Below are 57671 nucleotides of genomic sequence, written 5' to 3'. Positions count from 1 at the left end.
CACTTGCGCCTGAATCTGCCGGTTCAAATCGGCCAGCAACTCATGCACGCGATGATAAGGCAGATTGCCCAGCGCCTTGATGGTCAGCGCAAGCTCGGATTCCGTCAGCACGAACCGTTGCCGCTCATGCTGCGCGCAACCCGGCGCGAACAATTCATGCGCTTGTTGATTCAATTTGCCGATCAGCTCGAAAACGGATTTAAACGGCAGTTCGGCCAGCGCCTCCAGTAACAGGCTGCCTTCTTGCACATTCAACCGGATGGTCAGAACACGCGCGGACATGTTATTTCTCTTCCTGCCGCTTACGCAAAACTTTCGGATAGTCGGATTCCGCTGCTTTTTCACTGCCATACATCGCCGGATCCTGCCATAACCGGGTCAGGTAATAGTTGACCCAAATTTTGTCGCCGTATGACGATCCCACCCGAAGTTGCAACGTGTACTCGAAGTTCTCGGCATTCGCGCCGCTTTCCCAGCGCAGTTCCAGGCGGTTGCATTTCGCGCCGTAGTGCGCCTGATGATACGTGATATGGCTCTTGTCGTGATAAACGTTCAGCGCAAAGGCGTGCAGCAAGGCATATTTGCCGTCGCCGTCCTTGCCGCCGACACCGGCCACCACCTCGAAGGCCTGGCAGCCCGTCAGCGTTTCGGTAATATTGTGCCAATTGCCGTCCGCAGGCACCGGCAGCTCTCCGCGGCGTCCCATCCTGCCGAAGGAAGCGATTGTGCCGGCGACATCCAGTTCGAAGCGGGGATTGCCGGTATTAATGCCGACACTCGCCTTGGTAGCGCCGCCGGGTTCGGCGCTGTCAGCGCTGCGCAATGTCAGAACATGCGGATTCTGTTGATCGCCGAAATTCAAACTCCCCGTTGCCTTATCGATACCGACCGACCACATGGAACTGAGCGTCGACATATTTTGATAAAAACTCATCAGCTTCCCGTCACCGAGCTGAAAAACTTTCAGTCCGTCATCAATCGTCTTTTCAAATCCGTCGTCGATCAGATTCAGCGTCGAATCGATCAGATCGGCAAACGCCACCTCAGTCGGCATCTTGCCGTTCTTGAACTTGGCCTCTAGTGTTTTTCTATCTTTTCGCGCCATTTTTCGTCAGAAATTATAAAAGTGCTGCCAATTTCGAGCTCGCCGATTCCGGTAATTCGCGGCTCGATGACATCGTAACGATCGTCCAGTTCGATAAAATGCTGTTGGATCGGCGCCACGATGCTCCAGGGATAGACCGGGATTATATCCTTGACTTCGGCAGTCTCCGCTTTGTCCGCGCTATCCAGCAAATCGTAAAAACCTTCGCCCATGGGCGCGATGCGCAATATCGACAGGTTGGTGACGCGGTCAATATAATCCAGATTCTGAATAAAAGATTCAATATCGTGCTTGCTGACCACCCATCCGAAATGGCGGGTGTAACCCAGGGTCTCGTTCCACGGCGACAGAAAATCCGATATCGCCTGATTCAGGCGCGCCGAATACATACCGGCCAATAATGGATTTTTCAGCTTAACCGTGCAGCGTACTTGGATGACTTCGTACACCGGATTAATGACATGAACCGTAGCAAATGACGGTGCGTACCGGCCGATAAAATCCTTTACATCATTGATCAGATGACCGCTCAGCAACGGTTTATGCGCGCTGATCACATTCTCGGAGAGGTAGGGCACCACCGCAATCAATAGATGGCCGGGATTGAAACGCTGCTCAGCCACAAAATCCGGACTCATGCCGGGAAAGCACTTTACCTTATAAATTTGCGGAAATTGCTCCAATGTCAGCGATTCATAGTCGGCCGGCAGCAGGGCGCGTTGTTTATGCCTCAGCCGTTCACTGATGCGGATCCGTAAATGACCGCGATCCTCGGCCAGGCGGCCGCCGAAGGAAGGTTGAATTTGCTTGACACCGCCGATCCCGGGAATCGACTTGCGCAGCTGCGAGACCGCACCGGCCGGCAACCGGATGGCGCCGCTCAACACCGCGTCTTCTTGCAAGTACCGGCCAGCTTTCAGCGCTTGCGTATGAATCGAATACAGGCTGCAATACTTTTCCAGCTCACGATCGGACGACACGCGCAGCCAGCATAACCCGCCCGGCAACACCGTGTTTTCCTGCGAAATATCCGCCGGAATATCCAGCGTGATGATGCCAGCTTTCATGAACCGTTGCGTGGAGTCCGCGATGATCTCTTTGGTGCTCAAAGGCAACCAGCGGTTGTCCGTCAAATAAAACCACTGCATCTCCTGCACGGCGGCATGTTCAACCGGCAATGAATTCTCGCGCAAATGAAAATACAGCGTAACCACGCCGCCGCCCGCCAATCCATTCAAACCGATCAACAGATTCCCGGAATATGCGTACTGCGGCAGCAGATGATAGGTTTGATCGGCTTGCATCGTTACATCTTCCCAACCCAGCGGGTGCAAATGTATCATTTTCTCGCGCATCGCCGCACTGCAACCGGCTTCTTCCTTGCCGAGCACGATGTGCGCGCAAGCCCGATAATTCGCCGAGATGGCGGTAATCATCGGCGTATAAGGCAGATTGGGTACTTTCTTGAGAAATTTGGCGTGCTTCTGCTTGGCGTTGAAAGTCAAAACGTTGGCTAAGGCCGTGGGGTAATCGCGATGACCGAACGCTTGCTGGGGCGCTACTAGCGTGAACTTGAAAAAGCCTTTATTGGCCGATGGCGTGTAACTGAATTCTGTCGCAGAACCACGGTAATCATCGGGACTCCAGTAGGATATCACCGCAGCACAAGACAACTCGCTGTGCTCATTCACTTCGCTGCCGCCGTCCAAGCCCGTTTTAATTTGAAAAAGCGGATGGGCGGCCATCCCCTTGACATTCTCCGGCAGCCATTTTCCGTTGGCCAGAACCGACGTGCCGACGCGGAAATCGGTATCGCCGAAAGTTTCGTAACCTTGATAGTGCGCTTTAAATCCACCGATACCGGCAGGCAAACCGCCCCACTGAATTTCTATATTGAAATCCGACAATTGTTTCCCGGCTGCTTCGGCGCATCCGACGATGAAATAAGAACCTACTTCGGGAATCGGGCCAAAAGGCGTAAATGGCGCCAATGGTGACAGTTGCCCGATATTGTTATACAACTGCAACAGCCGGCATCCTTCCACCGTCACATCGATCCTGATCCGCTCCAATTCCAGCTTACTCAGAATCCCATAAGGATATAAATAGCTGCGCGGATTTTGTATCATCCGCACCACCGGCAACCGGGTCTCATAACCGTCGCCATGGATCTTCTGGTCGTAAGGAACAACCGGCGGAAAATCTTCCGGTAAAAAGAAAGTAACTACCAGGCTGTTTTCTTTCTGCTGCGGATCAACACCCGAATAGGAAGGCAGATATTCCGCCAGCTCCCGCCAGCCGTCTTCAGCCGATAAGCTGACGATGAACATATCCCTGAAAACTTTAAAAAAGGCCTGCTGCTCCTGAACGGACGATACGACACCGCTGCTCCCGGCCGGCTGCATGGCGACCGCAATGTTCCGGATCCACTGCTCCAAAGACACTTCCGGCTCACCAGTGAATTGCATCCGGATGCACACAGTCCGCCGTCCTTCCTGCAACCGCAGTACTTTACTGGCGACAGCGAATCCGATGCGGGCATGCTGCACCAGCATCGTATCCTCAACTTTCTTGGGCGCGCCGAACAACGGATACGATTGCAGGCTTTCCTCGCCCAGCGCGCTATCCGCCGTTGCAACCGGCACCTCATTCAACCAGCCGCCGGTTGCCAGTTGCCGGGTGGCTTCATCCACCCGGTCATTCAGGACGACCGACTCAAACAAACTATTCTCAGGGAAATTCAGCGCGTCGCGTTTAAAAAACAGCGTATGAATCGCACTGACCGCGGCATCGTTGATCTTGACATCCTCAGCGGCTGCATACACGATAGCGCGCTTGTTTTCATCCAGCCCAGCCAGAAACTCCGTGCCCTTCGGTATCAGTACCGTGTGATTCTTCTTGCTCGGGGCCACCACCAAATAGACATAATCCGATGCAAAGCTCCGCGGCCGTGCTTTCAGCACCTGATCATAGTAGAAGTCGACATAATTCAGCGTAAACCGGTTGATTTTATGATGCAGCTTTTGGAATAGCTGCAGAAAAGCGATCAAAAGCCCCGCCGCCGGCTCGTGATCCTGGCTGACCAAAGAAGCGGATAGCAATTTCTCCGCACTGAGCTGCACCATTTCGATGGCTTTGATAAAAGCATAGAAACTGGAGCGGATAGGCACGGGATCGGAAACATCCACGGCGGCATTCGCCCGGCTCAGTTTGGTTTCTTCCACGGCGGACATCAGCGCAATCAAGTCGCCGGAAAAAATTTCCTCGAGTGTGCGATGCGAAAGGTAACCGGCCAGATATTCCCCGAGTATGGCGATATCTTTTTTAAGCCCGGTAATCACGCTTTCCACAACCTTGCGCAACTCAACACCCAGCGCATTTTTCGCATGCGCGAGCAATTGCAGCCATTGATCGAGCATAGTGACCGCACTATAAGCCGCAATCATGTGCCGGCCAATTTCTTTGGCGGGTAGTGCGCGCAATGCTTCGATTAATTCCCGATGGGCATCGGTCACATGACTGTTATCGCCATCGCCGTTCCCCAGTTTATCCAGATCGACCGCCAGTATGGTGGCAATAACGACCGTTTCATCCCATGAAAAAAAATGCTCCCAGGTACCGTCTTCACGATTTTCCAGGTTATAAAATTTCAGCACCCGGGCATATTCAACCGCGAGCGCCAATAAGGTGTGAAAACGCAATTCGGCGACATTGAAATAATCCTTCTCAAGCGCCGGCAGCAGCCTTTTTTCCTGACTTCTGCCGTCACTGATGTGCAAATGACTATTCGTTAATCGATCAGCACGAACCTTCATTCACCGGGGAATCCTCATAATTTGACATTCGTTCCTTCCGTGAAATAAAACGGATACACGATATTGTGACGATTATTCGTTGCACGCACGATGTACGCGACATCGATCTTGATCAAGCCGTTCAGGATATCTTCCTGGTTATCCGAATCCACCCGGATGCTTTCCACAATCACCCGCGGCTCGAAGAAAAGGATCGCGCGCCGGATTAAATCGACCATGACGGTTACCGCCGTTTCATTGATCTCTTCAAAGACCTGACTTTTCAGGCCGCAACCATATGTCGGCTGCATCACGCGTTCGCCGGGATTGGTCGATAAGAGAATAAACAAGCTTTCATGAATATCTTCTTCCGCGGCAACCTTGCGCGCCGATCCCTGTTTATTAAACTCGGGGGGAAATCCCCAGCCGGTACCGAGAAAGGATTTGTCGATACTCACCGTTTTGTTTCCCCTGTTAACCGCCGATCATCACGGTCGGCAAACCCAGCACAATCGTACCGCCATGCGCTGTGGTATCGCCGACCCTGGCTGCTGGACGATTGCTGATCATGACCGTTGCGGAACCCTTCACAATACTGTCCGGCGGACCGACGCAGACGCACATATCCCCTACCACGGCGGCCGGCATATTGCCGATTAATACAGTGGGCACGCAAGGACCGCTAATCGGCCCGCCGACATGGGGAATCGGTGGAACGCCCGGTGTTTGCATCGGGCAAGTATGCATGTCGGTGATACGTGCGGCTGGGGGCATGATTACACTCCTGTCAACATTTAATTGAAATCCTGAGCACTCAATGCAGCTTAATTGATCATCACAATAGCGCCTTTCACCGTAGTCTGGCCGCTGGCCGACAGCTCGGCCGTGGCATTGCCTTTGGCGCTAAAACCGACGTTGGCTTGATGATTGATGTTGAGTCCCTGATTCTTGATATCCGCTTGCGCCGTCAATTCGATATTGCTCACCGCGTCGATGGTTACCTTGCCCTTGGCGCTGATCTTGATGTCTTTCGGGCTGTCGATGACAATGCCGCTGGAATTGAGCTCGATTTTGTTTGCATTCTGGTCTTGCAGCAGAATCGATTTTTGGTCGTCGCTGATGACGATTTTGTTATTGCCGGGTGTGGTCAGTGTGATGACTTTCTTGTCGTCGTCGAATTCCAGCTTGAGCTTACTGCGCGTCACCACGGCTTTGGTGAAATTATCGGCGGTCAATTCGTAAGGCATCTTCTGTTTGCTGCTGTACAAACTGCCGAGAATGACCGGATGCGATGGATCGTCGTTGAAGTATCCCAGCACCACTTCGTCGCCGATCTCCGGAATAAAGAAAGCGCCGATGCCGTTGGAACCATAGAAACTGGCCAGCCGCGCCCATACGCCGTCGGTTTCCGCCTGCAATACCGGAACGGATACCTGGATCTTGTATTGCCCCTCCGGATCGGCATCGAGCTTTTTCACCACACCGACTTGCAAGCCGTTAACTCCGGGCACAAAACCGGAGGTCAGCGGCGCTTCGGTTTTATATTGCTCGGTGAACCACTGCGACGGCATGCCGAATTCGATTTCCGTCACCCAATTGCCTTGTTTGATGTCATGTTTCACTGCGGTGACCAGCACATTGCCGTTAAAGCGCGCACCCACGCCTTTCAATTCGACCAGATCGCCGATTTTTACCTTGGCACTGCCTTGAAACGCCGCATAACCTCGAATGCGCGCCAAACCCGACTTGATTTGCTGCCCCTTGGCCCAGCCGGTCAGCACGGCATTCTCCAGCGGCGCATCGGTTTGCAAGCGGAAATAATCCGGGGCGATCACACTGCCCAAATCCGCAGCCTTGAGATTGCCTTGGCCGGTCAGTTGTTCGGGACTGGCTTGCGCTTCCTGCACGGCTTGACTGGTCAGATCCCAGGCAATGCCTTTGACCACCGGGAATTGCGAAGCCGCATCCAGATCCGCGCTGAACGCCATCAAGTCGATGCCGTAGGTCAGAGTCAAAACGGCGCTGCCGTCCGTTTGCGGCGCCTTGACGCTGACTTTGCCGCTGTCGACAGTCACCAGAAAACCATTGACCTCCGCCCGGGTCAGCAGGTAATCCCAGTCGGTGCAGTAGTATTGCACCAGTTCCTTATAGCTGGTGGTAGTGGCGGTGACATCGGAACTCAAGCCGCTGTATGCGCCGATCAGCTTGCTGATAATGTCGCTGTCCTTCGAATCGACGAAATTGGCGTTCTTGCGCCCCACCGTCATGGCAACCGCGCTGTCCTTACACTGCACGATCAAACGGGAAAAATTGTCACCGTCCATTTTGATGCCGTGCTTGATGACCACGCCCTTGAAAACGGTACTCGTTTGATTGGCATAACCGGCGTTGATGGTGATCACCGCGCCGGGTTTAAAATCATCCGCGTCACTGACCGGAAAATCGTTGTTCGGCATATCCCCGTCCAATATGACGATCCTGGCGCTGGGAATTTTATTTACCCCGTAAACGATTTCGATCGAAACGATTTGAACGGTATCGGCTATGGCGTTGCCGTTACTCAGAATGATCACCGATATGACACCGGTGCTGCCCGTTAAGGGGGAATCCGCCATAGTCAACCTTGGTTTAATGGAGGGAACCGCAGCTTGGTTCCCGGTTTTAGATTACGAAAATCCGTCAGATGATTAATCTTGGCAACCTCGAGATAGTAGTTACTATCCTGATAGATCCGGTAACACAGCAGCGGCAAAGTATCTCCCGCTTTCACCTCGAGCAAATGCGTCAAGTCGGGAGATTCTTGCGCCGCTTCCTTGGAAATCTCCTCGCTGCTCTGATATTCGATGAAGGTCAGCGTCACTTTGGCCCGCAACGGCACGCCGCTGGGTTTGAACAGGGTATAGTCGAAGTTGAGCGACTCCACCCGTCCGTAGAACAGCAACGAACCCCATTTGAGCTGTACGATCGGCGCTTCATGTTTAGTGCCCCGGTAGGTATAAGCCACATCCTTGAGCAGTTCGATTTGTTCCTTGATCGGAACCGGCGTGCTACCGGCGGTGCTTGAACCGGATGCAACGGCTCCGGTTGCATCCAATACCAATTCCTTCAAAACAATTTTTTCCGGATGGCTTGCGTCGTACTTGGTCTCGGTTCCCGGTTGTCCCAGAACGCGGTTTTTTGAATAGCTCAGCTTGAACGTATGCTGATAACCGGCGGGATTGATCATGGCTTCAAATTTCTTCCTTGAGCCGTCGACACTGATTTTGCCGTTATTCACGGTACACGGGGAAATCGTCAAAAGCACCTTGGCACCGCTTTGCGCCATTTAACGCTCTCCCTTTTCCTGCAACAAATCCGCAATCATACGGCGGCATTCGGCCAGCACTTCTTCTTTTAACAGCCGGTGTTCTTCCGTTAGGTCAAGATCTTCTTGCCCGGTGCGCTGCACGATGCTCGACTTGATCAACAGCTGTTTAATCTCTATCGCCATTTCGAGTTCTGAAATATCCTAGACAATGCGAGTCGAGAAGGTATACCTGAGAACGATCTTCTCTATAGCTACTTCATTCTTCGTGGAATTAAAGCTTTCAAATTCCCATTTCACGGGAAAAGCCGAATTGAATAACCATCCACGAATAGGTTTTTTATCTTCGTTCATCAAAAAAACCCTGACGGGCTTCAATTCGACCGGTTTGATAAAATCATTCTCCATAATCGTCTTGCACCATTTAACCAATGGCGAAGTCATGGGCGCAATCCCGCGCTTCAGTTCAAGATTTGGATGCTTCACACCTTTAGGCAATTGATGAACAAACCGGTTTTCCCCTCCTTCGATCACGGTTTCGACTTCAATTTCAGATGCGATACCCGACACTTCCTGAAAGGAAGTGTCGGCTGTTTCTTTGGGCCCGCCAAATATAACCTTGAAATAAAACGCCGAGGGCGGGTAATAATCAGCTTGTTGAGAGCTATCCATCTAAAGTAAACACTCCCAGTCAAGTTCACCCTGAATAATCATCAGCTATTGGCAATCGTCAAGCCTTCATGCACGATCTCGATGGACTCTATCGCCACTTCGTTACCTTCCGATTTCAGATCGGTGCTGGTAATCTTGGTCGGCCAGGCGTTGGTCAGGGTCCACACCATGGTCGCTTTACCGCCCTCATCCAGCAAACTGATGGTGACCGGCAAACGCTTGATGGTATTCATCTTGATTTGCTTAAACCAATCCCAGAATTTGTTATCACCCTTGAAGACGCCTTTCTTCATAGTGATATTGCCAACTTTTTTCATGCCCGGCATCTTGATCACGGAGAATTCCGGGCTATCGCCATGACGATATTTGATTTCTTCCGACTGAATATCGAGACCGCTGACTTCCTGAAATCGCATAACCTGCGAATCCCATTTAACCTGAAAATAAAATTTCGGCATGGGCCAAACTGTCGTCGATTGAGCTGATCCATCATCTGCCATAATGCACTCCCAATTTTATGATTAGAAATATAGCGTTCACTAACTGTTTCAGTAACACGAACCCTGGTTAAGATTTCTGCATTTGTTGCTGGAAGGTAATTTCGATAAACTCCGCCGGACGGCTCAATGCAACCAGCACGGTCACTTTCAACATGCCGTCCAGAATGTCCTGCGGCGTCATCGTCTCGCCCAAACCGACGAACACGCCGAAAGCATCTTCCGGTGTCGCGCCAGCCAAGCCGCCACGCTTCCAGATGCCGATCAGGAAATTGCTGATCATGCTTTTTATGGTTACCCAGGTGCTCGAAACATTGGGTTCGAATACATACGCCTTGGTCGCCAGTTTGATCGATTCTTCCAGCATGATCATGGTTCTGCGCACATTGATATAGCGCCAATCCAGACTGTTGCCGTCCAGTGTGCGCGCCCCCCAAACCAATGTGCCTTCGCCGATGAAGGTGCGGATTGCATTGATCGACTTGCCCGCCGTTGTGACATTCAGATCTTCCTGCTGCGCATGCGTGATCTCGACAGCAGGAGAAATCACCGCGTTCAGGCTGACATTGGCCGGCGCTTTCCACACCCCGCGCGAATTGTCGACCATGGTATAGACACCCGCCATACCTGCGCTGGGCGGCATCAGGTTGAGTTTCAGTTTGATACTTTCGACGATGGTTTTATAGAGCGGGCAAACGGCCGTCAGTATTTTATGCAAATCCTCGTCGCTCGACATCGTGGCGGTCTTCGGCGTCACACCGATTTCCGCAATCTTGCCGTTGATCTCGGCTTTTTTCTTGTCGTCCAGTTGACTGCCATCCGTTTCCGCTTTCAGCAATTCCTGCAATTTGTCGGCATTGGCAACATTGGCAAAACTCAAATCGCCGGTTTGCACAATCGAAGTATTGAGCCATGGATAGTAGGCTGCGGCGAAATCCAGGCTGTTCGTGCCCAGGTCGTTTCTGAATTTCTCGATGCATCCGCTATCCTGCGCTTCCTTGTAGCCGTCATACACATCCAGGATGGCAAAGCGATTTTTCATCACTTGCCCGCAATGGCTCAACGCCGCTTGCTGCAACGCGATGCAATCCGGCTCCGCCAGCGACATGGCATCGGGAATCACCACCATGGTAGGCTCCTGTTCTTTCAGCAAAACATCGATGCCTGCGCTTAATTTCGGTTTTTCGATATCCTGGCCGTAACTGCCGACCGAAACAATGTAGCAAGCCCCGCCGCCATTCTGGAAGAACAGCATCATACTGTGATACAGGAAATAGCGCGCACCCTGGAGTTCCAGCACGTATTCCTTGTCACCGCTCGCGAAGTCCGACTCGACAGCCGCAGCCGGTGCAGTGCCTCCTTTTCCCGCCTTCGCGGTAGCTGCCGCCGCAGCCTCGGAAATCTGATACTGTGTTTTTGGCGGCCCGCCAAAGAAGCTGATAAATTCCGACATGGATGAAATACGCCACGCCTTATTCAGTAGAGTTTTTCCTTTATTGCTGGCTTTTTCCGTATACCCGATAAATGCCGGTACTGCGGTCGCCACTTCCACCACGGAATTCGGAAACGCACTCTTTTCAACAATGTAAACACCCGGTGTCTTATACTGCCCCATCATCAGCTCCTTTTAATTGGAATCGTAGCATTCATCGACAATTTTCTTATCACCCAACTTGATAAGTCCAGCCTACAACCTTGTTTAAATTGAACATAGCGCAGCTTAGCGGATGTAGTATCAATACTCAAGCGTTATGTAAAAAATTGGCAAAATTAACGCCGTTAATTCCTACTTCCGGCAGCAAGTGCAATCATGATTGACGTGCTGCATGCTCACGTAACCAGGCTTCAAGCTCTACGGCCGGCACCGGCCGGTGAAACAAAAAACCTTGATAATAATCGCAATCATGCTGACGCAGGAAGGCTAACTGCTGTTCCGACTCAACACCTTCCGCCAGCACGCTTAATTTCAGGCTGCGCGCCATGGCGATAATCGTTGCGGCAATTTCACGATCGTTGGGGTCGTGCGCCAAACCGCGCACGAAACTTTGATCGATCTTGAGCTTATCAATCGGGAACCGCTTCAGATACGTCAATGACGAGTAACCCGTGCCGAAATCGTCGATCGCCAGTTGAATTCCCGGCGCCTTCAACATTTTTAGCGTTTCAATCGAGCGTTCCGCGTGTTCCATGAACATGCTCTCGGTTAATTCGAGCTCCAAACAACCCGCCGGCAGTTTCGTTTCTTCCAGCACGCGCTGGATCACTTCGGCCAGATCCGCCGATTGAAACTGCCGCACCGACAAATTGACCGCCATCACGAGCGGCGGCAGACCGGCATCGATCCAGGCGCGCCCTTGCGCGCAGGCGGTGCGCAGCACCCATTCGCCGAGCGGCACGATCAAACCGGTTTCTTCCGCAATCGGAATGAATTTCCCCGGCGGCACCATTTCCTTGCCCGGCGGCTGCCAGCGCACCAACGCCTCGGCGCCGACCACCCGGCCGCTACGGGCATCGATCAGCGGCTGATAGTGCAGAATGAATTCTCCGGCTGCGAGTGCGTGGCGCAAATGATTTTCCATCACCAGGCGCTCATTTGCGGCAATGCTCAACGCTTCCGTGTGGTAGCGATAGGTGCTGCGTCCTTCTTTTTTCGCCAGATACATCGCCATATCCGCATGCTGAATCAATTCCGTGACATTGCGCGCGTCATCCGGAAAAAGACTGATGCCGATACTCGCATTAATGAAGATTTCGTGCCCGCTCGGCAAAACAAACGGGGTAGCGAGCAAATCAATCATAGTTTGCGCAACGGTTGCAGGCTCGCTTGGCTCTTTGACATCCTCCAGCACCAGCAAGAACTCGTCGCCACCCAAGCGCGCCAGCGTATCTTCCTCGCGCAGGCGGTTTTTCAAGCGCGCAGTCAGCATAATCAAAAGCTCGTCGCCGACCGGATGTCCGAGACTGTCGTTGACATTCTTGAAACGATCGAGATCGAGACAAAGTGCCGCAATACGGAAATTGTGCCGCTGCGCGCGCTCAATAGCGTGAAGCAGGCGTGATTGCACCAGCAGCCGGTTCGGCAAGCCGGTTAACGGATCGTAGTGCGCCAGATGCGCCAGACGCGCCTCGGATTGTTTCATTTGCGTAATATCGGTAAAAACCCCGACGTAATTGCAGGGCTCATTCTTGTCGTTGCGGACTGTGGTGATTGTCAGCCATTGCGGATAAATTTCACCGTTTTTGCGGCGGTTACAGATTTCTCCATGCCAATAACCTTCCTGCAGCAATCCGGCCCACATCGCTTGATAAAACGATTTGTCGTGGCGCCCCGATTTGATAATTTTCGGATTCTTACCGAGTGCTTGCGCTGCGCCATAACCGGTAATTTCCGTATACGCGCGGTTGACTGCCAAAATGCGCGGCTCCAGATCAGTGATCACAACGCCTTCGCGGGTGGATTCGAATACCGCCGCAGCCTGCCTTAAGGTTTCCGCCGCATAGACTTTTTGCACCGCCAGTGCCGTGATGGAGGCAAACTCATGAATCAGCGCCAGATCGGCGGATGAGGGCTCGCACGGCATGTGGTGATAAATGGCGAAAGTACCCAGCACATCGCCATTTTCGTCCTTGAACGGCAACGACCAGCAGGCGTGAAGATCGGCTTTGCGCGTCAATTCCAGATAAGGCTGCCAATACGGATGACGATCGATATCGGAAACGATCACCGCTTCATCGCGCCAGGTCGCCGTGCCGCAGGAACCCGCGCCGTCGCCGACCATCAGTCGATTGATCGCTGCGTTGTAATCATCTGGCAAGCTGGGCGCAGCCCCATGCTTCAAGCGGCCCGCATGTTTATCCAATAGCAAAATGGAAACCAGCATGTCGGAATTGATCGCTTCGAGGTGTTTGGCGATATCGCTCAAAATCACCGCCAGCGGTTGATTGGCGACGATCAAATCCAATGCCGATTGATGCGCTCGCCGGATTAATTCAACCCGCTTGTGCTCGCTGATATCCAACCAGGCGCCGACAATTTCATGCGGCTGACCGTCGGCATTCCGTATCAGCCGCAGCTCGTCGAGAATCCAGACGATTCGTCCGTCACGGCGAAAAAAACGATAATCGTGCGTCAGTTGATCATCGGTGAGCAGCGTTAATTGACGCGCCGCTACCAATTCACGGTCATCCGGATGCAAGTGGGAAAGCCACCAATCCGGAACGAGTGCTTCTTCTACCGTATAGCCCAGCAGCCGCTCGATATTTTCGCTGACCCAAACAGACTGCAATGCATCTGCCGTGAAACGAAGGTTGTACAGCACCATCGGGCTGGTGGCCAGCAAATGAGAAAGGCGCAAACTGGTTTGTTTCAGGCTGATCCGCTCGCGCACCAGTTCGGCTTGCCGCTGCGCTTTTTCCAATGTGGCGGGAATCTCGAAGAGATAACCTTCATGTTTGGATAAATAATCTTCCACACCCAAATGCAATGCGCGCGCAGCCACCATTTCACTGCCCTGCCCGGTGACCAGCACGATGGGTAGTTCCAGCTTGCGCTCTTCGCGCAACAGCCTGACAAACTCGAGACCGTCCATTCCCGGCAGGCGGTTATCGATCAGCAAGATATCGAAATCGGCCGCCTGCTCCGGACCGGCCGGCAGCAGCGCCAAAGCCTCTTGCGCGCTGGTCACCGCGGACAAATGAATGTGCGGCGCATACTGAGCCAAATGACGGCGCATCAGATCGATATCAAAACTGTTATGTTCGATGTACAGCACGCGCAATGTCAGCAGATTGCGGTTCACACTTTTGCTGCGGAAGCGTGCCAGCGCACTGCGCAATATGCGCGGCAGCCGCTCCAGATAGTCGCCTTCCTTGATCAGATAATCGTCCGCGCTGGCTTTGAATGCCGCAATTGCCGTATTGTGATCGCCCGACCCGGTAATAATCACCACGGCCAGCGGCAGCCGCCGCTCCCTGACGTTGGCCAATGCTTCCAGCCCCGAACCGTCGGGCAAATTGAGATCGGTCAGCAGTACATCGTAATAGTCAGGCTTGTCGAGACATTTCAGACCTTCCGCGAGCGATGTCACCGCGATCAATTCGATGTCGGGCGCCGTTCGCGCCAGCGTGCGCCGGGCCAAATCGGCATCGCTCAGGGTATCTTCGATATACAGGACGCGCATCGCAGTTACCCGTTCAATTCGTTAAGCACGCACCAGTAAAGCTCTATCTGCTGCGCTACGTTCATGAAATTATCAAAGCCGACCGGCTTGATAATGTAAGAATTGGCTCCCAGGTCATAGGCGGCTTGAATATCGCAATCTTCTCCCGAAGTGGTCAGCACCACGACCGGGATGCGGCGCAGCACGGCATGCGCTTTCAGTGTTTTCAGCACGGCAAGGCCATCGATCTTGGGTAATTTCAAGTCGAGCAAAATGACCGCCGGTTTGGTTTCCCCGCTCTCCCAGCGTGGCACCCAGGCCAGCGCTTCCTCGCCGTCGCGCGCCACCAGAATCGGATTAGCCAGTTTGCACCGCTGGAAAGCACGCAAGGTCAAGTCGACATCCAGTGGATTATCTTCAACAAGGAGAATGGGCGGACGTGAACTCATCATGATGACTCTATCGCTACTTCGGTTTTTCTTGCGCTGCCGGTAACTGCAAATAAAAGGTCGCTCCTTCGCCGGGCGCGCTCTGCGCCCAAACCCGGCCGCCCATGCGTTGCATGGCCTTCTTGACCAGAGCCAGGCCAATCCCCGTCCCGGGGTAATCCTCCAGTCGGTGGAGGCGCTCAAAGATCTCGAATATGCGCTGATTATACTTCATATCAAAACCGATACCATTGTCACGAATCCACAAAGAAATCCGTTTACCTTCCTGCTCAGAACCGAATTCGATACGCGGATGCGCTGAGTATTGACTGAATTTGATCGCATTCTCCAATACATTGCGCAGCACCAACGCCATGCCCTCGCGATCGCCGCGCACCATGAGCGGCGGCAGATGCGCGGCAATTTCGATTTGATGTGCGGCGATATCTTCACGGCATTCCCCCAGCGCTTGCTGAACCAGAACGGACAAATCCAGCGCATCGGATTCAAGCTGGCGCCGCTCCATACGCGAATACGCCAGCAAGTCATTGATCAGCTCATTCATGCGCGTCACCCCCGTGCGTATATTGCGAATAAACAAACGCCCCTCGTCGCCCAATTGATCGGCGCAACCTTCTTCCAAAAGCCGGCTGTAACCCTCAACACCGCGCAACGGCGCTTTCAAATCATGGGAAACGGAATACACAAAACTTTCCAACGACTGATTGAGCGCTTTTAATTCCGCTGTGCGATCCGTAATGCGCACCTCCAGATCGGCATTCATCTGCTGCAAGGCCGTTTCGGCTTGTTTGCGGTAAGTGATATCCTCGGTAAACATGGCAATCCCGCCGATTGCGCCATCGGCTTGATACCAGGGCCGCACTTCCCAGCGCAGCCACTGCACACTGCCATCCGCCCGCACGAAACGATCCTCGTCGGCGCGAATGATTTCGCCGCCCAGACAACGGCGATGGATAGCTTTCCATTCCTCGCCGATCTCGGGGAAAACATCGTAATGGCACACCCCCGATAAATCACCCTCATCCAGTTTGTAATCGCGGCGCCAACGCTGGCTGCAGACAAGATAGCGCAATTCCCGGTCGAGCATGGCTAATGATGCCGGCGCATGCTCAATGAGCAATTTGAACCGCTCCTCGCTTTCTTGCAGCGCCACCTCAGCCAGCTTGCGCTCGGTGATGTCTTGCACGGTGCCGCGCATGGCAATGACGCGACCGTCAGCATCGCGTATCGCTTCTCCGCGCGAGATCGTCCAGCGATGCACACCATCCGGCCGCACCACTTCGGCATCGCACTCAAACGCCATGCCTTCGCACCAGCATTTTTGCACCGCCGCATCCAGCCTGTTCCAACTTTCTGCGGTGTAATAGCCTGCTATTTCCTGATAATTGGCGGGCGGCAGAGCCGGATCACGGCCGAAAATGGCGTAAAGCTCCTCAGACCAGGTTTGCTCGCCGGCACCGTTCCAGGTCCAGTGCCCGAGATTGGCAATGCGCTTCGCTTCCTTGAAGTTTGCTTCGGTTTCCTTGCGGCTTTGGATATCTTCCACAACGGAAATAAAATAATCCGGCGTGTTATCGGGCTTACGCACCAGCGCAACGTGAAGATTGGCCCAGATCACGCGGCCGTCCTTGCGGATATAGCGTTTTTCCATCGCATAAGTCGCAATCTCACCGCTCAACGTACGCCTTACCTTATCGAGATCCGCATCCAGATCATCGGGGTAGGTCACATCCTGAAAAGTCAGCGCCATCAGTTCATCGTGACTGTAACCCAGGATAGCGCAAAGCTTGCGGTTGACACGCAACCAATACCCCTCGAGTGAAACAATCGAAATACCAACGGCAGCTTGCTCAAAAGTAGCTTGAAAGCGCGCTTCACTTTCGCGCAACTGTTCACGGGAATGCCGATACTCGGCGACCAATTTACCGGCGCGCGCCAGCAGCTCGTTCACGCTGAAAGGTTTATGCAAGAAATCCTGCACCCCGAACTTCAGCAACCGCACGCACAGATCATCGTCCGCCTTGGCGGTCAGCATCACGATGGGAACCCCTTCCAGCTCGGCATGTTTGCGCATCTGCCGCACCATTTGCTCACCGTCCATCACCGGCATCATTACGTCGGAAATGATTAAATCCGGCGGTGCAGCCAAAGCTTGTTCCAATCCTTGCCGGCCATCGAAGGCGCTAACCACCCGGTATTCCGGTTGCAACGTATCGGCGAGAAAGCGATTCATATCCGCATTGTCTTCAACCACCAGCACCAAGGGCTTATTACCGTCAGGAGCGGATACGGCGGATGGCGGATGGCGCGCGCCAGCCCGTAACTCAGCGATGGCCTCATGCACTCCGCTTTCGTCGGGCAGGGCCGGTGAATCCGATAGCACCGCACCAGCCGGCGCTGAACACGGCAACGTGATTCTGAATAGCGCGCCGCCACCCGGCGGCTCTTTAAGTTCAATCTCGCCACGCAACAGATGAACGAAATCCTTGACGATAGCCAACCCTAATCCGGTTCCACGGTACCGACGAGTTGCACCGTTTTCCAGTTGGACAAAACGTTCGAATACACGCTCGCACATATCCTCCGGTATGCCGGGGCCATTATCCTGCACTTCGATTTGCGCGCGATCTCCGCTTGCGGTCAGCCGTAACGAGATACAGCCTTTATCCTGAACAAACTTGAATGCATTCGACAGCAGATTGAGCAAGATGCGCTGCAACTTTTCATGATCGCTTTCGATCACGCAAGCTTCCGGCGCAATCACTTGCAACGCGATGGCGCGCTCCTGCGCCAGCCATTCGAAGTAACTTGCCGCAGTCCGCACCAGCTTTGCCAAATCGAACCGCGCCCAATGAATTTGCATGCGCCCCGCTTCGAGTTTGGTCGCATCGAGCAGATCGGTGACCAACCGGTGGAGAACATGCGCGTTGCGCAGCAGCAATTCGGTTTCCTGGCGCTCCTGCGCTGCTGCATTGTTTTTGATGAGCCGCTGCATGCGGCTCTCCAACGGTGCGAGAATCAATGTGAGCGGGGTGCGTAACTCATGGCTGATATTGGCAAAAAATTGCGACTTGAGTTGATCCAGCTCGGTCAAGCGCCGGTTCAGCTGCTCCAGCTCTTCCATTGCAGCTTTCAAGGCGCGATTGGCTTGCTTAACTTCCGCCGCACGCCGCACGATTTCCGCTTCCATGCGTTGCGCGCGCGCTTTCACCCTGCTCAACTGCGCTTTATTGTCATGACTGACAACGTATTCGGTCACGTCCTCCACATGATGAATGATATAAGCGACATGGCCTTCGGCATCCAATACCGGCGTGTTGACCGGGCTCCAGTATTTGAGTTCGAATGCGCCGCTGCCGTCGCGCAACGGAATATCGTACTTTTGCACGCTCATGACATCCGCTTGTTTCTTACTCACCACATGATTCAGCGAGGCACGCAAGTCACGCACGCTGGTGGATGCTTGATCTTCCGGGTTATCGGGAAAAACATCGAACATGCTTTGACCCACAATGGCGTCGCGCCCGGTGCCCGTCACCTCAAGGTATTTATTGTTCACCGCGACGATGGTGAAGCCGGAATCCGCGCGCAGGATCAAATACGGATGCGGGCTCGCCTCGAATAACTGCTGATAGGGTGGAACCTCATGCATGAACATCTCACGTTTTTAGAAGGCGGTCAACACGCATCAGGAATCAGAGGATGCATTATAAGGCCATGATTTTTATTTAATAAAATTGATGTTGTCAACAGGGTTTTTAACTGCTGCGAGACTAAGCCGATCGATGCGAACCTTCCAGCTGATGAACAGGACTGGTATAAAATTAACCCATGCTGTATGTTTTAGCCATTCTCCACAAACCTAACGCCACACCATCGCAAAATGAAATTTATCGGACAAGTATCGAACAGCAGGAATCAGCAGTCCGCCAGCAAAGCCTCTGCCGATGGTGTTCTGCAGCAACAAAATAGAAACAGAGATACACCGGAATTTGCCGACAATCGGCCTGGAACGGCCGCGCAAAAGCAGCTGATCGAAACGATAAAAAATAGCCCTCAAGCAAAAAAATAGCGCAGACCAAGGCAATGATCCACAGCTCGCCTCGCCAAACCGCAAGAAAAGAAATACCGGCTACCAACCTGACCAGTACGAATGTTCATCCCGGCTACAAAGGCGTGTTACAAAAATTCGGCAACAGAGAGCGGTTAGATCATGAACCCATTTACCCGTCGAAACTACCCGACAGTCAGTATCAATATTCCGATTCTTGGATAAAAGGGCCTTACTCGGTTCCCTCAAAAGTCATTGCCAGACTTGGCAAAACCGGGTTTGGCCCGGATGTCCAAAACACACCTTTTTCCGCCGACGTGAAGAGTTTAAGACCCAACACCTATGAAAGCGCGCACATGCTGGCACGTTCACATGGAGGCACTCTAGGCCCGGGCAACATCGTACCGCTCCTGATCTCCACCAATCAGGACATGCTAAATAATGTGGAAAATAAACTATATGATGCCCGTTATAAAGGAGCGGCCGCCAGGGCCTTCAAAATGGAAGTAACGCCACAATACGGAGTACACACCGGAGCAAATCTTGATCCGATTGAGCAGTATACACCGACGCAAATTGACTATTCCATTGAGGAGTACGAATTTAAAGGAAAGAAATGGACATGGGATAATTGGAACGATTGGCAGAACCGAGGCGACGCAACTACGCTGGGCTACAAAAAAACGATCACCCACAATCCTTTCTTCAATTCCCTACCCAACAAAAGCGGCCATACACTGCAGGAAAAGGATACGAAAGTGAATCTCATCGTGAACAAAGCGATCAGTAAAGCCAAGAAAAAGAACGAATCCGAAGTGGATGGCTACCTAAAGGGTATCGAAAAGATCAAATGGTATTATCTGAATAAGCTGGAGCCGGCTTCTCCTAAAGTATTTAACGACCAATGGTGGGCGTGGGACAAGGATCAGAAACAGGTCTTTGCTAATCTCACATTCGATCTTCAGGAATTTTTAAATACCGGTGAACTCAGTGAAATTCTCGGGGAATATGAAATCAACAAAACCGTTCCAGGCTATTGGTGACAGAATTAAAATAAACGGGAATTAAGAATTAGAAATTTGTATCAACTGATATAAATTTCAGAAATATTCTCTCTGTTGCCACCAGTCGTTTCTCCGTGCACCTGATCCACACGCGCATTCGGCAGACGTTTGATCAGTATTCTATCGCCCGTGCCGGTGGATTCCTTCAATTGCAGGCGCTGATCGGGTTGTTCATGCAGCGGGATCGCCTTTGACGATTGCAGTTGAACCGCTTCGCGATTTCCGGGCAGCAGGGTGTTGCCCAGGTTTTCAAATTGAAGAGCGTTGTCCAAGTCCGCTATGTAGACATTGCGTTTGGATAAATCACCCAGAATGTAGTATTTCCAGAACGTCTGATTGGCGGCAAAGCGAATATAAAACCGGCGCGCTGCGGCATCCAGTTTATCCGAGCACAACCCTTGTTTACCGGCGGTAATGAGCAATTGCAGAATAAAGACCGGTTTTACGAAATAATCCTTGCGCTCCAGCATTTCGGGCAGGGGATCGGCGGTCAGCTCCATCCAGGCCGCCGCAGTGACGTTCGGATCGGGGTGCAGCATTTGCTTACCCGCAGCGGCGCGCGTGATCTGCTGATTGCTGAAAAAAAGTATCGCATTATCGGGCGGCGCTCCCGGAGAGGTATAACGGAAAAAATTGCTGTCCTTGGAAAACACCTTGAAAGCCAGCGTCAGGTTATCTTCCGCGTGCAACCGCAAGATGTCGATTTTCTCTTCATCGAAATAAACCGCCACGCCGCTTTGCGATGATTTGACCAGTAACCCCGCATTCCTCAGTTTGGCAGCGCAAAATTCCGCCGCAACGAATTCCAGCATTTTGCAGTTTTTCCCCGCGAAATAGGCATGCTCGACAGTCACACTCGCGAGAAGACGATAAGCACCCACAGTCCGGTCAACCTATGATTTTTCCGGGACCGTCACTATTTCACCATCGGCTGCGGTTCGCCCACAACCGGGATACGGCCGGCGACATCCTCGGTATCGAAAGCCACCATGCGTACCTTATACAGAATGGACGGCAGATATTTCCCTCCCAAGGAACCCCATAAGTTACTGAGATCCTGGATCGATAGGTTCTCGATGTCCAGAATCAGCTTTTCGATGCGCTCGTCCATTTCGGGCGCTGTTTGATGCGTGACGACATGATTTTTCTGGAAGAAATGGATCGTGCTGGATAAAAATTTCAGCGCTTCCGGATAATTGTTGCCGGTAAAATTGGCCGTCATCATCAGGTATAGATTGAAATAGAGCGGCACGCTGCTTTGCACTTCCCGCTCGCCGACTTCGTGCAGACTTACCTGCCGGAACGGAACGCTGTCTTTCTCGATATTGACCAGGGAAACAACCAATTTATTATTGATATTGGCCGCCATGCTGCCGTCCATTTCCAGCAAATTGGAAACCACCACAACATCTTCATTCAGATTGTAGGTACGCCGCAAATACTGATTCAACTGCGTCGCCAAAAGTTGTACAGCCAGGTTAATCATCATAAGCAGTCAAGAATCCCTGTTTCCGGCGGAAAAATTAACATTGTCTTCGACCCAATAACAAAACTGCGCAAACTGGAAGTCATGTCACCCGCCATCAACCGATTACGCGGCAAGTAAATGATTTCCTTCCGGGCGAATGTACTGGAAGCCCGATTGGCTGTCAAACACACACCAGTCAGGCATTCTGCGATGTCACGGCGAAGCAACCGCCCATTCGGGCGCTTCGCCTCCCTTCCACAGCAAGCGGAACGGCATTCCTCCGGGCTTGAGAAAAGGGGGCATTTGCGCGTCTTTCCGGATAACCTCGCCGCCCTCGAGTTGAAATACCACGTAAGCACAACGATGCCCCCAATTGGCTCTTGGTTCAAGGTCGACAAACGTTACCTGCGCCTCCCAGGGAACGTCGATCAGAGCATCGCCGAGGTGAATACGCGTTCCGGCGCTGACTGTTTCACGGCTGACATAGACAATCGCATTCAGCAGTATTGCATCGCCAAAAACAGCACGCACACGCTCGAAGATGCTCGGATCGGATTCCATCATCTACCTAAGGCTTTCTTCACGGCTTCACCGACAGCGGCACGCAATTCCTTCTCTTGTGCCGCGGAAGCGCTTTCGAGCTTGCTCTCGATATCCTGCAACTGCGGCATCAATTTGCTGTGCACCACGTCATAAAATTCCGGAATCGGTTTGCGCAGATAGTAAGGCTGCAAAGCTTCCACCAGCAAGCGGCAATAAATCGGCCAAATGTACCAATAGCGCTGACCGAGGAAACAGTTGCCGGCTGCCGCCGAGGATTGACTGAAGACCGGCGTGTCATACGGATCGTGCACCGAATCGGCGTAGTTATGCGCTTCGCGTGCCGAAACCTTACCCGATCCGTCGGTATCCGGGTTGGATGCAAGCGCGCCGCCATAGGGCGTGTGCCCGGCCATTGCGGCAATCCAGTCGCGCGCGAACGGGTCGAATTGCGCGCCGCCGATCGAGTTGTTCAATTCCAGGCAAGCGGACGAAACACTGGTGTGCGTGGCGGTTGATTTCGCCAGGATTGGCGCGTTAAACCCCCCGGCGTGGCACTGTTCCATCATCACCATCATGCAATAGTGTTTGGGCAGCGTCGCCAGCGTATTGGCAAAATCGTACGCCAGGTAGTCCGCGCCGCTATAGGTACAGAGGTACGATTGTGTGCCATCATGCCCACCATGATTGTTGGTATGAATCAACAGCAGATCGTCCGGTTTTAGTTTGGCCTTAAGCGTAGTAAAAACCGCATCCAGATCGGCCTTCGTGCCTTTTCCGTTGACCGGCATGCGGTAAGCGCTGCTGTCTCCCGGCCAGCTCACCACCGGATGCGGATTACCGTTATAGTTGATCGTGCCGTCGTAGTTCAGCACGAAGATATTCGCGGCGGGAAAGCCGTAAATATCGCGCAGCGTACGGTAAAGAAACTCCAGATCGTTGGTATGCCGGTTGTTCGAAGCACCGGAGAATAAGACTGCGTAGCGCTGCCCCTTCCTCCAGCGGATCGGACAACGCAGCCACGGCAGAATGGGGTAATAGATTTCAGGTTCCGCGATCTTGATCGGGGTATGAAACGCCTGAAAAGTCTTGGGAACTTCAGCCGTCATGTAAGGCGGAAACTGGGCATTCACTTCGCTGTACAAATCCCCAGTTTCCGCATCGTGCAGCAAGAAGCGGCAAGGATGCGACCAGTTGAACTGCGGCGCGTCGTCGGCGAACACCATGATGGAGTTGCGTTCCATGACGATGCGCTGCTTATACGCCAGCACAACTTCGCCTTTTTTGAGTACTTGGTTTTCGATATGGAGATTGGTGTTACGCGCAGCTCTCCAGGAAAGATTACTGACGATGCCGGATTTAATTTTGCTGATTAATGCAGAATCTTTTGCCATGATGTGCCTCCCATAGATAGAAAAAATAGAACTACTTTTTCAAGAGAAATGATGCACTCAGAGTTTGATTATCCGCCAACGGCAGGATTGATAAATCAAAACTCTTTTTCAGTGTGATCCAATCGGCACAGGAAAACAAGACATTTTGATGCGATCCGCCACAGCACCCGGCAATGAGCTGGCGCGTGAGAACCGGGAATTTAAGCGGACTAACGAAATATCACGGAAGGTATCGTGAATTCAACCGGTGAATACAGCAGCGGCTACTTTATAAGCGCTTATGGATGTCTTCTTAAAGTATTTCGTTAATCCCATAACGAATTTCCATTACAACTGCACTATCGCCCCGGCGCCATCCGGAATGGCAGTTAATGCCGGCTACTCGTCTGGCATTGAAAACAGGGCGTAATCAATCCACCTCATCCGGGTGCCTGCACATGACAATTGGAAACCAAGCACATACCGCCGAAGCCTTTCATTGCCATACGGAGCTCATCCAGCACTTTTTGCGCCCTGTCTTCTTTGCAAGCGAGAATGATCACAATGTTTTCATCGGTTATCAGAACGTCATCGGGATTACGCATACCGCGCGATCCGAAACCGCCCACATTCTTGAAAAGGGTATATCCGCGTACTTCGGATCTTTCCAGCAATCCCGTCAACTGATCGAGATATTCCGATCCAATAACGATTTCGAATCTTTTCATTATTATCGATTCATTCATCGATTCCTCTCCTCAATATCAGATAATTATTAACCAATCACTTGAAAATCGAACGCCCCCGTGGGCATATTTCAATGATTTCCGATCGCAATCACGGGGGCGCAATCCACACTTCGTTTAGCCCGAACTGTTATCTCTTATAGCTTCAAGATAAACAGGATGACCTGTTTCCACCTGGGCAACCTGATAAACCCTGTAGTGTTTCTTCGTCGCAGACGGCTCTGTAAAAGCGGCCAAGTAAAACGTAATCGTGTAAAGAATCGTGATTGCATAAACTACAACCAGCTGCGGTGCTTTTAATAACTCTTTAGTTTCCATTTATTACTCCTCTTTTAGGATGTTTACCGGTTATTCATACCAACCGGCAAAAAGCGCATCGCCGGTTCGAATAAATATCCAGGTTAATAATACGTTCTTTCAGGTTGACAATAAAACTACTGGCCTATCAACCAATCACCCTCAATTGCAGTGACCAAAGAACAAACAAAATAAGGATCGATATATAATAGTCATTTAAATGCAATGACAAAAACCCCACTTAATAAAGATACAAATTAAATATCTCACCTTGGAATAGATCATATAGATTGAATGTCTTGGTGATAAGTCCAATAAAGCGAAACATTTTGTTTCCGAATTAGATACAATGACACGATGCAAGATCTAAATCTTTTCGTCATTTTCGCGCGGGTGGTAGAAACAGGCAGTTTTGCCGAGGCGGCTCGGCGCATGGACATCTCGCGTTCAGCGGTGAGCAAAGCCGTTGCGAAGCTTGAGAAAGACCTCAGCACCCGCTTACTGCTCCGTAGCACGCGACACCTTAGTCTGACCGAAGCAGGCATTGCGCTGTCGGAACATGTGAAACGCATTCTGGAAGAAGCCGAACACGCCGAGCGGGCCATCAATAGCCTTCATGACGAGCCGCGCGGAACCCTGAAAGTAAGCACGCCAAGCTCATTCGGAACGCGCCATATCGCTCCGGCGCTCCCTTGTTTTCTCGCACGCTACCCCGAGATCAAAGTTGACTTAACGATTACCGATCATCCAGGCGATTTGATTGAAGAAGGGTACGACGTGCAAATCCGCGTGACCAATGAGCCCGATCCTAATCTGGTAGCGCGCAAGATTGCGCCTGTCCGCCGCATATTGTGCGCAACCCCACAGTATTTTCAACAATGGGGCACACCCCAAACTCCGGCGGAACTTGTAAAGCATAACTGTCTCGATTGCGCGCTTTCGCCCGAACAAGGCTATTGGCGCTTCGACGGACCGGAAGGCAAGATCAAGGTCCCGATATCCGGAACCCTGCGGATCAACGATAACGATGCGCTCGCGCAAGCAGTGCTGTATGGATTGGGCATCGCCCTGCTGCCTACTTATACGATAGGCATGGAATTGCAAAAAGGACGGCTGCAAACGGCGCTGCCGGACTACTTATCCGTGGAGCGTCATATTTACGCCTGCTATCTCCCCAGCCGACATCTACCCATAAAAATACGCGCTTTTATTAATTTCCTAGCGGAACACGTTGGCGACATGCCTTATTGGGACCGGTCTTTAGTAAAATGAACATCGTGTTTAATACTTAACCTGGCAGGTATATTTACTTGCATTGTTTACCGAATTCATTTTTATCTTTATCTGGAAATAACATGATGAGAATTAATTCTTACCAAAGATATACGACATTACATATAGGATTATTGGGCAGAATGTCTTATATGTTACGTTATGTATCTAAACTGATTTTCATTTGAATTTATGAGCAAAATTGACATATTTGAGCGCGAGGAGAGTAGCATTAAGTCGCTCGACTTTCAGGGGTACGGACTTACTTCAGTGCCAGTGTTTCGCCAGTATCAGCACCGCAACTCATTTGGCTTAGATCCAAACAAGAAGATTCACAGGATATTCCAAACGGAATATCTAAATAACGATATCTTGAATGGATATCTAACACTTCCAAGAGCTAGCGCGTCAATTTGGAAAGATCCTTTAGAAAATCCGCTCTCAGATGTAAAAGATATAGATTCTGTTACAGGGGGAGTCATTACGCTGGGCGATCTGGTAAATTCTTTCCACGCGATTTGTTGGACACATCGAGACAAACCAGAGGCATCTGATTGGAAAAATTTCTCCCACGGAAAGAAAGCTATTCGGATTACGACGTCCGTAGGAAAACTCATGGATCGCATCATGAGCATCCAAGATTCCTACTACATGCATCGAGCGTGGCTTATTGAAGTTGAGTATAAAGATCCAGCTGCTATTGCAATAATGCAGAACCCTCCAGAAGTCTATCGACGCACAGAATCTAGTGGAGCATTGTTAGCTCTTGCCGCCGCAATTGTTCGCACTTCTTACTCAAGCGAAGATGAGATTCGACTTCTGTTTGATGCGTCTCTGCAACCTTATCTGGAGGGCATGATTGTATTGAAAAATCCAGATCGTATTCAAATTCCTTTTGAGTGGAACGGATTTATAGAGAATCAAGAGTTTGGCCCGTAACGGTATATAACACTTCTCCGCTAAGTTCAAATGCTAGGTATTGAAACCAAAGCTAATCCTGCCTTTGAATTGAATACCCCGGATTTTCCGGAAACAAAATAATTTAAGAGAAGAAGTTGAAGATTCAAATCAATCATTCACCGAAATTCATCATCGATGACCCCACCGCCCCCAAAACTCACCGCGCATGAATCAATTGACTCGGTGCGGGTATCGTTGAAGTCATTTTCGGCGCGGTCCATTGCGTGCTCCAGCGCAGAACCGGCATATCCCGGTTCACCGCGGTATGCGTGGTTGCCGCATACAGGTTGCAATCCACGCTTCTACTGGTAATTTCATTGGTCCATTCTTCGCGGATTTTCTCGGGTGCCAGCGTCGCGACGGTTAGCCGCTCGCATAGTTCGTAATTGGCTGACCATTGGTTGCGCAGTTGCCGCTGCGCAGGGTCGCCGCCGTGGATCGAATATGAAGCGCAACTGGCCAACAGCAGGATGGGTACGATGAGTAGTGATTTCATGATGGTGTGCATAAGAATGTGGTGATCCGTTTTTTACCAAATCTTGGTGGCCGCAAAAGCCACGCCGTTTGGCAGTGAGCAGACATAATTGGGATTGATCGGGCGGCATGATTTCTGGGTCAATGTTAATGTCGTCGCTGAAGTAAAGACGACATCGGTGACGGCATCGATATTGTCGTTGATCAAACGCGTCAGCCGTACCCTGCCGTCCTTGATGTCACCCCACGATGCGCCCCAGCGCCGATTGCCGTCGAAATCGGGCGGATTGAGACCGGCAAAAATCACCCGGCCGTTATTCTCCGAGATCATTAAATATCCCGCTTCCGGCAAATCGTCTATCGTCCAGATACCGTCGTAAGTACCGGCAGCCTGACCCAGTCCGGCATGCAGGCACAAAAGCAATGCGCCGATGATTTTTTTCATTGTTTTATCTCCTCAATATAAAGACAAAGCCGCACTCTGGCTAAGGAAGTGCTGAAAAAGGTAGCGAGCGATGATCAGGCAAGGCGAAATCAGGTGAGAAAGCGCAGTTTACATTGAGTAAATGAGCATTTTGAGCCTGATTTCAACGCAGCTTGAACGAGCGCAGTCGTTTTTCAGAACTTCCCTAACGGCGCTTCTGCCCTAGGATCGACCCCAACACCCCACGAGTAATTTCGCGCGCAATCGATGAACCGACCGAGCGTGCGGCGCTTTTTGCAAAGGCATCGAGCACGCTTTCGCGGCGTCCGCCGCGCTTGCCGGACGAACCCAGCAGCAAATCGCCCAGACCGGCCAGAATCCCCTCGTCCGCCGGTTTGCGCAAGCTTCCGGACGCCGTGCTTTGCGCTGAATTGCCGTGCGGTTTCTCCTCGCCGCTGCGCGCTTGCAGCAATTCAAAAGCGCTTTCGCGGTCGATTTCCTGCTCGTAGACACCGGCCACAATCGACGACTGCATCAATTCCTTGCGCTCGTCGGCCGTGATCGGGCCGATCTGGCTGACCGGGGGCAATATGAATGCGCGTTCGGTCACGCCGGGTGAGCCGTTGGCATCGAGGAAAGAAACCAGCGCTTCGCCGACGGAAAGTTCGAGGATCGCTTGTTTGACGTTCAATTTCGGATTGGGCCGCATGGTTTCGGCAATCGCATTCACCGCTTTCTGGTCGCGCGGCGTGAACGCGCGCAACGCATGCTGCACGCGGTTGCCCAGTTGACTCAGGACTTTCTCGGGAATATCGAAAGGATTCTGCGTCACGAAATAAATCCCCACTCCTTTGGAGCGGATCAGCCGCACGACTTGCTCGATTTTCTCCAGCAGCGCGGGCGATGCCATGCTGAACAACAAATGCGCTTCGTCAAAAAAGAACACCAGCTTGGGTTTCTCGCGGTCGCCGGTTTCCGGCAGATTTTCGTACAGCTCGGACAGCATCCACAACAAAAAGGAACTGTACAAACGCGGCGAGTTTAGCAATTTATCGGCGGCCAGAATATTGACCACGCCTTTGCCGTCGATGGTTTGCATCAAGTCTTCGATGTTCAGCATCGGCTCGCCAAAGAACTTACCGCCGCCCTGTTTCTCGATTTGCAGCAAGCCGCGCTGAATCGCCCCGATCGAAGCCGGTGACACATTGCCGTACTGCGTTTTGAATTGATCCGCATTGTCGCCGACAAATTGCAGTAACGCGCGCAAATCCTTCAGATCGAGCAACAATAGACCGTGATCGTCGGCGACTTTAAACACCAACGTGAGCACGCCTTCCTGCGTTTCATTCAGATTCAGCAAACGCGCCAGCAGCAGCGGCCCCATATCGGAAATCGTAGCCCGCAGCGGATGACCGTTCTCCTGCAACACATCCCATAACGTCACCGGAAAGCCTTCCCATTGCGGCACATCCAGTTGCAATGCATCCAGGCGCGCTTGCATTTTCCCGGACAGCGTTCCCGCTTTGCAAATCCCGGTCAAATCGCCCTTGATGTCGGCCATGAATACCGGCACGCCGATATTGGAAAAGCTTTCCGCCAGTTTTTGCAACGTCACCGTCTTGCCGGTGCCGGTCGCACCGGTAATGCAACCGTGGCGTGTCGCCATCGCGGGCAAAAGCGCCAAATCCGTTTTGGAATTTTTAGCGATAATTAATGGATCCGTCATAGCGTTTTTTTACCGAAGTACAAGAAAAATGCCCTGAGTAAGCGATTGTAAGCAAAACGGCGGCAAAGGCAATCGAAACATCGCGCATGCGCCGCGCTATACTATCGTTCCGTCTTGTCACTTTTTCCATTCATCTTAAAAAAGATTCCAGGGGTTGACCGGCGCATGAACACACAGATCCTCTACGGCGACATCGGCGGTACCAAAACCGTTCTGCAATTGGCTGAAATGGCCAGGGGCGGCATCCGGGAATGCTGCACGAAGCGTTACGACAGCGCGACTTTCGCCACTTTTTCCGACATTCTGCACGATTTCCTCGATCAGGCCACAATCCGTCCCCCGGCAGCCGCGTGTTTCGCCGTGGCCGGACCGATTGCAGATCAGCAGGCGACTTTGACCAATCTGCCGTGGCAGATCGGTAGCGCAAACATCGCGCAGGAATTTTCAATCGCAGCGGTCAAGCTCATCAACGATTTCGAAGCTGTAGCCTTAGCCATTGAGAATCTATCCTCCAGTGATTTGATCGCGCTGCAAACCGGGCAGCCGCATGCGCACGCAATGCGCGTGGTGCTCGGCGCCGGTACCGGCATGGGCGTAGCGTGGCTGGCGTGGATCAATGGCCGGTATTTTGCACTGCCGACCGAAGCGGGTCATATCGATTTCGCGCCGCTCACGCCGTTGCAGTCCGGCTTACTCGAATGGCTGCAACAACGCTTCGGTCATGTGTCGGTGGAACGCTTATTGTCCGGCTCCGGGCTGACGAATATTTTTAAATTTCTGCAAATGCAGTCAACGACGCCGGACTTACCGGTCATCGAACTTGAAGAAGACAACGGCGCGGCGGTCACGGCGCTGGCGCAAAGCGGGAAACATCCGGCCGCGTTGCAAGCGCTCGAATTATTCGCTGAGATTTATGGCGCTTACGCAGGCAATCTGGCTCTGGCCGGATTATGCCGCGGCGGCGTCTATGTGGCGGGCGGCATCGCGCCGAAAATGATCGATACCCTGCGCGGCGGCGGCTTTATGCGCGCATTCCGCGCGAAGGGAAGGTTTTCCGCGTTGCTGCACGAAATCCCGGTGCACGTCGTCACCAACCCGGCGCCCGGCTTGCTCGGCGCACAGCAGGAAGCCAGGCATTTGCTGCAAAACAGCGGCAAAACGTCTTAACACAATCACACACCGGCCGGACTCCAAACACCGAGTCCAATCCATTCGCCGCTTCACGGTGTATCATATACGCGCTTATTCGCATTGAGGAGAATCGCCATGTTTCCGCGCACCGCCTTCACCATTACCGTCAATCCCAAAATACCGCCGCGCCTCAGGCGCTTGGAAGAGCTGGCCAACAATCTGTGGTATAGCTGGGATCGCGCCACACGCGCGCTATTTTCGCGGCTCGATCCGTATTTATGGGAAGCGGTGGGACATAACCCCAAGGCGTTTCTGAAGCGCGTGGACGAATCGGTGTTGCTGAAAGCGACCGAAGACCGGGTTTTTCTCGCCACCTACAACAGCATCCTGTCGACGTACGACTCGTACCATGATGCATCCGCGCTGCAAAACAGCAACGGCGGATTGAGTTCGCAAGATCAGGTGGCATATTTCTGTTTTGAATTCGGCTTTCACGAAAGCCTGCCGATTTATTCCGGCGGCTTGGGGATTCTGGCCGGGGATCACTGCAAAGCCGCCAGCGATTTGCATTTACCCTTCGTCGCCGTCGGCTTACTGTACCGCCAGGGCTATTTTTCTCAAACCATCGATAGCCGCGGCAATCAGCAAGTCACCTACACCGTCGCCGATTTCGAAGATCTGCCGGTCACCCCGGTGACGCATGCGGACGGCTCGGCCATGCACGTTCAAGTGCCTCTGCTGCAACGGCAAGTCACCGCCAAGATATGGCAGGCAAAAATCGGTCACGTCACGCTTTACTTGCTCGATACCGATTTACCGGAAAATTCGCCGCAGGACCGCTATATCACGCACAACCTGTACGGCGGCGACAGAACCATGCGCATCGAACAGGAAATCATCCTCGGCATGGGCGGCGCGCGCGCGCTGCAAGCGCTCGGCATCAAACCGACCGTGTGGCACATCAACGAAGGGCATGCGGCGTTCATGATTCTCGAGCGGATTCACAATCTGGCGCAGCAAGGGCTGGATTTTGCCAGCGCCCTCGAAAGCGTGGCGGTAAATACGGTTTTTACTACCCACACCGCGGTGCCCGCCGGACACGATCACTTCAGCCCGGATATGGTGCGAACCTATTTTGACAGTTTCTGCCGCAGCCTGAACGTCACGCACGAAGAATTCATGGCACTCGGCCACATACCCGGAAGCCCGGATTTCAATATGACCGCGCTGGCGATCCGCGGCTCGCGCACGCATAACGGCGTGAGCAAAATACACGGCGGCGTGTCCGCCGGTATCTGCCGCGATTTATGGCCGCAGATCGAACCGGAAGAAAATCCGATGGCGTACATCACCAACGGCATTCATGTGCCGACTTTCCTGGCGCAGGAATGGTCCGATCTGTTCGACCGTTACCTCGGCCATGAATGGCGCAGCAAAATGTGCGACAACGCCTACTGGTCGCGCATCGATACCATCCCGGATCATTTGTTCTGGAGCGTGCGGCAATCGCTGAAATCGCAGATGTTTCACGGCATCCGTTCGCGCATCACCGAGCAAAACGCACGCAATCGCGGTTCCGAGGCGCATCTTGACCGGCTGCTGAAATTCGTCGACCCGATCAATCCCAATGTGCTGACGTTGGGCTTCGCGCGCCGTTTCGCCACTTACAAGCGCGCCACCTTACTGTTTGAAAATCTCGACTGGTTACGCAAAATCATTCTCGATCAGGAACGCCCCGTGCTGCTGATTTTCGCCGGCAAAGCGCATCCGGCCGACGTGCCGGGGCAGGATCTGATCCGCCGCATCAGTCAAGTCGCGCATTTTCCGGAATTCGAAGGGCGGCTGCTGTTAATCGAAGGTTATGACCTGCGCCTTGCCCGGCGGCTGGTCGCCGGTGTCGACGTCTGGCTGAACAATCCGATCTACCCGCTGGAAGCCAGCGGCACCTCGGGCATGAAAGCGGGCATCAACGGCGCGATCAATCTGAGCGTGCTCGACGGCTGGTGGGGCGAAGGCTACGACGGCAAGAACGGCTGGGCGGTCAAACCCGGCCCGGAAGACATGGAAGGCGTCGTGCGCGATCAGGAAGAAAGCCGCGCCTTGTACGAGATCCTGCAGGATCAGGTGATTCCGTTGTATTACAGCTACGGCAAGCTGGGCTACTCGCCGGAATGGGTGAAAATGGCCAAGCATTCGATGATATCGCTGCTGCCCAGCTATAACGCAACGCGCATGGTCGATGAATACGTCAATAAATTCTATTGTCCGGCCAGCGACAAAGGCGCGCTCTATGCCGCCAACGATTTTACCGGCGCAAAAGCGATTGCCGCATGGAAGGCCAGAATCCGCCACGCCTGGTCCGGCGTTTCGCTGCGCCGTTTGGATACGCCGTGCGAGCGTATTTATTACGACGAAACGCTGAATTTCAAAGTCGCCGCAAAACTCAACGATCTGGCCCCCGACGATGTCGTCATTGAGTTGCTGATATGCCGCCAATTCAAAACCACCCGGTTGTGCAATTTCGACCGTTTCAAGTTCGAATTCACCGGCCAGCAAGACGCGGGCGAGCATTTGTTTGAGCTCAAACTGACCCCGGAATTGTGCGGCAAGCAAGAATATTTCATCCGCATCTACCCGTATCACCCGTTGCTGACGCATCCGCTGGAAATGGGATTGATGGTGTGGTTGTAAGGTGTTCGATCCGTTATCACCGGAAGCTCGCAAAAGCTTCCGGCTTCAGCGAGGATTCTTCCTGTTCACCATCATTCCACCAGCCGCCACCGAGCGCGATGAACAGCGCCGCGGTATCCTGCAAGCGCTGCGCCTGCACCTGGAGATAAGTCAGCTTGGCCTGAAAAAATTGGCTCTTGCTACTCAAAACATACGAATAATCGACCAGTCCGGCCTGATAATTGGTTTGCGCCAAATGTACCGATTCCTGGGTCAAATCCAGTTGCTGCGCAAAACTCCGCAGCGCTTCGGCGTCGTGTTCCAGCGCCAGTAAAATATCCGCCACCTGCGCCAACGCATCCAGAGCGGTTTGCTTGTAATTCGCCAGCGATTGCTGATAAGCAGCAATTGCAGCCTTGCGGTGCAGCCATGACGTGCCGCCATGAAACAACGGCGCCACGATATTGGCGCCGACACTCCAGAAGTTGCCGCTGCTCATGAAAACATCCGCAAGATTCCGGGTGTTCTGGCCATAGGTACCGCTCAAGGTAAAGCTGGGTAGTAGCTCCGCCGTGGCGACGCCGATATTGGCGCTGTTTTCATGCACAGTAGCTTCGGCCGCCAGTATATCGGGGCGCTGGCGCACCAGTTTGGAAGGCAACGATAGAGGTAAATCGGCCGGCAGCGTGATTTCATCCAGATCGACCGGCGCTAGCGTCCGTTCCCCGGGAGCGTGGCCTGTCAGCGTGGACAGCAGATGCTCGGCCTGGCTGTGTTTCTGTTCCAGCGGCGCCAGTGTAGCTTGCAATGCCGCCAGTTTGGCCTTGAGATCGACTATGCTTGCATACGCGGCAATGCCCGCTTGCACTTGGGTTGCGGTAATCGCAATTTGCTCCTGCTGGATCTCGATCAGTTGCCGGGTCGCCGCAATCTGGGCGGCGTAACCAGCCCGGGCGACAACGGTATTGACGACATTGCCGGTTAACGTCAGATAAGCCGCCAAGACCGTATAGCGCTGAAAATCTCTTTGCGCGCCAAGGCTTTCAACGGCGCGCCGTTGTCCGCCGAATACATCGAGCGCATAACTGACCGTGGTCGACATGGTCAGCAAATTGAAAATAGAACTGGCCGGACTGCCGAAACGGGCGGCTGAGAACCGCTGACGGCTCAGCCCGGCGGCAAGATCAACCTGCGGATAAAAAATGCCGTAGCCCGCGCGCAAATTTTCCTGACTGCGTTGCAAACTGGCCTGCGCCGCTTGCAGGCTTTGATTATGGTCGATCGCTTCTTGCACCAGCGCATCCAGCTTGGCAGATTGAAACAACTGCCACCAGTTCGCCACGACTTCCACATCCTGCGCAAAATGCTGCGCCTGGCCGTCGACCGGAGCAATGACCAGTGTCTGCCCTTCCGGCACATAGCGATCAATCCCCGGGGGATCAGGACGGACAAAATCCGGTCCGACGGCGCAACCCGTCAATGTCAACAGCAAGATCGTGCAAAATCCCAGCGCCATGCTTTTCCGACACAGTGGAAAAATCCGCTGCATCCTTAAAACGCTGCGCTTACTTTGGCAATTCCACTGACGCTGCATACCGGTTTGGCAAAAAACTAACCATCCTCGTTGATATAAACATCCACCAATTGCCCGCGATAGAGCTGCACGTCAGCGGGCTTTTTGAAACGGAAAAGCACCGGCAATACCCGTACGTCGACCCGTTCGGTGCGTTGATTCGATAATTGGATTTTGGGTGATACATAAGGCTGCAAGCGGATATATTCCAGCGGGATCCGGATTTTCGTGCCGCGCAGAAACATTTGCGCCTGCATTTTGCTGACATCGGGCAGCCGGTTTATCAGGATTTCATCGACATAACAGCGCACCACCAGCTCATCCTCGGGGTTACCCATCACGATGACCGGATTCAAACCCTGCGTGTAGGTATCGTACACGCCTTGCGGTGAAATATAGCTGCCCAGCGCGGCTTTTACCGACAGCACGACGCCGTCCACCGGCGCTTTGATGGTGTATTTTTCCAGCAACGCGCTACCCGCGCGGTAGGTATTGGTCAACGCTGCATACTGGCGCTCCTGGTTTTGAATATCGTAGCTCCAGGCACCGGCCTTTGTTAAATTGTAATTTTTTAAAGCGACTTCCACACTGGCTTTGGCGGCTTTGGCGGCATTGATCGCATTGTCCAGGTTATCCTTGCTCACCGATTTGGCATCCATGTCGTAAGCATTCTGCAACTTTCTCAACTGCGTCTCGGCGGTTGCCAAATTCGCCCGGGCGAAATCCAATTGCGCTTTGGCGACATCCAGCACTTCTTTCCTGGGTTGGGCTTTCAGCTCTTCCAGCAAGGCATGCGCGGCGTCCGCTTGCGAACGCTGCTGTTCCACGGTTGCCCGTTGCACCGAATCGTCCATTTTCAGCAACGGTTCGCCTTGCTTGACCGCTTGTCCTTCGGCCACTAGGATCCGGGTAATCACACCCGCCACTTCAGGATAAAGATTGATATTCTCCCCAGTCGGCTGGAGGCTTTCGATAACCCCGGTGGAGTAAATGCCCTTGGCATAAGGATTGGGTGCCGGATCGAAAACCGGCGGTTGCGGCAGCTTTTCCCGGCCGCTCCAATAAGCGCTGAGCAGCCCGGCGATAATGCCACCCACGGCAACGGTCATGATGACTTTATTCTGCACCATCCCTCCTGTTCTCAATGCCAACGATCTTGCCGTCTTCCATTGTCATAATCCGGTCGGCAAATTCGAAAATCCGGCTATCGTGCGTAACGATCAAAATACAACGTTTGTCGTTGAGCACTTCGGCTTTGACAAAATCCATGATGCGCCGGCCGGTGTCGCCATCCAGCGATGCGGTAGGTTCGTCGAAAATCAAAATATCCGGTTTGCTCACCAAAGCACGTGCGATGGCTACCCGCTGCTGTTCACCGCCGCTCAATTTCATCGGCGGCAGATCAGCTTTATTCTTCAGCCCGACAATTTCCAAATAGCTGACCGCTTCCCGGATCGATTCATCCCAATCGCGTTTTTTCAGGATCAATGGTATCGCGACATTCTCGGCCGTGGTCAGCCGTGGAAACAGATGGTAATCCTGAAACACAAAACCGACCTTGTTCAGACGGAACTCGGCAATTTGATCGGGGCTCAACTTCCAAATCTCAATGGTATCGATAGTTACCGTGCCGGTATTGGGACGCAAGATCCCCGAGATCATGCTCAGCAACGTTGTTTTTCCGCTTCCCGACGGCCCGACAATGAAAAATATCTCGCCGAAATAAGCCTCGAAACTGATATTTCGCACCGCGAAGGTTCTGGCATCGCCCTCGCCGAACCACTTGGTCAATTCATGCGCGGAAACGGCGGAATTCACCCGTTAGCCTCTGAAAATATCGAATGGTTCAATCTTCAATACCTTTCTTATGCCGATATAACTGGAAATTGCGGCGATGATCAGCACCATGACAAACGCAAAAGCCAAGGTGGTATACGTGATATTGGCGGAATAATCCGGGACTCTGAGTTTCGCGGCCGTAATGATGAGCGTGCACAACCCGACCCCCAAGCCGTATCCAACCAGCGCGGTGAACGTGGCTTGGAAAAGAATCATATACACCAGCTCACGCCCTTTTGCGCCGATCGCCTTCAACGCGCCGAACTTTTCCAGATTCTCCAGTATGAAGGTATAAAAAGTCTGTCCGGAAATCGACAATCCCACCAGAAAGCTCACGATGGTCATGATAAAAATATTGGTTCCCAGCCCCGTCTGGTATTTATAGTAATTCGCTATTTTCTGCATGAACTCTTCTTTCGTGAGCGCTTGATAACCCAGCCGCTTAACCTCCTCCTGGATGTGCGGAATCGCGTCATCATTTTTCGGTTCGACGAGAATATACGAGATGGTGAAGCGCGTTGACGGGATGTATTGAATCGCCCGGCTATAGGTCGTGTACAACGTGGGAATGCCGAATAGTCCGCTGGCGGTCACCTTGGCGATGCCGACAATGACGCCGCGATGATCGTTCAACTCGAAGTCGGTACCCAAGCGGATGTCGCCAAGTTTGCGGATTTCCGCATCCTGCACGGCGATGAAAGCATTCTCGGCATAAATATCTTCGATCTTGCCTGCGATCAGCTCGGGGCGACCGAACAGACTGTTGTCGTCCAGGCCGAGCACAGTCACCGATTGAAACACGCCGCTTCTGAGTTTGACCAGCGCCCCGCCGGAATACAGCGGCACGGCATATTTGACGCCATTGATACTGCGCACCGCATCCAGCACATAATCCGGCATCGGAATACTATTCGCCACATTATTCACCGCCGGATCCATCACCCAGACTTGTGCACCCAAGTTAATGACGGTTGAGGAAGACTTCGCCAGAATGCCGGAAAAAATCGACGTCATCTGCACCATCAGAAACACGGCAAACATAATCCCGACCAGCAAAGCAACGTACTTTCCTTTGTCGTTCACGAGCAGCTTAAAAGCCAGTTTCAAGGTTCCGTTCATAACGCATTCACTCCCGGCAAAACGCCAATGAATCTGCTATCGAACCGCGTACTTTGATTATTTGATGAAGCTGGAACAATACGGTGATTATTCTGGTGTTCAGTTTAGCTCAGAATCCGGTGCAAAACGATACTTCCGAGAACCCAAAACTTTCAATAAAAATGTCATTGAAATATTGACGCAAGAGACATAACCTGCAACCTTGCTGAAAGAGAAAATTATTCGTAATTCAGGAGAGTTTTGCATGAATCACAACCCCGTCGGATGGTTTGAAATTTACGTGCAGGATATGGAGCGCGCCAAGCGTTTTTATGAATCGGTTTTTCAAACGCAGCTGGAGCGACTGAACAGTCCTCCGGACATGCCGATTGAACTTTGGAGCTTTCCCATGCTGAAGGACCGGATGGGCGCATCCGGGGCACTGGTCAAAATGGACCATGGGCCGTCCGGCGGGAATGCTGTGTTGGTCTATTTTTCCTGTGCGGATTGTGCTGTTGAGGCTGCTTGTGCAACCTCTGCGGGAGGGCAAGTCGTGCGCGAAAAAATGTCCATTGGCCAGTACGGCTTCATCGCACTGATTCGCGACACCGAAGGCAATATGATCGGCCTGCATTCCATGCAATGACATTCATCAAGCACAAAAAGCCCCGCCGTACGGTGCGGGGCTTTTAATTATACAGGGACGGATTATTTGTTACGCACCCCGGCGCGATTCTGTTCGAGCACTTTGGCAACGGCCTTGATGTCGGCAGGACTCACACCGGCCAGCTCGGCTTGTTCACCGATGATCTGAATAAATTTTGTGATGGTTTTATCGGGAATGTTCCGCCCCTTGTGAATCTTAGGCATCGACCCGCGGCATTTATGGCCTGTGTCAAGCACCGTGCCGTCGTGCCGCGATGAGCCGCCCAAATCATGATCCAGCATCATAGCCAGGCATTGCGCGATATCCGCGGGAGTTTCCGTCAGATTGCCGAAAAACGAGGCAATTTCACTATCGGACAATAATGCAGGCACGGCATAATTATGCAAAAACGCCAAGATGCCATAATACCCGCCCAATCGAGACGCAACAGAGTCACTATGTATTACCAGGCGCGGTTCGTCCGCGCTGTCGCTGGTGTTTGTTTGCTGTGCACTGGTTTTGACCTGATCCGCCATGACCGAACCGATGCCATCGACGGCAACCAGTGCGCAGATTAACGCAATCGCGAGATATTTAAGCCATTCCGGTGTATGTTCCTTCGGTGATATTAGAATCATGATTTCCTCTCCTTTTGATTGATTTTAAGTTAGCGTATCCGGCGAACGCTGCCTGCTTCCGCTGGAAGTCCGTGAAGCCACCAAAACCATTTCAGGCGGCTTCATTACCCAATACGCAGCCATTCGAAATTTGGATGCAGAAAATCACAATTTTTTAAAATGCTTGATATTCCTTGCATGAACAAGCACATGCACTGCCCTCAATCGGTAAACAGTATCCGGCTGCATCCAAACCGGGATTTCCTTCGTATTAATTCATAGAAGCGATTGCTTCCATTTTGATTGAAACTTTTAATTAACAGAGGAAGAAAAATCTCATGTCACAGCACACCATCAGAGCCGTTGTGCAAGTCGTCGCATGCACGGATAAAATTCCCGAAGTACACGCAATTTTGCAAGGAATCGTCGCCCCCACCCGCCAGGAACCTGGATGTTTGAATTATCAGCTATTGCAGCATCGCAGCAACCCGGCTGTGTTTTTGTTTATCGAGGAATGGTCGGATGAACAAGCCATTGACGCACACTTCGGCACGCCGCATATTAGGGAAGCCCTGGTAAAAGTCACCCCCCTGCTCGCGCAAGCGCCCGACATTCAGCACTATACATTGCTCGCATAACGCGTTTGCACGAACGAGATTAAGGTGTAAGAAATCTCAGGGTTGTTTACAGAGAGGTTGATTGAAATAAGCGTTGAGTATTTCATAAGGGGTTGCGTTATACAAACTCTTATGGGGTTTGACGGTGTTGTAGAAGTTAATGAAACGGACAAGTTGAATACGTCGGTCAGCAGTGTCTTTAAAACAGAATTTGTTGTGCCACATGTCCATGAGCGTGCGGATCACGCGCTCAGCTTTCCCGTTGGTTTGAGGACGATTGACACGAGTAAACTTCTGACCGATACCGTGTTGCCTGCAAGCTTTGACAAAAGCATGATCGTCAGTTCCTTTAAATTCCGTGCCGTTATCGGAATAAGTGCAATCGATTTGATAAGGACATTGGGCAACAGTAGCGATGAGAAAGCAAGCGGCGCTGTATTGAGTTTTATCGGGGAAGATATCGGCATATAATTCCCTGGAGAAATCATCGATGGCCACAAACAGGTACTCGCGAGGTTCATTGGCAGACTGTCCTTTCAATAATGGAAGCCGCTTGGTATCGAGGTGAACGAGCTCGCCCGGATAAGATTTGTTATAGCGCTTCGCTTCACGCTTGAGACGTTCCTGGATGGTTTGCTCTACTTTAGCCAAACGTTTGAGGCCATACTGCAGTGTCTTGAAGCGCTGATTGGTACTGCTACGCGGAGTAAATTCCTGGAGTCTGGCTCGTTTCAGTACGTCATAAATCGTTGGCCGGCTGACGTGAAAGTATTCTGCCAGCTGAACTACCTTCCACAGCCGGGTTTGATACAGCCGCCAGATTTCCTGACGATCCAATAATGTTAAACGAGTGCGTTTGTGTATGTTCATCTACAGTATTCTCCTGAATACTGTAAACAACGCTAGAAATTCTTACAATTAAGGAGAAAACAACCATGAATACCCGTACGCAAGAAGTCATGCACGAGTTTTATCACGGACTTTTGATCAATGACGGACGCCGCTTCAGTAACTGGGGTTCGAGCCGCAGCACGCAACCGGCTGTCTATGTGGAGCCGGTCAGCTACGCCGACGTGCAGGCTGTGGTACGCGATACCGGGCAATTTCCCACGCCGGTGCGTCCGGTCGGTTCCATGCTATCGGTCACGGAAACCATCCTCAACGACGGCGGCACATTGTTGTGTACGCGCAAACTGGACGCCATCATCGGATTGGAAACCGACGATCAAGGCCGTCAACTGGTTCGCGTGCAAGCCGGATGCCGCCTGAAAAAACTGAATCTGTGGTTGCAGCAGCAAGGCTGGGAAATCCCATTCCAGGCGGAAATTGGCGAAGCGACCATCGGTTCGGTCGCGGTCGGCGACACCAAGGAATCCTCGCTCGACGGCCCAGGTTATTTTTCCAGTCATGTCACCGCCGTTCTCTACATCGACGAAAACGGCAGTCTGCGTATTCTGTCGGACCGGCAGGACGGCGATGCATTCTACGAATTCAAATGCAGCTTCGGCTTAAGCGGTATCGTGGTGGAATGCGTCATCGAAGTGCGCCGCGCCAGTTTGTGCCGGGCGAACGTTACATTACAGGCGTTCGACAGCCCGCAGGCATTGGCCGACGGCGTATTGAAATTACGCGAAGAATGCGATGCCTTGCTGGCAGTCGTGGTGCTGCATCAATTGGCCTGCTTCGCCGAACAACGCTACCGGGCTGGCAGCGGCGTGGTCACGCCGCAACGTTCGCAACCCGAATGCGAGCAGTACCGCATCGCAAAAAGACTCGCCATCCAGCATGGATTCGACGGCGGCAGCCTGCCGCAACCGCAAGGTATCGTCTTTTCTCGTCACGACTTCGTCAACGAATACTGGCATCCCGCTGAAACCGAACACCGCCTCGATTTCCAATATTACGAGCACGACATCGGGATGCTCGGGCAAGTCATCGCCGAGTCTTATCGTTTCACGAAAGCATTCGAACAAAAAACCGGCTTCACGCCAACGGGGTGGGCAACGTATTTCGTGCAGCGCCCGGAACGGAAGCTGAAACCTTACGGCATTTATTCCGGCGGAGCGGGAATTTCGTGCTCGTTCGACCCGATTTATTGCAACCCGAACGAGCCGCTGTGGCAGCAATTCGCGCGCGAATACAACCGGCTGGCCATCGATACGCTGGGCGGAAATCCTTCGCCGATCCAAACGCAATGGTTGCAACCGGGTGACGTGCGCATTCCCCGCAAACTCGCGCGCAGCCGGTTTACCACGCCGTACTATCAGCAGTTTCTGGTGTGATGATTTTTTACCGTCGGCGACAGGAACCGTGTGCCTAAGGGCGTCTGATGATATATTTCAGTAAAGGAAGCTCTGAAAAACTACTGCGCTCGGTCAAGCTGTGTTGAAATCAGGCTCAAAATGCTCATTTACACTTCGTAAACTGCGCTTTTTCGCCGGATTTCGCCTTGCCTGACCATCGCTCGCTACCTTTTTCAGAGCTTCCTAAAGAAAAAAGACCAACGTAATGCGAAGGATTTGACCGGGAGTGACGACGAGCAGCACACACAATCGTGACAGCAGCGCTGCGGATGCGCACATGCAGGCTTTAGTCACTGCGATTGCGGCGCATGACGAACAGGCACTGGCCGATCTGTACGAGGCCACGCTGAACCGGGTTTATGGCGTAGCGCTGCGCATCACGCGCAATGCGCAAGCAGCGGAGGAAGTCAGTGAGGATGTGTACTGGCAGGTGTGGCGCGAAGCGCCGCGCTTCGACGCGCAACGCGGCAATGTCATCGCCTGGCTGCTGACAATCGCGCGCAGCCGGGCGTTGGATTACTTGCGCAAGGCGGACGACGCCGAACTTTGCGAGGAACCGGAAGCTCTATTGTTCGACGAACCGTCACGCGAAGGCGACCCGCAAGATTTGCTGGCGGCGACGCAGAATAATTTGAAATTGAATCAAGCGTTGCAGCAGCTCGAACCGGTGCAGCGGCAATTAGTCGCAATGGCTTTCTTCCGCGGCTTGACGCACGAAGAAATCGCCACTTTCAGCGATATGGCACTGGGCACGGTCAAATCGCATATCCGCCGCGCGCTCAAGCAGTTGCACGATGTGCTCGAGGACGATTTACTCAAAGGCTTTGAACGATGAAGAAACGCTACTCATTAGACCCGGACAATCCGCAGCACGCCGACAAAGTCGAAGCGGCTCTGCTGGAGGGATTGGAACCGTCACAGCCGAGCGGTCAGCAGCGTGCAAAAATCCGCGCCCAGCTTTTCCAGCGCATCCATGCCAGCGCTGCCGCGGAAGCGCCGCGCGTCACGATCCGCAGCGATCAGGGTAAATGGCGCAAAATTCTCCCCGGCGTGCGCGCTAAAACCCTCGATCGACATAACCGCGCTTTCCTGCTCGACCTCGAACCCGGTGCCAGCCTACCGATGCACCGCCACCATGAAGACGAAGAATGCATCGTGCTGCGCGGCTCCGCCAGCCTCGGCGATCTCAAGCTCAGCAGCGGCGACTACCATATGGCGCGCGCCGGCAGCCGCCACGGCAAAATATCGTCGGAAAGCGGCGCGTTGCTGTACCTGCGCGGCATACCGGTAGGCCACACCGCCGAAGTCGCACGCGATCTGCTGACCGCGTTCCTGCCCGGCGGTGGCCGTGAATTGATCACCATTCGCGCCAACGAAGGCGACTGGTCGGAAGTTGCGCCCGGTGTCTCCAGCAAACCGCTGTACGACGACGGCCAGACCCGCTCGTCGCTGCTGCGCATCGCCGCCGGAACCCGTTGGTCATCGCAGCAAGCATTGCTTGCCCACGATGAGGAATGCCTGTTACTCGAAGGCAACGCGTTCTTCGGCGACACGCTGCTATGCAGCGGCGACTGGCAGCTCGCGCCCACAGGTTCGGCATCCCGTCCGATCTCCTCCGATCGCGGTGCGCTGGTATTCATGCGCGGCGCGCGCAACGCAGCGTAACCGTTCGAGACTCACCCATGCGCATCGGTATCGATCTCGGCGGTACTAAAATTGAAGGTGTGGTGCTGGACACTGACGGTAAAGAGCTGGTGCGGAAACGCGTGGACACGCAGCAATCGGCGGGCTATTGGGCGATTTTGCACACCATCGTGCAACTCACCCGGCAACTGGAAGCGGAAACCGGTCAACAATGCCCGGTGGGTATCGGCACACCGGGTGCCATCTCGGCGGTCAGCGGCAAGATGAAGAATTCCAATACCGTGTGCCTGAACGGACAACCGTTGCTCGAGGACTTGCAAGGACTACTGAATCGGCCGCTGCGCATCGCCAACGACGCCAACTGTTTCGCGCTGAGCGAAGCGCTGGATGGCGCGGGAAAAGGTTACGGCGTGGTGTTCGGTGTCATCATGGGCACCGGTGTCGGCGGCGGCATCGTGCTCAACGGCCAATTACACCAAGGCCGTCAACACATCGGCGGCGAATGGGGTCACAACATCCTGGAACGGAACGGGCCGGATTGCTACTGCGGCCAGAAGGGCTGCGTCGAAACCTTCATCTCCGGCCCCGCCCTGGCCGCCGATTATCACCGCCACGGCGGCAATCGCGCCTTGCAAGCCAACGACATTGTGGCGCTGGCAGCGCAAGGCGATGCCCTGGCGGAAGCCGCGATGCGGCGCTTCCTCGACCGCTTCGGCCGCGCCCTGGCGACCGTCATCAACATCCTCGACCCTGATGCCATCGTCCTCGGCGGCGGACTTTCCAACATCGACCGGCTCTACAGCGAAGGCCGTGAACGAGTCGCGCATTACGTGTTTAACGATCAATTCAACACCCCGGTTCTGAGAAATATTCACGGCGACAGCTCGGGTGTACGCGGAGCTGCGCAGTTGTGGCAGCGTGATAAAATTTAGAATGCAGGGTGGATAAGTAAAACGTCATCCACCAAAAACCGGCTCATGACCACATGCCACAACCGCTTCACAATCCTTCATGGATTCACAATAGCCAACTTGCATAGGCTTGTACACCGCACTATCAATTCAGCCAATCGGAATAGCTCCAACCGTTACCCGGATTGACACAGAGTTATTTCCTGACTATTCTGAAGCATGACTTTGGATTAGCCGGAATATGGATAAAAGTATCACACGCACCCTCGGGAAAGCAATTCTGGAAGCGAGCACCCGTTTTAAGGTCATTTTACTGACCGGGCCGCGCCAGGTTGGCAAAACCACACTATTGCAGGATATCCGCGAACCATCGCGCACTTATATCACGCTGGATGACCTTTCCCTGCGCATGGCCGCGCAGCAAGACCCGGCAAGCTTTCTGGATAGACTCAGTCTTCCGGTTCTGATTGATGAAGTGCAGTATGCGCCGGATCTGTTTCCTTACATCAAAATGACGGTCGATAAAACCAAACAAAACGGGCTGTTTTGGCTCACCGGATCGCAGCAATTTGACATGATGAAGAATGTCACGGAATCGCTGGCGGGACGCGTTGCGCTGCTGCAACTGCAAGGTATTTCATTAGCGGAAGAACAGGGCCGTAGCGATGACTCGCCATTTTTGCCCGATCTGGCGCTACTCAAATCCCGCCAGAAAACCGCAAAACCGCTCACCGTGCCGGAAGCTTATCAAAAAATATGGCGCGGTTCGTACCCGGACATGGTGGCGCATTACAGCGATCAGCACTGGGAACAGTTCTACAGCTCCTACGTTTCCACCTACATCCAGCGGGATGTGCGGGAATACCTGAACATCAACGACACAGCCGCCTTTCACAAATTCATGCAAATTGCCGCCGCGCGCACCGGTCAGCTCATCAATTATGCGGATATGGCAAGGGATACCGGTGTCAGTGAAGTGACGGTTAAAACATGGCTGAATGTCCTGCACGCCTCCGGCATTGTCTATTTACTCCAGCCCTATTTTAACAACCGCACCAAACGGCTGGTCAAAACGCCCAAGCTGTATTTCATGGATACCGGTCTTTGCGCTTATTTGACCGGTTGGCTGAACGCCGATGTTCTGGAGCGCGGCGCAATGTCCGGCGCGATATTGGAAACCTGGGTTATCGCGGAAATCATCAAATCTTATTTGCATCATAGCCGCATCCCGCGGATTTATTTTTATCGCGACAAGGAAAAACGGGAGATCGATCTGCTCATTGAAGAAAACGGAACGCTCTATCCGATCGAAATCAAGAAATCGGCGGCACTTCACAATATGAAATTCAAAGGATTTAGCATGCTCGAGAACCTCGACACCCCAATCGGGCATGGCGGCGTGATCTGTTTTGCAAATACTCTGATACCGCTATCCGATCACGTGGATGCCATACCGGCAGGGTATTTGTGATCAAAACCCCGTTCTACGGCACTTCCGCTTTATCTGCCTTTGACAAGACTGAGAAATCCGCAGGGGCTACGCCCCTGCACCCCGCAAAGGGCAAAAACACAAAGAACAAAGATCAAAATTCCCTGGCAATGCGAAAACCGATATTATCGAACGCGACAACGGTCCTGTTCCTGTAACGATCAGCCGACCGCAGTACCCTTAGACTGTTGAACCATGAACCGCCTCGAACCACCCGATAATCGCAATTACCACCATTGACTTCCAACCAGGCCGAACCATCGACTGGAGCATCTCGATAGTTTTTATGCCAGCAATCCTGCATCCATTCCCAGACATTACCGTGCATATCATGCAAGCCGAAGGCATTCGACGCAAACGACCCAACCGGCAAGGTTCTTCCGTATTTCTTAGCAAAATTGGCTTGATTGGAATTAATTGTTTCCCCTTTATTGAAAGTTGTTTCGGTTTCGGCGCGGCAGGCATATTCCCATTCGGCTTCGCTCGGCAGTCGATAGGCTTTACCGGCTTGCTCACTCAGCCAAGTACAATACGCTTGCGCGTCGTGCCAAGAAACGTTGATGATCGGGCGGTTTTTCCGTCCCCAATTCTTATCATTAGGCTTAACTCGCTCGGTGTAAGAAATCTCAGGGTTGTTTACAGAGAGGTTGATTGAAATAAGCGTTGAGTATTTCATAAGGGGTTGCGTTATACAAACTCTTATGGGGTTTGACGGTGTTGTAGAAGTTAATGAAACGGACAAGTTGAATACGTCGGTCAGCAGTGTCTTTAAAACAGAATTTGTTGTGCCACATGTCCATGAGCGTGCGGATCACGCGCTCAGCTTTCCCGTTGGTTTGAGGACGATTGACACGAGTAAACTTCTGACCGATACCGTGTTGCCTGCAAGCTTTGACAAAAGCATGATCGTCAGTTCCTTTAAATTCCGTGCCGTTATCGGAATAAGTGCAATCGATTTGATAAGGACATTGGGCAACAGTAGCGATGAGAAAGCAAGCGGCGCTGTATTGAGTTTTATCGGGGAAGATATCGGCATATAATTCCCTGGAGAAATCATCGATGGCCACAAACAGGTACTCGCGAGGTTCATTGGCAGACTGTCCTTTCAATAATGGAAGCCGCTTGGTATCGAGGTGAACGAGCTCGCCCGGATAAGATTTGTTATAGCGCTTCGCTTCACGCTTGAGACGTTCCTGGATGGTTTACTCTACTTTAGCCAAACGTTTGAGGCCATACTGCAGTGTCTTGAAGCGCTGATTGGTACTGCTACGCGGAGTAAATTCCTGGAGTCTGGCTCGTTTCAGTACGTCATAAATCGTTGGCCGGCTGACGTGAAAGTATTCTGCCAGCTGAACTACCTTCCACAGCCGGGTTTGATACAGCCGCCAGATTTCCTGACGATCCAATAATGTTAAACGAGTGCGTTTGTGTATGTTCATCTACAGTATTCTCCTGAATACTGTAAACAACGCTAGAAATTCTTACACTCGGTTTTCTGACAAAACAAGTCATATTCGGCAAAAGTCACCGCATAAACACCCAGCGCGAATGGCCGCGCGATATGCACCTCATGCTGCGGACCTTCTTCATCACTCCGATCGAGTTCGCTTTCGGATGATCCCATCAAAAAACGCCCGGCGGGAATCACCATCATCAACGGCCCTTCACCGCCGGATTGCAATTTATCGCGAAATGTTTGATCGAATGAAAGCACGGCCTGAGCAGCACGAATCGGCTTTACTGGTTCAGCAATTGTAATCGACTCAGTAGTGGAACCATTCAAATGAGCCCGCAGCGAAGTCAGCAACTGAACCAACCCGGCATGTTCCGCACGATGATTCCAATCAACCAAATCCGCGGTTTGAATGCGGCCGAATCCGTACGGAAACTCCACGCGCTCGATGAACGCTGGAAAGAGAATATCTTTGCGTTTACCGTATTCCGCTTCCTCCAGCACAAAATCGCTGTCGCGCGACGTGGCCGACCACAGCACCACCACCGCTTTTGCGGCGTGCAATTCGCGTTCGATTTCCTTATGCCAGCGCCGCCCCACATGGGTTTGCTTATCGATAAAAACTTCCCAGCCTTCCTGACGGAAATACTGCACCAATCGTTCCGCGGTGGCGGCATCGTTCCTCGAATACGCAATAAAAATATCGCTCATGGTTGTTTCTTGTGATGTCGACGCAGGGCATTATAAATGGATAGCAGCTTGCGGTATTCAAAATCCGTAACCCAAAAACAGTCATGTTTCATGACGCTGTCTTGATCCGTTATAATGCCGGTTCTGTTCCATTAATCCCATGATTAAAGAGGATCATCCCATGAAAGCAGCCGATCTCACTGTAGACGAATTGCAGGCATTGATTCGCAAAGTCGTCCATGAAGAATTACAAAACCTGATGACCGATCCCGATCAATTTCTCGAGCTTTCCGATGAAATCAAGGCAAGGCTCCAACTTTCGTTAAGCTCGAAAGGCCGTATTTCTCTGCGTGAAGTCAAAGATAGGTTAAACCTCTCTTGAAATATCACATTGAATTTACGCCGCAGGCTCTCGAAGACCTTTCGCAGCTTGATCTTCCTGTCGCAAAAAGAATCATAGAAAAGATCGAGTGGCTTGCTGAACATTTCGATGAAGTGCAGCCCGAAACACTGACAGGCTCCTTGGTAAAGTTTTACAAATTGCGAGCCGGAGATTGGCGCGTACTCTACACCACAGAATCCGAACAACACCATATTACGATCCATGTGATCGCACATCGAAGAAAAGTCTACAAAACGTAAGCAGACGGCTAACGTGTATGGCTGGAATCAGTCAGCGAAAACACCATCCCCGCCAGCGGCGGCAGCGTGATCGCAATCGAGTCGGCAAATCCCATCCAGGGCATTTGCACGCTGGCGATGTTGCCGAGGTTGCCCATGTTACTGCCGCCGTAATAGGCCGAATCGCTGTTGAAGATTTCGCGGTAAATGCCGCCGGCGGGAACGCCGATGCGGTAGCCGATGCGCGGCACCGGGGTGAAGTTGAGGACGATCAGCACGAAGCTGCCGTCTTTGCCGCGGCGCATGAAGCTGATGATGGATTGCTCGGCGTCCTGGCAGTCGATCCAGTGGAAGCCTTCGGCGGCGAAGTCGAGCTGGTGCAGCGCCGGGATATTTTTGTAGCAGTGATTCAAATCGCGCAGCAAGGCTTGCACTCCGGCGTGCGGATGATGTTGCAGCAAACCCCAATCCAGTTCACCGTTTACGCGCCATTCCTGCCGCTGCGCGAATTCGTTGCCCATGAAATTGAGTTTCTTGCCCGGTGAGGTCATTTGGTAGGTCAGCAGCAGGCGCACGTTGGCGAATTTCTGCCAGTCGTCGCCGGGCATTTTGTTGAACAGAGAGCCTTTGCCGTGTACCACTTCGTCGTGCGAGAACGGCAGCACAAAGTTTTCGGAATACGCGTACAACTGGCTGAAAGTCAATTGATCGTGGTGATAACGGCGGTGCACCGGGTCTTGGCGCATGTACGACAATGTGTCGTGCATCCAGCCCATGTTCCATTTCATCGAAAACCCCAGACCGCCGACGTAAGTCGGACGCGACACCGCGGGCCATGCGGTCGATTCCTCGGCCAGCGTCAGCGCGCCGGGAAATTCGCCGTGCACCATGACGTTCAGGTCGCGCAGAAAATCGATCGCTTCCAGATTTTCCCGGCCGCCATATTTGTTCGGCAGCCATTCGCCGTCCTTGCGCGAATAATCGAGGTACAACATCGACGCCACGGCATCGACGCGCAAGCCGTCGAGATGAAATTCGGCCAGCCAGAAATGCGCGCTGGACAACAGAAACGATTTCACTTCGTTGCGTCCGTAATTGAAAATATACGTGCCCCAGTCCTGATGAAAACCGAGGCGCGGATCTTCATGCTCGTACAACGCGGTGCCATCGAAACGCGCCAGAGCAAACGCATCCTGCGGAAAATGCGCGGGCACCCAATCGAGAATCACGCCGATGCCCGCCTGATGGCAAGCATCAACAAAAAAACGGAAATCATCGGCTGAACCGTAGCGGCTGGTGACGGCGAAATAGCCGGTGGTTTGGTAACCCCACGATTCATCGAGCGGATGTTCCGAGACCGGCATCAGTTCGATATGCGTATACCCCATTTCCACCACATAGGGCAGCAGGTGCTCAGCCAATTCGCGGTAGGTATAAAAACGCCCGCCGGGATGGCGTTTCCATGAACCGGCGTGAATCTCCAGGATGTTCAGCGGCGCGTGCAGCCAGTCCCAGTTTTCACGCTCATTCATCCAGGCGACATCCTGCCAATCGTAACCGCTTGTTGCCGGTGTCAGCGCCGCCGTGTTCGGGCGCAATTCGAAGCGCACGGCATACGGATCGGTTTTGACCAGAATCTCGCCGCTGGCGCGGTTGCGGATTTCGAATTTATACAAAACATCCGGCGGCAACTCGGGAATGAAGAGTTCCCATACACCGCTGCCGTGATGCACCTTCATCGGGTGAATCCGGCCATCCCAGCGGTTGAAATCGCCGATCACGCTGACCCGCTCGGCATTCGGCGCCCAAACCGCGAACCGCATACCATTCACCCCGTTATGGCCAACGAGTTGCGCACCCAGCATGCGGTGCGCTTGCCACAGCTTGCCTTCGTTGAACAGGTACAAATCGTGATCGGAAATTTGCGATGCGAAAGCGTACGGATCGTATAACTCATGAATGCCGTGACCGGCGCCTTTTTCTTCGACACGCAAGCGGTAAGGCATCACAGGTGTCCTATCGCCGCGCCACTCGAAAATTCCATCCGCATGGATGCACTGCATCGGTTCGAAACCGGTCGCGGTTCTGATCCACACCTGCGCATCGTGCGGCCGGAACACCCGCACCACGGCTTGGCCGTGTTCGCGGTGCAACCCCAGGTAGGTATAAGGATCGTGTAAGCGCGCATGCAGCAACGCATGCTGTAGCGGATTGTTTTTTCTGGCTGTCATCGTATTGACCGGGGGATTGGCTATCATCGTATGGATTATAGCGTGTCCGGCTTTTGATTTAAGACAATCGAATCAAATCCATCTGTGAGAAAGTGTCACAATAATGCGATACTATAAACATATAGAGTAGAAGGGAGCAATGCCATGGATTATCACAATGAACCGCAACATGCCAGTGAATCCCAAGTGGAGCACAAAAACGACAGCCACTTCCACAGCAACATTTCGCACGATACGCTGGCGCTGATACTGGCCGGGGGACGCGGCAGCCGCTTGCATCAACTGACGGACTGGCGCGCCAAACCGGCCGTTCCCTTTGGCGGCAAATTCCGCATCATCGATTTTCCGCTTTCCAATTGCGTCAATTCCGGTTTCCGGCGCATTGGCGTGGTGACGCAATACAAGGCACAGAGTCTGATCCGCCATATTCAGCATGGCTGGAGTTTTCTCGACGGACGCTTCAAGGAATTCGTCGAATTGCTCCCGGCGCAACAACGCACCGCCGACGAAACTTGGTATCAAGGCACCGCCGATGCGGTTTTTCAGAACATCGACATCATGCAACGTCACGATGCCAAGTACGTCATGATTCTGGGCGGCGATCACATCTATAAAATGGATTACAGCAAACTGCTGGCCGAGCATATCGAAAAAGGGGCGGATATGACGGTGGCTTGCCTGGAAGTTCCGCTAGAGGAAGCCACCGCTTTCGGCGTGATGGGCGTCGATACGGCCTGGCAAGTCACCAGCTTTGCTGAAAAACCGGCCCATCCGGCGCCGATACCCGGTCAACCGGATAAAGCGCTGGTCAGCATGGGCATTTATGTGTTCAACGCAAAATTCCTCTATCAGCAATTGATCCGCGATCATCAAACACACGATTCGTCGCATGATTTCGGCAAGGATTTGATTCCGTATCTGGTGCCGCGCTATCACGTCTTCGCGCACCGGTTTCAGCATAGCTGCGTTAATATGGCTTATGACACAATACCTTACTGGAGAGACGTGGGGACGATCGACGCTTACTGGGAAGCCAATGTCGATCTGATCAGCGTCACCCCGCAGCTCAATTTGTACGATGCCGACTGGCCCATCTGGACCCATCAGGAGCAGTTACCGCCGGCCAAATTCGTTTTCGACGATGACAATCGCCGCGGTCAGGCATTGGATTCGTCGGTGTCGGGCGGTTGCATCATCAGCGGCGCTACCGTGCGCCGTTCCTTGCTGTTCTCCAATGTCAAGGTCAACAGTTTCAGCTCGGTCGAGGATTCGGTCATCCTGCCGGATGTGGTGATTAACCGGCACGCGCGTCTGCGGCGCGTGGTCGTGGAAAAAAGGTGCGTCATTCCGGAAGGACTGGTGGTGGGATATGATGCCGCTGAAGACCGCAAGCGGTTTTATGTCACGGAGAAAGGCATCACATTGATCACGCCCGAAATGCTGGGACAGCAAATCCATGAAGTTTGCTGACCGCATCGGAGCGAACGTAACGTACTCGTCAGCTCTCTAATAACAATAATTAAACGGGCATCACTCTTTGCAAATGAAACAATTAAATTTAGTTTTACTGTGGCACATGCACCAACCGGATTACCGGGACTATGTCACCAACGAATTCGTGTTGCCGTGGGTGTATCTGCACGCCATCAAGGATTACACCGACATGGCTTACCACCTGGAAATGCACCCGCACACCAAGGCGGTGGTCAATTTCGTACCGGTGCTGCTCGATCAACTGGAAGATTTCAGCGCGCAATTTTCCACCGGACATATTCGCAGCCCGTTGCTGCGCCTGCTCGCCACACCGGAGCTCGAACATATTTCCATCCAGGATCGTTTGTACGTGTTCGATAGCTGTTTTCTCAGCAATCATGCCACCATGTTGCAACCGTACCCGGCCTATAAACGCCTGCACGAGCTGTATCAGACATTCAACCGGCGCAGCGAAAGCGAACTGGTGTATTTTTCCGGGCAGTACCTGGCCGATTTGCTAGTGTGGTACCACCTGGCGTGGATGGGAGAAAGCGTCCGGCGCAATAATGAATTTGTCATGCGATTGATGGCGCAAAGCCAGGAATTCAGCTACGAAAACCGCTTGCAGCTTTTCAATCTGATCGGTGAATTGATCAAAAACCTGATTCCGCGTTACCGCAAACTCGCCGAATCCGGCCAGATCGAATTATCCACCACACCGCATTATCATCCGCTCGCGCCGTTACTGATCGATTTTGCATCCGCGCGGGACAGCCAGTCCGACGTCGCGCTGCCGGAGCATCATCTGTATCCGGGCGGACGTAGCCGCGTGGCGTTTCATCTGTCCTCGGCAATAACCAGCCACACGCAGCGTTTCAACGAAAAGCCCGTCGGCGTTTGGCCAGCTGAAGGCGCGTTATCGGCGGCGTTATTGAAAATTTTCGCCGAGCAAGGCTGCCGCTGGAGCGCCAGCGGTGAAGGCGTGCTGGCCAACAGCCTGCGCGCTTCTTATCCGGATGCGCCGTTACCGGACCGTAATCAATATCTGTACCGCCCGTACCGCTTCGACGGTGAAACCGGACAAGTCATCTGCTTTTTCCGCGACGATCAATTATCCGATTTGATCGGTTTCGAATATTCCAAATGGTTCGGACGCGATGCGGCGGAAAATTTTATCCAATCGCTGGAACGCATTTACAACAGCACACCGCCCGATGAGAATCCGGTGGTCAGTGTGATTCTGGATGGAGAGAACGCCTGGGAATCGTATCCTTACAATGGCTTTTATTTTCTCGAAGACCTCTACAGCTTGCTGGAGAATCATCCGCACATCCGCACCACGACCTATCGCAACTATATCGCCGATGCGGAAAAGACCAATGACATTCAATCATTACCGGCGCTGGCAGCCGGCAGCTGGGTGTACGGAACGTTTTCGACCTGGATCGGCGACAAGGAAAAGAACCGCGCCTGGGACATGCTATGTGCCGCAAAACACAGTTTCGATCTGGTCATGCAAAGCGGCCGCCTGAGCAGCGAAAAAAAGATCGAAGCCAGCCGGCAATTGGCATCCTGCGAAAGCTCCGACTGGTTCTGGTGGTTTGGCGATTACAATCCGGCACACTCGGTCGCCAGTTTCGATCATCTATTCAGATTGAACCTGGTAAACCTTTACCGCCAGCTCAAACTGCCGGTGCCGCCGGTGTTGCAGGAATCGATCAGCAAAGGCAATGCGCACAACAATGAAGCAAGCGGCACCATGCGGCGATCTCATAACACCTGATCCATCGCGGGCCGCGTTGCGCGGCGAGTAAAATCGGAGGTGCGGTCGCACCGTTTTAATAACGTTTACCGGGGTCATTGAATGTCACAACGTGTATCGCTACTTTTCGGTGTTCATGCACACCAACCCGTCGGCAATTTTCCCGAAGTGCTGGAAGACGCGCATTTGCGCTGCTACAAACCGTTCTTGCAAGTACTCCACCGCTACCCCGGTTTCCGTTTTTCCGTGCATTTCTCCGGCTGGCTGCTCGACTACCTGTTGCAGCGTTTCCCCGCCGATATGGAACTGCTGCACGACATGGTGGCGCGGCGGCAAGTGGAATTATTCGGTGCCGGAGATACCGAACCGGTGCTGGCGGTCATTCCCAACCGCGACCGCACCGGACAGATCGAAGCCTTCTCGCAGAAACTGGCGGCAAAATTCGGTCAACGCCCGCAAGGCGCATGGCTGACCGAGCGCGTGTGGGAATCCACCGTCGTTCCGGCGCTGGCGGATTGCGGCATCCGCTACGTCACCGTGGACGACTATCATTTTCTCTGCGCCGGGAAAACGCACGAAGAATTGAACGGTTATTTCACCACCGAAGAAGATTCCCATAAGCTCGACTTATTCCCGATTTCCGAAGCGCTGCGCTACAAAATTCCGTTTTCTCCAGTGGAAGAAACCATCGCCTACCTCGAATCGTTAGCCGATCAGCACACGCAGCACACCACCGCAGCCGCGATTTATTTCGACGACATCGAAAAATTCGGCATCTGGCCGGAGACTTACCAGTGGGTATACGAAAAAGGCTGGCTCGAGCGTTTCATTCAAGGCGTGCTGGCGTCGGATAAAATCAGCACGCAGCATTACAGCGAATACCACGCCAGTGAAAAAACCCGCGGCATCGTCTACCTGCCGACGGTTTCGTACATTGAAATGAACGAATGGACCCTGCCGGCGCAATCCGCCAACACCTACGCGGATCTGGTGCAACAAGCCAAAACCAGCGGCTGGTACGAACACAAGAAAGCATTCTTGCGTGGCGGCATCTGGAAAAACTTCTTTTCCCGCTACCCGGAATCCAATTGGATGCACAAGCGCATGCTGAGCCTGTCGGCGCGGTTGAACGCATTGCCGGAAAAACAGCGCACCCCGCTGATGCAGCAAAAACTGTACGAAGCGCAAGCCAACGATGCCTACTGGCACGGCCTGTTCGGCGGCTTGTACTTGCCGCATCTGCGCCGCGCCGTCTACAACGCCCTGGTTGAACTGGAAGCCTTGCTGGATGCTTGCGCGCCGCGTCCGGCCTGCTTCACTGCCGATACCGATCTGGACGGCGTGGAAGAAGCCTATCTGCACAATGGCATCTTGCAAGCCGTGTTGAAACTGGATCGCTTCGCCAGTGTCTGCGAGTTCGATGCTTACCCGCTGAAGCACAACTTCGGCGATACCCTGCGCTGCCAGGTCGAGCACTATTATCAGAAAATCCATCCGAGCACGCGCCATTCGTCGAATCACGCAACCAATGGCATCGCATCCGCGCACGATCGCATCAGCTACAAGCACGATATCAGCGCCGAAGATATCGCGCCCGACGATCATCCGCGCAGCCTGTTCGTCGATCGCCTGGACGGCATGTTCGTCACGTACCGGTCTTTGGCCGCGGCGCTGGAAAACAGTCACTTCGAATCGGACAACACAGCGTACCCGGTTCATAAGCTCATCATGCTGGACGGCAACCGCTTGCAGGTTACGTACCAATTCACCGCCAAACCGGAACAGGGTTTCAGCACCGAAATCAACCTAGCCATGCCGAGCTGCGATGGCATAGGCGGGCGTTATATCTATCAGGGAAAAATTCCCGGCGGTTTCGGCCAATGGCTGGAATTGAATAACTTGACGGAAATCGCCTTGGACGACGATACGCTGGGCGGCAGCGTGGTGCTCAGAACTTCCCATCCGGTCACGTTGCGCGCCCGTCCGCACTTTTCGGTGTCGCAATCCGAAAGCGGATTTGAGAAAATCATGCAAGCCACGATGCTGTTGCTGGAATGGCCGGTAACAGCACCGCAATTAATCGTCACACTGGAAATTAAGGCGCACGCGCGATAACGAAGCCGTAAAGAAATCACACAACTCATCATCTTCGCCAACCGATAAAAACATGACGTCATCACTTACGCAATCACCGGCCTGGCTCGCTTTGCAAGCGCATCACACCAGCATAGCGCAACAGCATTTGCGCGACCTGTTCCAGCAGGATCCGCAACGCTTCGAAAAATTCTCATTGACACTGAGCGATCTGTTGCTCGATTTTTCCAAACAACCGATCCGGCAAGAAACGGTCGATCTGCTGCTGGCGCTGGCGCGGCAGCAAAAACTGAGCGATTGGATCGGACGCATGTTCGCCGGAGAAAAAATCAATTCGACCGAGCAGCGTGCGGCGTTGCATATCGCATTGCGCAGCGAGCAACCGGTTCATGTGGACGGCATCGACGTGCTGCCGGAAGTCAAACGCGTACTGAAGCAGATGGAGCGTTTCTCGATTGCGGTGCACAGCGGCGCGCGTAAAGGCTACAGCGGCAAGATGTTCACCGACATCGTCAACATCGGCATCGGCGGTTCGGACCTCGGCCCGGTGATGGTGACCGAAGCGCTAAAACCGTATCGCCTCAATGGTATCCGTCCGCATTTCATTTCCAACATCGACGGCGCGCAATTGGCTGAAACGCTGCGCCATCTCGACCCGGCGACGACGCTATTCATCATCGCATCGAAAACGTTCACCACGCAGGAAACGCTCACCAACGCGCATTCCGCGCGCCGATGGTTTCTTGAACACGGCGGCAGCGAAGCCGATATTGCCCAGCATTTTGTCGCGGTATCGACCAATCGCACCGCGGTGGAAAAATTCGGTATCGATCCGGCTAATATGTTTGAATTCTGGGATTGGGTCGGCGGGCGTTATTCGTTGTGGTCGGCGATCGGTTTGCCGATTGCGCTGGCCATCGGCATGGACAACTTTTATGCGTTGCTCGCCGGTGCGCGCGCCATGGATCAACACTTCGCCACCGCGCCACTGGAGAAAAACCTGCCGGTGATGCTCGGCTTGATCGGCATCTGGCAAATCAATTTTTTCGCCACATCATCACATGCGGTATTGCCGTACGACCAATCGCTGCACCGCTTTCCCGCTTATTTGCAGCAACTGGAAATGGAAAGCAATGGCAAACGTATCACGCGCGACGGTGAAGCGGTCGATTACGCCACCGGCGCGGTGGTTTGGGGCGAACCCGGCACCAACGGCCAGCATGCGTTTTATCAGCTGTTGCATCAGGGCACGCAAACCGTTTCCGCCGATTTTCTCGCACCTTGCCAAAGCCATTATCCGGTGGGTGAACATCACCGCATGCTACTGGCGAATTTCTTCGCACAAACGGAAGCGTTGATGACCGGCAAGAATGGACGGGAAGTCCGCGCCGAGCTTATGGCGCAGGGCATGAGCGCGGACGCCATTGAACAACT

51 protein-coding genes and 1 pseudogene (2 of these 52 only partly in view) are annotated in these 57671 nt (G+C 53.0%); 19 read left to right on the top strand and 33 right to left on the bottom strand.

Annotated elements, in window-relative coordinates; translation table 11 throughout:
* The 14 genes from HRU77_11545 to HRU77_11480 form a co-directional block, all read right to left on the bottom strand.
* Nucleotides 1–282 carry the 5' portion of a hypothetical protein gene (locus HRU77_11545; GenBank protein ID QOJ21263.1) on the bottom strand. Its footprint begins 48 nt before the window's first position, so 282 of the gene's 330 nt are visible here — the first part of the coding sequence; the start codon lies at nucleotides 280–282; its stop codon lies beyond the left edge, outside the window.
* 1 nt (nucleotide 283) lies between these two features.
* On the bottom strand, nucleotides 284–1105 hold the full coding sequence (locus HRU77_11540; protein QOJ21262.1) for a hypothetical protein: 822 nt from the start codon (nucleotides 1103–1105) through the stop codon (nucleotides 284–286).
* Entirely contained in the window at nucleotides 1078–4920 is a 3843-nt protein-coding gene (locus HRU77_11535; protein QOJ21261.1) for a baseplate J/gp47 family protein, read from the bottom strand. Before HRU77_11535 ends, HRU77_11540 begins: the two co-directional genes overlap by 28 nt.
* 14 nt (nucleotides 4921–4934) lie before the next feature.
* Complete coding sequence (locus HRU77_11530) at nucleotides 4935–5357, bottom strand: GPW/gp25 family protein (protein ID QOJ21260.1); 423 nt, start codon at nucleotides 5355–5357, stop codon at nucleotides 4935–4937.
* A gap of 16 nt (nucleotides 5358–5373) precedes the next feature.
* Nucleotides 5374–5673 carry a PAAR domain-containing protein gene (locus tag HRU77_11525; GenBank protein ID QOJ21259.1) on the bottom strand — a complete coding sequence of 100 codons (300 nt, stop codon included), beginning with the start codon at nucleotides 5671–5673 and terminating at the stop codon, nucleotides 5374–5376.
* A 50-nt stretch (nucleotides 5674–5723) separates the two neighbouring features.
* The gene (gene vgrG, locus HRU77_11520) at nucleotides 5724–7514 is read right to left on the bottom strand and encodes a type VI secretion system tip protein VgrG (GenBank protein QOJ21258.1); all 1791 of its coding nucleotides are present in this window, start codon (nucleotides 7512–7514) and stop codon (nucleotides 5724–5726) included.
* Between the two features lie 2 nt (nucleotides 7515–7516).
* Nucleotides 7517–8224, bottom strand: a complete 708-nt coding sequence (locus HRU77_11515; GenBank protein QOJ21257.1) for a peptidoglycan-binding protein — start codon at nucleotides 8222–8224, stop codon at nucleotides 7517–7519.
* Nucleotides 8225–8389, bottom strand: coding sequence for a hypothetical protein (locus HRU77_11510; protein ID QOJ21256.1), 165 nt, complete (start codon nucleotides 8387–8389; stop codon nucleotides 8225–8227).
* 18 nt (nucleotides 8390–8407) lie between these two features.
* Nucleotides 8408–8875 (bottom strand): phage tail protein, encoded by a 468-nt coding sequence (locus HRU77_11505; protein ID QOJ21255.1) that lies wholly within the window; start codon nucleotides 8873–8875, stop codon nucleotides 8408–8410.
* A 41-nt stretch (nucleotides 8876–8916) separates the two neighbouring features.
* The gene (locus HRU77_11500; protein ID QOJ21254.1) at nucleotides 8917–9375 is read right to left on the bottom strand and encodes a phage tail protein; all 459 of its coding nucleotides are present in this window, start codon (nucleotides 9373–9375) and stop codon (nucleotides 8917–8919) included.
* Between the two features lie 67 nt (nucleotides 9376–9442).
* Nucleotides 9443–10987, bottom strand: a complete 1545-nt coding sequence (locus tag HRU77_11495) for a phage tail sheath family protein (protein QOJ22155.1) — start codon at nucleotides 10985–10987, stop codon at nucleotides 9443–9445.
* Between the two features lie 193 nt (nucleotides 10988–11180).
* Nucleotides 11181–14552 (bottom strand): EAL domain-containing protein, encoded by a 3372-nt coding sequence (locus HRU77_11490; protein QOJ21253.1) that lies wholly within the window; start codon nucleotides 14550–14552, stop codon nucleotides 11181–11183.
* Between the two features lie 5 nt (nucleotides 14553–14557).
* Entirely contained in the window at nucleotides 14558–14983 is a 426-nt protein-coding gene (locus HRU77_11485; protein ID QOJ21252.1) for a response regulator, read from the bottom strand.
* 13 nt (nucleotides 14984–14996) lie between these two features.
* Entirely contained in the window at nucleotides 14997–18632 is a 3636-nt protein-coding gene (locus HRU77_11480; protein ID QOJ21251.1) for a PAS domain S-box protein, read from the bottom strand.
* Nucleotides 18633–18863: 231 nt separating this feature from the next.
* Between HRU77_11480 and HRU77_11475 the strand changes: the two genes are divergently transcribed.
* Entirely contained in the window at nucleotides 18864–19052 is a 189-nt protein-coding gene (locus tag HRU77_11475) for a hypothetical protein (protein QOJ21250.1), read from the top strand.
* 14 nt (nucleotides 19053–19066) lie between these two features.
* Nucleotides 19067–20074, top strand: coding sequence for a hypothetical protein (locus HRU77_11470; protein QOJ21249.1), 1008 nt, complete (start codon nucleotides 19067–19069; stop codon nucleotides 20072–20074).
* A 41-nt stretch (nucleotides 20075–20115) separates the two neighbouring features.
* Here the strand turns inward: HRU77_11470 and HRU77_11465 are convergent, their stop codons facing one another.
* The 6 genes from HRU77_11465 to HRU77_11440 form a co-directional block, all read right to left on the bottom strand.
* Nucleotides 20116–20907: a hypothetical protein gene (locus HRU77_11465; protein QOJ21248.1), complete on the bottom strand. Its 792-nt coding sequence runs from the start codon at nucleotides 20905–20907 to the stop codon at nucleotides 20116–20118.
* Nucleotides 20908–21011: 104 nt separating this feature from the next.
* Entirely contained in the window at nucleotides 21012–21581 is a 570-nt protein-coding gene (locus HRU77_11460) for a DUF4255 domain-containing protein (protein ID QOJ22154.1), read from the bottom strand.
* Nucleotides 21582–21776: 195 nt separating this feature from the next.
* Nucleotides 21777–22127: a hypothetical protein gene (locus HRU77_11455; protein ID QOJ21247.1), complete on the bottom strand. Its 351-nt coding sequence runs from the start codon at nucleotides 22125–22127 to the stop codon at nucleotides 21777–21779.
* On the bottom strand, nucleotides 22124–23497 hold the full coding sequence (locus HRU77_11450) for a caspase family protein (protein QOJ21246.1): 1374 nt from the start codon (nucleotides 23495–23497) through the stop codon (nucleotides 22124–22126). Before HRU77_11450 ends, HRU77_11455 begins: the two co-directional genes overlap by 4 nt.
* 419 nt (nucleotides 23498–23916) lie before the next feature.
* The gene (locus HRU77_11445) at nucleotides 23917–24222 is read right to left on the bottom strand and encodes a DUF190 domain-containing protein (protein QOJ21245.1); all 306 of its coding nucleotides are present in this window, start codon (nucleotides 24220–24222) and stop codon (nucleotides 23917–23919) included.
* A 117-nt stretch (nucleotides 24223–24339) separates the two neighbouring features.
* The gene (locus tag HRU77_11440; protein ID QOJ21244.1) at nucleotides 24340–24540 is read right to left on the bottom strand and encodes a hypothetical protein; all 201 of its coding nucleotides are present in this window, start codon (nucleotides 24538–24540) and stop codon (nucleotides 24340–24342) included.
* Between the two features lie 336 nt (nucleotides 24541–24876).
* Here HRU77_11440 and HRU77_11435 point away from each other — a divergent pair, with 336 nt between their 5' ends.
* Nucleotides 24877–25791 carry a LysR family transcriptional regulator gene (locus HRU77_11435; protein ID QOJ21243.1) on the top strand — a complete coding sequence of 305 codons (915 nt, stop codon included), beginning with the start codon at nucleotides 24877–24879 and terminating at the stop codon, nucleotides 25789–25791.
* 192 nt (nucleotides 25792–25983) lie between these two features.
* Nucleotides 25984–26730: a hypothetical protein gene (locus HRU77_11430; protein ID QOJ21242.1), complete on the top strand. Its 747-nt coding sequence runs from the start codon at nucleotides 25984–25986 to the stop codon at nucleotides 26728–26730.
* A gap of 178 nt (nucleotides 26731–26908) precedes the next feature.
* On the opposite strand, the gene HRU77_11425 is transcribed toward HRU77_11430, so the two are convergent.
* The 3 genes from HRU77_11425 to HRU77_11415 all read right to left on the bottom strand — a co-directional run bounded on the left by HRU77_11425 (nucleotide 26909) and on the right by HRU77_11415 (nucleotide 29375).
* Nucleotides 26909–27247, bottom strand: coding sequence for a hypothetical protein (locus HRU77_11425; GenBank protein QOJ21241.1), 339 nt, complete (start codon nucleotides 27245–27247; stop codon nucleotides 26909–26911).
* 33 nt (nucleotides 27248–27280) lie between these two features.
* Nucleotides 27281–27670, bottom strand: coding sequence for a hypothetical protein (locus tag HRU77_11420; GenBank protein ID QOJ21240.1), 390 nt, complete (start codon nucleotides 27668–27670; stop codon nucleotides 27281–27283).
* Nucleotides 27671–27854: 184 nt separating this feature from the next.
* Nucleotides 27855–29375: a DUF853 family protein gene (locus HRU77_11415; protein QOJ21239.1), complete on the bottom strand. Its 1521-nt coding sequence runs from the start codon at nucleotides 29373–29375 to the stop codon at nucleotides 27855–27857.
* A gap of 165 nt (nucleotides 29376–29540) precedes the next feature.
* On the opposite strand from HRU77_11415, the gene glk reads away from it, so the two are divergent.
* Nucleotides 29541–30542, top strand: coding sequence for a glucokinase (gene glk, locus HRU77_11410; GenBank protein QOJ21238.1), 1002 nt, complete (start codon nucleotides 29541–29543; stop codon nucleotides 30540–30542).
* Nucleotides 30543–30641: 99 nt separating this feature from the next.
* Nucleotides 30642–33197: an alpha-glucan family phosphorylase gene (gene glgP / locus HRU77_11405; protein ID QOJ21237.1), complete on the top strand. Its 2556-nt coding sequence runs from the start codon at nucleotides 30642–30644 to the stop codon at nucleotides 33195–33197.
* Between the two features lie 16 nt (nucleotides 33198–33213).
* Here glgP and HRU77_11400 read toward each other — a convergent pair whose 3' ends face one another.
* From HRU77_11400 to HRU77_11385, 4 genes are all read right to left on the bottom strand, one after another.
* Nucleotides 33214–34725 carry an efflux transporter outer membrane subunit gene (locus tag HRU77_11400; GenBank protein QOJ21236.1) on the bottom strand — a complete coding sequence of 504 codons (1512 nt, stop codon included), beginning with the start codon at nucleotides 34723–34725 and terminating at the stop codon, nucleotides 33214–33216.
* Nucleotides 34726–34787: 62 nt separating this feature from the next.
* A complete protein-coding gene (locus HRU77_11395) occupies nucleotides 34788–35876 on the bottom strand; it encodes a biotin/lipoyl-binding protein (GenBank protein QOJ22153.1) in 1089 nt (362 codons plus the stop codon).
* Entirely contained in the window at nucleotides 35866–36567 is a 702-nt protein-coding gene (locus HRU77_11390; protein ID QOJ21235.1) for an ABC transporter ATP-binding protein, read from the bottom strand. Before HRU77_11390 ends, HRU77_11395 begins: the two co-directional genes overlap by 11 nt.
* A gap of 3 nt (nucleotides 36568–36570) precedes the next feature.
* Nucleotides 36571–37707, bottom strand: a complete 1137-nt coding sequence (locus HRU77_11385; GenBank protein QOJ21234.1) for an FtsX-like permease family protein — start codon at nucleotides 37705–37707, stop codon at nucleotides 36571–36573.
* A 244-nt stretch (nucleotides 37708–37951) separates the two neighbouring features.
* Between HRU77_11385 and HRU77_11380 the strand changes: the two genes are divergently transcribed.
* On the top strand, nucleotides 37952–38332 hold the full coding sequence (locus HRU77_11380) for a VOC family protein (GenBank protein QOJ21233.1): 381 nt from the start codon (nucleotides 37952–37954) through the stop codon (nucleotides 38330–38332).
* A 62-nt stretch (nucleotides 38333–38394) separates the two neighbouring features.
* Here the strand turns inward: HRU77_11380 and HRU77_11375 are convergent, their stop codons facing one another.
* Nucleotides 38395–38970, bottom strand: a complete 576-nt coding sequence (locus tag HRU77_11375) for a hypothetical protein (protein ID QOJ21232.1) — start codon at nucleotides 38968–38970, stop codon at nucleotides 38395–38397.
* Nucleotides 38971–39287: 317 nt separating this feature from the next.
* Between HRU77_11375 and HRU77_11370 the strand changes: the two genes are divergently transcribed.
* On the top strand, nucleotides 39288–39587 hold the full coding sequence (locus HRU77_11370; GenBank protein QOJ21231.1) for an antibiotic biosynthesis monooxygenase: 300 nt from the start codon (nucleotides 39288–39290) through the stop codon (nucleotides 39585–39587).
* A gap of 36 nt (nucleotides 39588–39623) precedes the next feature.
* On the opposite strand, the gene HRU77_11365 is transcribed toward HRU77_11370, so the two are convergent.
* Nucleotides 39624–40436, bottom strand: coding sequence for a transposase family protein (locus HRU77_11365; protein QOJ21230.1), 813 nt, complete (start codon nucleotides 40434–40436; stop codon nucleotides 39624–39626).
* A gap of 65 nt (nucleotides 40437–40501) precedes the next feature.
* Between HRU77_11365 and HRU77_11360 the strand changes: the two genes are divergently transcribed.
* From HRU77_11360 to HRU77_11340, 5 genes are all read left to right on the top strand, one after another.
* Complete coding sequence (locus HRU77_11360; protein ID QOJ21229.1) at nucleotides 40502–41848, top strand: FAD-dependent oxidoreductase; 1347 nt, start codon at nucleotides 40502–40504, stop codon at nucleotides 41846–41848.
* A gap of 298 nt (nucleotides 41849–42146) precedes the next feature.
* Nucleotides 42147–42704, top strand: a complete 558-nt coding sequence (locus tag HRU77_11355; GenBank protein QOJ22152.1) for a sigma-70 family RNA polymerase sigma factor — start codon at nucleotides 42147–42149, stop codon at nucleotides 42702–42704.
* On the top strand, nucleotides 42701–43534 hold the full coding sequence (locus tag HRU77_11350) for a cupin domain-containing protein (GenBank protein ID QOJ21228.1): 834 nt from the start codon (nucleotides 42701–42703) through the stop codon (nucleotides 43532–43534). Before HRU77_11355 ends, HRU77_11350 begins: the two co-directional genes overlap by 4 nt.
* A gap of 17 nt (nucleotides 43535–43551) precedes the next feature.
* Nucleotides 43552–44445 (top strand): ROK family protein, encoded by an 894-nt coding sequence (locus tag HRU77_11345; GenBank protein QOJ21227.1) that lies wholly within the window; start codon nucleotides 43552–43554, stop codon nucleotides 44443–44445.
* A gap of 220 nt (nucleotides 44446–44665) precedes the next feature.
* Nucleotides 44666–45895, top strand: coding sequence for an ATP-binding protein (locus tag HRU77_11340; protein QOJ21226.1), 1230 nt, complete (start codon nucleotides 44666–44668; stop codon nucleotides 45893–45895).
* A 112-nt stretch (nucleotides 45896–46007) separates the two neighbouring features.
* Here the strand turns inward: HRU77_11340 and HRU77_11335 are convergent, their stop codons facing one another.
* The 3 genes and pseudogenes from HRU77_11335 to HRU77_11325 form a co-directional block, all read right to left on the bottom strand.
* The gene (locus HRU77_11335) at nucleotides 46008–46589 is read right to left on the bottom strand and encodes a formylglycine-generating enzyme family protein (protein ID QOJ21225.1); all 582 of its coding nucleotides are present in this window, start codon (nucleotides 46587–46589) and stop codon (nucleotides 46008–46010) included.
* Nucleotides 46540–47352 (bottom strand): annotated as a pseudogene (locus tag HRU77_11330) (transposase family protein). The gene HRU77_11335 and the pseudogene HRU77_11330 overlap by 50 nt, the downstream one beginning before the upstream one ends.
* Nucleotides 47353–47384: 32 nt before the next feature.
* On the bottom strand, nucleotides 47385–48077 hold the full coding sequence (locus tag HRU77_11325) for a TIR domain-containing protein (protein ID QOJ21224.1): 693 nt from the start codon (nucleotides 48075–48077) through the stop codon (nucleotides 47385–47387).
* 160 nt (nucleotides 48078–48237) lie between these two features.
* On the opposite strand from HRU77_11325, the gene HRU77_11320 reads away from it, so the two are divergent.
* Nucleotides 48238–48438 carry a hypothetical protein gene (locus HRU77_11320; protein ID QOJ21223.1) on the top strand — a complete coding sequence of 67 codons (201 nt, stop codon included), beginning with the start codon at nucleotides 48238–48240 and terminating at the stop codon, nucleotides 48436–48438.
* Nucleotides 48435–48698, top strand: coding sequence for a type II toxin-antitoxin system RelE/ParE family toxin (locus tag HRU77_11315; GenBank protein QOJ21222.1), 264 nt, complete (start codon nucleotides 48435–48437; stop codon nucleotides 48696–48698). Before HRU77_11320 ends, HRU77_11315 begins: the two co-directional genes overlap by 4 nt.
* Before the next feature lie 8 nt (nucleotides 48699–48706).
* Here the strand turns inward: HRU77_11315 and glgB are convergent, their stop codons facing one another.
* Nucleotides 48707–50908: a 1,4-alpha-glucan branching protein GlgB gene (gene glgB, locus HRU77_11310; GenBank protein ID QOJ21221.1), complete on the bottom strand. Its 2202-nt coding sequence runs from the start codon at nucleotides 50906–50908 to the stop codon at nucleotides 48707–48709.
* A 144-nt stretch (nucleotides 50909–51052) separates the two neighbouring features.
* On the opposite strand from glgB, the gene glgC reads away from it, so the two are divergent.
* From glgC to pgi, 4 genes are all read left to right on the top strand, one after another.
* Nucleotides 51053–52378 (top strand): glucose-1-phosphate adenylyltransferase, encoded by a 1326-nt coding sequence (gene glgC, locus HRU77_11305; protein QOJ21220.1) that lies wholly within the window; start codon nucleotides 51053–51055, stop codon nucleotides 52376–52378.
* A 73-nt stretch (nucleotides 52379–52451) separates the two neighbouring features.
* Nucleotides 52452–54164, top strand: a complete 1713-nt coding sequence (locus tag HRU77_11300) for a glycoside hydrolase (GenBank protein QOJ21219.1) — start codon at nucleotides 52452–52454, stop codon at nucleotides 54162–54164.
* 81 nt (nucleotides 54165–54245) lie between these two features.
* Nucleotides 54246–56258, top strand: coding sequence for a DUF1926 domain-containing protein (locus HRU77_11295; GenBank protein ID QOJ21218.1), 2013 nt, complete (start codon nucleotides 54246–54248; stop codon nucleotides 56256–56258).
* Between the two features lie 52 nt (nucleotides 56259–56310).
* Nucleotides 56311–57671, top strand: the 5' portion of a protein-coding gene (gene pgi / locus HRU77_11290; protein QOJ21217.1) for a glucose-6-phosphate isomerase. It continues 277 nt past the right edge of the window; the window shows 1361 of its 1638 coding nt (coding positions 1–1361); the start codon lies at nucleotides 56311–56313; its stop codon lies off the right edge, out of view.

Source organism: Gammaproteobacteria bacterium (assembly GCA_015709615.1).
Taxonomy (GTDB): domain Bacteria; phylum Pseudomonadota; class Gammaproteobacteria; order Burkholderiales; family Nitrosomonadaceae; genus Nitrosomonas.
This window is presented reverse-complemented; position numbering and strand designations above follow the sequence as displayed.

Coding starts and splice junctions, on each gene's coding strand:
- vgrG (QOJ21258.1), bottom strand. CDS start 7,514: ATGGCGGATTCCCCCTTAACGGGCAGCACCGGTGTCATATCGGTGATC.
- HRU77_11540 (QOJ21262.1), bottom strand. CDS start 1,105: ATGGCGCGAAAAGATAGAAAAACACTAGAGGCCAAGTTCAAGAACGGC.
- HRU77_11300 (QOJ21219.1), top strand. CDS start 52,452: ATGAAACAATTAAATTTAGTTTTACTGTGGCACATGCACCAACCGGAT.
- HRU77_11380 (QOJ21233.1), top strand. CDS start 37,952: ATGAATCACAACCCCGTCGGATGGTTTGAAATTTACGTGCAGGATATG.
- HRU77_11460 (QOJ22154.1), bottom strand. CDS start 21,581: ATGATTAACCTGGCTGTACAACTTTTGGCGACGCAGTTGAATCAGTAT.
- HRU77_11535 (QOJ21261.1), bottom strand. CDS start 4,920: ATGAAGGTTCGTGCTGATCGATTAACGAATAGTCATTTGCACATCAGT.
- HRU77_11365 (QOJ21230.1), bottom strand. CDS start 40,436: ATGAACATACACAAACGCACTCGTTTAACATTATTGGATCGTCAGGAA.
- HRU77_11385 (QOJ21234.1), bottom strand. CDS start 37,707: ATGAACGGAACCTTGAAACTGGCTTTTAAGCTGCTCGTGAACGACAAA.
- HRU77_11525 (QOJ21259.1), bottom strand. CDS start 5,673: ATGCCCCCAGCCGCACGTATCACCGACATGCATACTTGCCCGATGCAA.
- HRU77_11505 (QOJ21255.1), bottom strand. CDS start 8,875: ATGGATAGCTCTCAACAAGCTGATTATTACCCGCCCTCGGCGTTTTAT.
- HRU77_11500 (QOJ21254.1), bottom strand. CDS start 9,375: ATGGCAGATGATGGATCAGCTCAATCGACGACAGTTTGGCCCATGCCG.
- HRU77_11325 (QOJ21224.1), bottom strand. CDS start 48,077: ATGAGCGATATTTTTATTGCGTATTCGAGGAACGATGCCGCCACCGCG.
- HRU77_11475 (QOJ21250.1), top strand. CDS start 18,864: ATGAAATTTATCGGACAAGTATCGAACAGCAGGAATCAGCAGTCCGCC.
- HRU77_11435 (QOJ21243.1), top strand. CDS start 24,877: ATGCAAGATCTAAATCTTTTCGTCATTTTCGCGCGGGTGGTAGAAACA.
- HRU77_11515 (QOJ21257.1), bottom strand. CDS start 8,224: ATGGCGCAAAGCGGTGCCAAGGTGCTTTTGACGATTTCCCCGTGTACC.
- HRU77_11425 (QOJ21241.1), bottom strand. CDS start 27,247: ATGAAATCACTACTCATCGTACCCATCCTGCTGTTGGCCAGTTGCGCT.
- HRU77_11495 (QOJ22155.1), bottom strand. CDS start 10,987: ATGGGGCAGTATAAGACACCGGGTGTTTACATTGTTGAAAAGAGTGCG.
- HRU77_11420 (QOJ21240.1), bottom strand. CDS start 27,670: ATGAAAAAAATCATCGGCGCATTGCTTTTGTGCCTGCATGCCGGACTG.
- glk (QOJ21238.1), top strand. CDS start 29,541: ATGAACACACAGATCCTCTACGGCGACATCGGCGGTACCAAAACCGTT.
- HRU77_11455 (QOJ21247.1), bottom strand. CDS start 22,127: ATGATGGAATCCGATCCGAGCATCTTCGAGCGTGTGCGTGCTGTTTTT.
- HRU77_11360 (QOJ21229.1), top strand. CDS start 40,502: ATGAATACCCGTACGCAAGAAGTCATGCACGAGTTTTATCACGGACTT.
- HRU77_11335 (QOJ21225.1), bottom strand. CDS start 46,589: ATGAAATACTCAACGCTTATTTCAATCAACCTCTCTGTAAACAACCCT.
- HRU77_11345 (QOJ21227.1), top strand. CDS start 43,552: ATGCGCATCGGTATCGATCTCGGCGGTACTAAAATTGAAGGTGTGGTG.
- HRU77_11295 (QOJ21218.1), top strand. CDS start 54,246: ATGTCACAACGTGTATCGCTACTTTTCGGTGTTCATGCACACCAACCC.
- HRU77_11440 (QOJ21244.1), bottom strand. CDS start 24,540: ATGGAAACTAAAGAGTTATTAAAAGCACCGCAGCTGGTTGTAGTTTAT.
- HRU77_11485 (QOJ21252.1), bottom strand. CDS start 14,983: ATGATGAGTTCACGTCCGCCCATTCTCCTTGTTGAAGATAATCCACTG.
- HRU77_11465 (QOJ21248.1), bottom strand. CDS start 20,907: ATGCTGGAATTCGTTGCGGCGGAATTTTGCGCTGCCAAACTGAGGAAT.
- HRU77_11450 (QOJ21246.1), bottom strand. CDS start 23,497: ATGGCAAAAGATTCTGCATTAATCAGCAAAATTAAATCCGGCATCGTC.
- HRU77_11470 (QOJ21249.1), top strand. CDS start 19,067: ATGATCCACAGCTCGCCTCGCCAAACCGCAAGAAAAGAAATACCGGCT.
- HRU77_11400 (QOJ21236.1), bottom strand. CDS start 34,725: ATGCAGCGGATTTTTCCACTGTGTCGGAAAAGCATGGCGCTGGGATTT.
- HRU77_11370 (QOJ21231.1), top strand. CDS start 39,288: ATGTCACAGCACACCATCAGAGCCGTTGTGCAAGTCGTCGCATGCACG.
- glgC (QOJ21220.1), top strand. CDS start 51,053: ATGGATTATCACAATGAACCGCAACATGCCAGTGAATCCCAAGTGGAG.
- HRU77_11430 (QOJ21242.1), top strand. CDS start 25,984: ATGAGCAAAATTGACATATTTGAGCGCGAGGAGAGTAGCATTAAGTCG.
- HRU77_11320 (QOJ21223.1), top strand. CDS start 48,238: ATGAAAGCAGCCGATCTCACTGTAGACGAATTGCAGGCATTGATTCGC.
- HRU77_11375 (QOJ21232.1), bottom strand. CDS start 38,970: ATGATTCTAATATCACCGAAGGAACATACACCGGAATGGCTTAAATAT.
- HRU77_11490 (QOJ21253.1), bottom strand. CDS start 14,552: ATGCGCGTCCTGTATATCGAAGATACCCTGAGCGATGCCGATTTGGCC.
- HRU77_11510 (QOJ21256.1), bottom strand. CDS start 8,389: ATGGCGATAGAGATTAAACAGCTGTTGATCAAGTCGAGCATCGTGCAG.
- HRU77_11445 (QOJ21245.1), bottom strand. CDS start 24,222: ATGAATGAATCGATAATAATGAAAAGATTCGAAATCGTTATTGGATCG.
- glgB (QOJ21221.1), bottom strand. CDS start 50,908: ATGACAGCCAGAAAAAACAATCCGCTACAGCATGCGTTGCTGCATGCG.
- HRU77_11355 (QOJ22152.1), top strand. CDS start 42,147: ATGCAGGCTTTAGTCACTGCGATTGCGGCGCATGACGAACAGGCACTG.
- glgP (QOJ21237.1), top strand. CDS start 30,642: ATGTTTCCGCGCACCGCCTTCACCATTACCGTCAATCCCAAAATACCG.
- HRU77_11480 (QOJ21251.1), bottom strand. CDS start 18,632: ATGCATGAGGTTCCACCCTATCAGCAGTTATTCGAGGCGAGCCCGCAT.
- HRU77_11415 (QOJ21239.1), bottom strand. CDS start 29,375: ATGACGGATCCATTAATTATCGCTAAAAATTCCAAAACGGATTTGGCG.
- HRU77_11350 (QOJ21228.1), top strand. CDS start 42,701: ATGAAGAAACGCTACTCATTAGACCCGGACAATCCGCAGCACGCCGAC.
- HRU77_11340 (QOJ21226.1), top strand. CDS start 44,666: ATGGATAAAAGTATCACACGCACCCTCGGGAAAGCAATTCTGGAAGCG.